The following is a 57,671-nucleotide window of genomic DNA, read 5'->3' on the forward strand; positions in this document are numbered from 1 at the left end:
GGAGTCGGACGCCACCGACCAGCCCTCGCGCGGGGTCTCGGTGATGATCACCTCGTCCGGGGCCAGGGTGACCGTCTCGCCGTCGACCTCGACCGACGCCGTGCCCGCACGCAGGGCCAGGGACAGGGCGGCCGCGTCGGCGCCCGCGATGGCCTTGGCCACGTCCTGGACGCGCTTGCCGAACCGCTTGCCCAGGGCGCGGAAGTTGGCCTTCGCCGTGGTGTCCACCAGGGAGCCGCCGCCCGTTGGACCAACGGAGGAATCTGTGAGGGACGCGAGCGCCTCGACGTTCAGCTCCTCCGTGATCTGCGTGTGCAGTTCGGGGTCGAGCGCGTCGAAGCCCGTCGCCGCGACCAGCGCGCGGGACAGCGGCTGGCGGGTCTTCACACCCGACTCCGCGCGCGTGGCACGGCCGAGCTCCACGAGACGCCGTACGAGCACCATCTGCCTCGACAGCTCCGGGTCGATGGCGGTCAGGTCCGCCTCCGGCCAGGACGACAGGTGTACGGACTCGGGGGCGCCCGGGGTGACCGGCACGACCAGGTCCTGCCAGACCCGCTCGGTGATGAACGGGGTCAGCGGGGCCATCAGCCTCGTGACCGTCTCGACGACCTCGTGCAGGGTACGCAGCGCCGCCTTGTCGCCCTGCCAGAAGCGGCGACGGGACCGGCGTACGTACCAGTTGGACAGATCGTCGACGAACGCCGACAGGAGCTTGCCGGCCCGCTGGGTGTCGTACGCCTCCAGGGACTGGGTCACCTGGTCGGTGAGCGCGTGGAGTTCGGAGAGCAGCCAGCGGTCCAGGACCGGGCGGTCGGCCGGGGCCGGGTCGGCCTCGGACGGCGCCCAGTTCGACGTACGGGCGTACAGGGCCTGGAAGGCGACCGTGTTCCAGTACGTCAGGAGCGTCTTGCGGACGACCTCCTGGATCGTGCCGTGCCCCACACGCCGCGCCGCCCACGGGGAACCGCCGGCCGCCATGAACCAGCGCACCGCGTCCGCGCCGTGCTGATCCATCAGCGGGATCGGCTGCAGGATGTTGCCCAGGTGCTTGGACATCTTGCGGCCGTCCTCGGCGAGGATGTGGCCGAGACAGACGACGTTCTCGTACGACGACTTGTCGAAGACCAGCGTGCCGACGGCCATCAGCGTGTAGAACCAGCCGCGGGTCTGGTCGATGGCCTCGCTGATGAACTGCGCCGGGTAGCGGGACTCGAAGAGCTCCTTGTTCTTGTACGGGTAGCCCCACTGCGCGAATGGCATCGAACCCGAGTCGTACCAGGCGTCGATGACCTCCGGCACGCGCGTGGCCGTCTTGCCGCACCCGTCCTCGGGGCAGGCGAAGGTGACCTCGTCGATGTACGGGCGGTGCGGGTCCAGGCCCGACTGGTCGGTGCCCGTCAACCCGGTGAGCTCCGCGCGGGAGCCGACGCAGGTGAGGTGGTCGTCCTCGCAGCGCCAGATCGGCAGCGGGGTGCCCCAGTAGCGGCTGCGGGACAGCGCCCAGTCGATGTTGTTGTTCAGCCAGTCGCCGAAGCGGCCGTGCTTGACCGTGTCCGGGTACCAGTTGGTCTTCTCGTTCTCCTGGAGGAGGCGGTCCTTGACCGCGGTGGTGCGGATGTACCAGGACGGCTGCGCGTAGTAGAGAAGCGCGGTGTGGCAGCGCCAGCAGTGCGGGTAGCTGTGCTCGTACGGGATGTGCTTGAAGAGCAGACCGCGGTTCTGGAGGTCTTCGGTGAGCTTTTCGTCCGCCTTCTTGAAGAAGACGCCGCCCACGAGCGGGACGTCCTCTGCGAAGGTGCCGTCCGGGCGCACGGGGTTGACCACCGGCAGGCCGTACGCGCGGCAGACCTTGAGGTCGTCCTCACCGAAAGCGGGCGACTGGTGGACCAGACCCGTACCGTCCTCGGTCGTGACGTACTCGGCGTTGACGACGAAATGCGCCTCGGCAGGGCTGTGCTTGTTGGTTCCCTCGCTGACGCTCGGGAACTCCACAAGCTCGAACGGACGTTGATACGTCCAGCGCTCCATCTCGGCGCCGGTGAAGGTCTGGCCGGTGCTCTCCCAGTCCTCGCCGAGCGCCTTGCCGACGAGCGGCTCGGCGACGACGAGCTTCTCCTCGCCGTTCGTCGCGACCACATAGGTGACGTCTGGGTGCGCGGCGACGGCCGTGTTGGACACCAGGGTCCAGGGGGTCGTCGTCCACACCACGAGCGCGGCCTCGCCGGCGAGCGGACCGGAGGTGAGCGGGAAACGGACGTACACCGAGGGATCGACGACCGTCTCGTAGCCCTGCGCCAGCTCGTGGTCGGACAGGCCGGTGCCGCAGCGGGGGCACCAGGGGGCGACGCGGTGGTCCTGGACCAGCAGATCCTTGTTGAAGATCTCCTTGAGCGACCACCAGACGGACTCCACGTACTCGGGGTCCATCGTGACGTAGGCGTCGTCGAGGTCGACCCAGTAGCCCATGCGGTTCGTCAGCGCGGTGAAGGCGTCGGTGTGACGGAGGACGGACTCGCGGCACTTGGCGTTGAACTCGGCGATGCCGTACGCCTCGATGTCCTTCTTGCCGCTGAAGCCGAGCTCCTTCTCGACCGCCAGCTCGACCGGGAGGCCGTGACAGTCCCAGCCGGCCTTGCGGGCCACGTGGTAGCCGCGCATGGTGCGGAAGCGGGGGAAGACGTCCTTGAAGACGCGGGCCTCGATGTGGTGGGCACCCGGCATGCCGTTGGCGGTGGGCGGGCCCTCGTAGAACACCCACTCGGGGCGGCCCTCGGACTGCTCCAGGCTCCTGGCGAAGATCTTCTGCTCGCGCCAGAAGTCGAGCACGGCGTGCTCAAGCGCGGGCAGGTCGACCTGGGCGGGCACCTGGCGGTACGTCGGCGCTGTCATCAGCGAGCTTCCTCCAACGGACTTGCTGCCTTCCGTCGGAGGGACGAGAGCCTTCTTTCTGCCTACGCCGTGTGCGGCGCGCTCCCGCGGTACCACCCTCCTTGGCTCCCCCGTGCGTCGTACGCACCAGCGAGCCCCCTCATTGAGGTCGCGATGCCGGTTCTACTCGCCGGGGCGCATGGGCTTCGGCTTTCTTCCGGCGGCTCCGGGGTGATCTTCACGTCGCGCTCGCCCCCGGGCTTCCACCGTCCCCGGGTCGCTCATGGCTGCGTACGGCGCTACTCGTCCCCATCCGCGCTTTTCGCTCCGCCCAGTGTACGGCGCCGTGGGGACAGCGGCCGACCGGTTTTCCGGCGGCTGCGGGCGGGGGCGGCGGCGAGCTGTCGCGGCTTTGGCGGCGTTGGCGCGGTGACCTGCGGGATGGCCTTCGCGGTGACCCGAATGGCGCGGTCGAGGCGTCCGGATCCTGGGATGCCCGGGTCGGCGGATTACCCGGCGGGGAGCTGGGCACAACGGATGCAAGCTTGGCGCGCTTCACCGCGAGGCGGGCGAATCGGGCGGTGCGCCCCGTTGCCGCCGGACTCAAGTCGATTTATCGTCCCAGCACGATTCGCGAGCAAGATCACAATATGTGAAGGGGCCGCGGCCATGGTGGCGAAGGACATGCGCGGCAAGAAGCGGACGGGGGGCGCGGTCGGCCGCGCCCAGGGGACGGCGAAGCCGGTGAAGACGGTACGGGCGGCTGCCGCCGGGGCGAAGGGGAGCGGTGCGGCTGCCACCGGGGGTGAGGAGGCCCCGGGGGCCGGGGCGGGGGGCGTCGCCGAGGAGCGGGTTGCCGAGAGGACGGTTGCCGAGAAGACGGGGACCAGGAAGACCGTGGCCAAGAAGGCGACGGCCAAGAAGACGGCCGCCAAGAAGACGGCCGCCAAGACCACCGCCCGGAAATCGGCTGCCGCCGAGGTGGCTGCCGAGCGGGGGCCTGCTGTGAAGGCGGAGGGCGAGCGGTCGGCCGCGGCGAAGGCGAAGAAGGGGAGCGCTTCGAAGCGGGCCGCTACAGGGGCGCCTGCCGCGAAGCCCGCGGGGCGGGCCAAGGCGGCGACCGGGAGAGCAGCGGCCAAGAAGACGGCCGGCGCGGAGGCCGTTGGCGAGAGGGCCGGTGGTGGGAAGCGTGGTGCCAAGAAGAGGGCGGTTTCGAAGACGGCTTCCTCGGAGGAGGCGGTTGCGGGGGAGGGGCCCGGGGAGTCCGCAGGCGCGAAGACTGCTGGTGTTGGGACAACTGGTGTGCCGGGCGGGAAGCGTGCTCCCAAGAGGGGGGCTGTTTCGAAGACGACCTCTTCGGAGGAAGCGGTCACGGGGAAGATTCCTGAGGGGGCGGTGGGTGCGAAGGGCGCCGCCGGTGCGGGGACGGGTGGTGGGGACGCCGTCGGCAAGAAAGCCGCCGGTAGGAAACGCGTCGCCAAGAAGGCGGCAACTTCGAGGGCTGCCCCCTCGAAGGCGGTGGTCGAGGAAGGAGGCCCGGAGAAACCGGCGGCCCGGAAGACGGCCCGGACGAAGACAGCGGCGAAGAAGTCGGCCACGAAGAAGACCGGCGGTAAGGCGGCCCGGATGGACGTTGGCGGTATGGCGGCCGGAGTGGAGGGGGGCGGTGCCAAGGCGGTGTCGAAGCGTGGTGGAAAGGCGGTGGCGAAGAAGTCGGCCGTGAAGAGGACGGGCGGTAGGGCGGCCGGGGTGGCAGCTGGTGGTAAGGCCGCCGGAATGGAGGACGGTGCCGAGGCAGTCGCTGTGAGGAGTGGTGCCACGGCGGCGTCGAAGAAGGGCGGAGGGAGGGCGGCCGCGAAGAAGTCGGCTGCGAAGAGGGCCGGCGGTAAGGCAGCCGGAGAGGACGCCGGCGGCAAGGTGGTCGCGGAGGGCGCCGGTGGGGAGGCAGTGGCGGAGAGAGACGGCGTCGCGGCTGTCGTCGGGGGGAGCGGCGCGGATCCGGAGCGGGGTGGGGGGACGGGAGCCGCTGTGGAGGAGAGGGCCGTCGGGCGGGGCGGGAGAAGGAAGAGCACGTCCACGAAGCGTGTGGTCAAGAAGAGCACGGCCAAGAAGGCGGGCGCGGTCGAGGCCGCGGAGATGACGGGAGCCACGACAGTGGTTGCGAAGAAGAGTCCTGGCACGGCCACGGCGGCGAAGAAGCCCACCGCCGTTCCCAAGGCACGAGTCGCCGCGGCGGAGCCCGGCGAGCTCGCGGTGCGCCCCGGTGAAGACCCCTGGACCCCGGAAGAGGTCGAGGAGGCGCGTGCGGAGCTGCAGTCGGAGGCGATGCGGCTGCGGGCCGAGCTCGACGCCTCCGAACGGGCCCTCACGGGCCTGATGCGCGACTCCGGGGACGGCGCGGGCGACGACCAGGCCGACACCGGCACGAAGAACATCACGCGCGAGCACGAGATGGCGCTCGCGCACAACGCGCGCGAGATGCTCGACCAGACCGAGCGCGCCCTGCAACGGCTCGACGCGGGTACCTACGGGCTCTGCGAGAACTGCGGCAACCCCATCGGCAAGGCGCGTATGCAGGCCTTCCCGCGGGCCACCCTGTGCGTCGCGTGCAAGCAGAAGCAGGAACGCCGCTACTGAGTGCCGCCTGAGCACCTGCTCCGCGAGGGTGGTGTCGTACTCTCGTCCTCAGTCAGGCACCTAGGTTGAGGGACTCACGTGGCAGAGGCGGAGCGCATCATCGGTACGCCGGATATCCCAGGGGAGGCGGGGGCCGAGCCGGAGCAGTCCGCGGGTCGCGCGGCTTCGGACGAGCGGTCCGACCCGGCCGCCCCTTCCGCCTCCGGGGACGGGGCTCCGGCGTCCGGAAACGCGTCCAGTAACGGTTCTGCGGTACCCGTTTCCGATTCAAGTTCCGGCTCCGGTTCCGATTCCGGTTCCCCCGAGACCGTGGACGACAGCGAGGGCGCCGCCGAGCGACCCAAGGGCCGGCGGCGCGTCGCCGTGCTGTTCGCGGTCGCCGCGCTGGCGTACGCTCTCGACCTCGTCAGCAAGATCATCGTGGTCGCGAAGCTGGAGCACCACCCCCCGATCGAGATCATCGGGGACTGGCTGAAGTTCGAGGCGATCCGCAACGCGGGCGCGGCCTTCGGCTTCGGCGAGGCGTTCACGGTCATCTTCACGCTGATCGCGGCGGCCGTGATCGTGGTGATCATCCGCCTCGCGCGCAAGCTGTACAGCCTCCCCTGGGCCATCGCGCTCGGCCTGCTGCTCGGCGGTGCGCTGGGCAACCTGACCGACCGGATCTTCCGCTCGCCGGGCGTCTTCGAGGGCGCCGTCGTGGACTTCATCGCGCCCAAGGGCTTCGCGGTCTTCAACCTCGCAGACTCCGCGATCGTCTGCGGCGGCATCCTGATCGTGCTGCTGTCGTTCCGGGGACTCGACCCGGACGGGACCGTCCACAAGGACTGAGCGAGGACTGGCCGAGGCTGAGCGAGGGCCGAGTACCCGGACTTGCGTACGGGGCTGTCGTACCCGTCCTGCATACTCGACGGGTGAGCACGATTCCCGAGATCCGTACCCTGCCCGTGCCCGACGGCCTGGAGGGCGAGCGCGTCGACGCCGCCATCTCCCGCATGTTCGGCTTCTCCCGTACGAAGGCGGCCGAGCTGGCCGGGGCAGGCAAGGTGTTGGTCGACGGCACGGTGGTCGGCAAGTCCGAGCGGGTGCGCGGCGGCTCCTGGCTGGAGGTCGAGATGCCGCAGGCGCCCGCGCCGGTGCAGGTGGTCGCCGAGCCGGTCGAGGGCATGGAGATCGTGCACGACGACGATGACGTGGTCGTGATCGTCAAGCCGGTCGGCGTGGCCGCGCACCCCAGCCCGGGCTGGTCGGGGCCGACCGTCATCGGCGGTCTCGCCGCCGCCGGGTACCGGATCTCCACCTCGGGCGCCGCCGAGCGCCAGGGCATCGTGCACCGGCTCGACGTGGGCACGTCGGGTCTGATGGCGGTGGCCAAGTCGGAGTACGCGTACACGTTCCTGAAGCGCCAGTTCAAGGAGCGTACGGTCGACAAGCGCTACCACGCGCTGGTCCAGGGCCACCCCGACCCGACGAGCGGCACGATCGACGCCCCCATCGGGCGGCACCCGAACCACGACTACAAGTGGGCGGTCACGGCCGACGGCAAGCCCTCGGTCACGCACTACGACCTGGTCGAGGCCTTCCGCGCGGCCTCCCTGCTCGACATCAAGCTGGAGACCGGGCGTACCCACCAGATCCGCGTCCACATGGCCGCCCACCGGCACCCGTGCGTGGGCGATCTGACGTACGGCGCCGACCCGACGCTCGCCAGACGGCTCGGCCTGACCCGCCAGTGGCTGCACGCCGTACGGCTCGGCTTCGAGCACCCCGGCGACGGAGAGTGGGTCGAGTTCGCGAGCGACTACCCCGAGGACCTGCAGAAGGCGCTCGACCAGGTGCGTGAGGAGAGCTGGGCATGAGCTCCGGCCATGTGGTGCGGCTCGCCGAGGACGCCGCCGACCGCGAGGCCTGCCGGGCCGTACGCAAAGAGGTCTTCGTCGTCGAGCAGGGGGTCCCCGAGGAGCTCGAATACGACGTGTACGACGCCGGTGCCGTGCATGTACTGGCCGTGCGGGACGACGGGGTGCCGCTCGGGACCGGGCGGCTCCTGTACGGGGCGGCTGCCGCCGGGAAGACCGGGGGTGACCTGAGCGTCGGGTCCCTGGGGCGGCTCGCTGTCACCAAGTCGGCTCGGGGGCTGGGCCTAGGGGCGGCTCTGGTGCGGGCCCTTGAGGATGCGGCACGCGCGCGTGGGCTGGTGGCGGTGGATCTGCACGCGCAGACGCATGCGATGGGGTTCTACGAGCGGCTGGGGTATGTGGCGTACGGGCCGGAGTTCCCCGATGCCGGGATAGCGCATCGGGCGATGCGCCGCTCTCTTTGAGGGGGTTCTCCCACCCGCGCACCGCCCGTGCTGCTCGGCTACACGTGCTGCTTTCCTGTGGAGGTTGACCGCCGTTGGCGGCTGCGGGAGGCGTTTTCGTTCGTCGTGGGCTGTTCGATCGTACGATCGGATCATGGCTCGCAATGTTGTGATCAGTGGTGGTGGTACGGGGATCGGGCTGGCCGCGGCGCGTGTCTTCGCCGCGGACGGGGATCAGGTCCTGCTGCTCGGGCGGCGGGCCGAGGTGCTGGAGAAGGCCGGGGTGCCGGGTGCGCTGATGTATGCGGCCGATCTCGGGGAGCCCGGGAGCGTGCGGGGGGTCGGTGAGTTCGTGGCCCGTGAGTTCGGGACCGTGGATGTGCTGGTCCACAGTGCCGGGGGAAGCGGGCTGCTGGAGCCGCGGGTCGAGAGCGATGACCCGTTGGAAGTCGTCGCGCACGACTGGGCCGTCAACTTCCGGTTGAACACACTGACCGCGGTGCTGCTCACGACGGTGTTGAGCGATCGGCTGGCCTCGCCCGGTGGGCGGGTGTTGTTCCTCAGCTCGATCGCCGCCTACCGGGGTTCGGGCAGCGGGGCGTACGCCGCCTCCAAGGCCGCGTTGCACCCGTACGCCTTCGATCTGGCGCGGGAGCTGGGGCCGCGCGGGATCACCGTGAACCTGGTGGCGCCCGGCTATGTCGAGGACACCGGGTTCTTCGGCGACGCCATGACCGAGGAGCGGCGCGTGCGGCTCATCGCCGAGACCTCGACCGGGCGGGCCGGCACACCGGGAGACGTCGCCGCGACCCTGCACTGGCTGGCGTCCCCGGGCGCCGGGCACATCACCTCGCAGGTCATTCAGGTCAACGGCGGCGCCGAGCGCGGCCACTGACCGGTCAGCGTTCCGTCCGGGGCGGCTGATGCTGGTGGACGCGGCGCGCGGCGGCCTTGCCGTCGGGGGAGGACGGGTTTCCGCCGTCGTGGAACGGCGGCAGGGCGGCGTCCGCCGCGTTGACCCGGGGCATCGCGTAGGGGTGCTCCTCGGCCAGCCAGCGGATCATCTGCTCGCGCACCGTGATCCGTGCCGTCCATACGTCGTCGGCGTCCTTGGCCGTCACCAGGGCCCGCACCTCGATGGTGCTCGGGGTGGTGTCCGTGACGGACAGGTTGTAGGCGCGGCCGTCCCAGGCCGAGCAGTCGCGCAGGATGTCGCGGAGCCGGTTGCGCATCAGGTCCAGCGGGGCGGAGTGGTCGAGGTGCCAGTAGACGGTGCCGGTGATCTGGGCGCCGCCGCGCGACCAGTTCTCGAAGGGCTTCGACGTGAAGTACGAGACGGGCATCGTGATACGGCGCTCGTCCCAGGTGCGGACGGTCAGGAAGGTCAGCGTGATCTCCTCGACCGTGCCCCACTCGCCGTCCACCACGACCGTATCGCCTATCCGCACCATGTCGCCGAAGGCGATCTGCAGCCCGGCGAACATGTTGCTCAGGGTGGACTGCGCGGCCACACCGGCGACGATGCCGACGATGCCCGCCGAGGCCAGCAGTGAGGCACCGGCGGCGCGCATGGCGGGGAACGTGAGCAGCATCGCGGCGGCCGCCACCACGGCGACGATCGCGGAGACCACCCGCATGATGAGCGTCACCTGGGTCCGGACACGGCGGACGCGGGCCGGATCGGGGTGGTTGCTCGCGTACCGGCTGTACGAGGTCTCCACGACCGCGGCCGCGATCCGCACCACCAGCCAGGCGGCGGAGCCGATGAGGGTCAGCGTCAGCGCCCGGCCGACGCTGGTGTTGACCCTGTCGCTGTCCAGCAGGTTCGCCTCGCTGTAGGTGGCTCGCAGGGCGGCCGCGCACAACAGCGCCTGGAAGGGCACGCGGCCCTCGCGGAGCAGACCCCACAGGGGCGTCTCGCTGTGCCGGGCATCGGCCTTGCGCAGCAGACGGTCCACGGCCCACCCGAGGAGCAGGGCGAGCACGACCGAGCCGCCGAGGACGATCAGCGGGCGCAGTACGTTCTCCATGCCCCCGACGGTAACGGGAACGGGTCCCTCATGGACACGCGGCCCGGTTGCGGCCGGGGGCACCGGGCTCGTCCGGCCGTTGTCAGTGGCGGCTGGCACCATGAACGCATGAACATCATGCTCTTCCACTCGACCTACGGTCCGCGCCCGGCGGTGCGCGCGGCGGCCGACCGGCTGCGTGCGGCGGGACACGAGGTCTGGACGCCCGACCTCTTCGAGGGGCGCACGTTCGACGATGTCGAGGAGGCCCGGGACTACCGGGAGGAGATCGGGAAGGACGAGCTGCTCAAGAGGGCGGTCCTGGCGGCGGCGCCCTACTCGGAGCGGGGACTTGTGTACGCCGGGTTCTCGCTCGGTGCCGCGATAGCGCAGACCCTGGCGCTCGGCGACGACAAGGCCCGCGGGCTGCTGCTCCTGCACGGCACCTCGGACATCGCGGAGAACGCGTCGGCCGACGGTCTGCCGGTCCAGCTGCATGTCGCCGAGCCCGACCCCTTCGAGCCCGACGACTGGCTGAGCGCCTGGTACCTGCAGATACGGAAGGCGGGCGCGGACGTGGAGGTCTACCGGTACGCCGGGGCCGGCCACCTCTACACCGACCCCGACCTGCCCGATTACGACGCGGAGGCCGCCGAGGCCACCTGGAAGGTGGCACTCGGCTTCCTGGAGTCCCTGTAGGGGGCGGAGCTCAACTTGTCGCGGGCGGGCGTGATGCCACCCCCGCGTGGGGCCGAAGAGGCCGTTCGCGGGGCGTCTCCGAGTGGGGCGCCCTTCACGCGCCGGCGGGGCCGCAGACGCTGGGGAAGGCGGCCCAGCCCAGCAGGCCGTCGCCGAGGTTGGCGGAGTGGATCCGGGTGGGCTTCGCGCGCCACGGCGTTCGTGTCGTCGGCGCACTCCGTATTTGAATGCGGGTCAGTCCGGGCGTCGAGACGGCCACGTAACGGAGAGAGTTGGCCGGGGCGGGTGGTGTGTCCGGATTCGGGCTCCGGTTCGCACCACCCGCCGTCGCCACGTGATCTGTTCTTGACGAACTTCGAGATGATCACGACTGGCTGAAATCCGCCCCTGAGGGGCTGTGTTCCGACCGGCTGAAACTCAGCGCACCGGATCGTGGACCCGTTCCACCTTCTGCGTGCCGCTGCGCGTGCGGTACGAACGGGCCCACGACGAGGTCGCGTCGGCCTTCGTACGGTCGGAGAGGACGTAGTAGTCCATCTGCGCGCGCTCGGCGGTGATGTCCAGGACGCCGTAGCCGTGCCGGTCGGTGTCGACCCAGCGGACGTGCCGGTTGGTGGCGCGGATCAGCGGGGAGGCGACGGCGGAGACGACACCCTCGGGGACCTTGAGGATGTCGTCGAGGTTGTCCGAGGTCACCGAGGTGACGACGAACTCCGTGGCGGCCGAGGCGGACAGCGGGTACGTACCGGCGTTCAGCGGCACGTCGTTGGCCCACGCCATGTGGATGTCGCCGGTGAGGAAGACCGTGTTGCGGATCGCGTTGTCGCGCAGGTGGGCGAGGAGTTCGCGGCGGTCGTCGGTGTAGCCGTCCCACTGGTCGGTGTTGACGGCCAGGCCCTCCTTCGGCAGGCCCAGCAGCCCGGCGAGCGGCTTCAGGAGCTCGGCGGTGAGCGAGCCGACGGCGAACGGCGCGATCATCACCGAGTTGCCGACCAGCCGCCAGGTGGTGTCGGAGGCATTCAAGCCCGCCTTCAGCCAGTCCAGTTGGGCCCGGCCCGTCACCGTACGCTCGGGGTCGTCGACGCCACCGTTGCCGGTCGACACCTGCTGCGAGCGGAAGGAGCGCAGGTCGAGCAGCGAGAGATCGGCCAGCCTGCCGAAGCGCAGCCGCCGGTAGGTCGTGCCCTCGATCGCCGGGCGCACCGGCATCCACTCGAAGTACGCCTGCTTGGCCGCCGCGGCCCGCGCCGTCCAGGCGCCCTCCGTGCTCTCGGTGTGGTTCTCGGCGCCGTCCGACCATGTGTCGTTGGCGATCTCGTGGTCGTCCCAGATGGCGATCACGGGGGCCGCCGCGTGCAGGGCCTGCAGGTCCGCGTCGGTCTTGTAACGGCCGTGCCGGGTGCGGTAGTCGGCGAGCGTCAGGATCTCGTGGGCCGGGGCGTGCGGCCGTACGACGGTGTCGCGGGTGCCGTACTCGCCGGTGCCGTACTCGTAGATGTAGTCGCCGAGATGCAGCCAGGCGTCCAGGTCGCCGCGGGCGGCGAGGTGGCGGTACGCGGAGAAGTGGCCGGCCTCCCAGTTGGCGCAGGAGACCACGCCGAAGCGGAGGCCGGAGACGGCGGCGCCGGTGGCCGGGGCGGTGCGGGTGCGGGCGACGGGGGAGTCGGTGGCGCCGGCGGAGAAGCGGAACCAGTAGTCGGTGGCGGGTTCGAGGCCGCGGACGTCCGCCTTGACAGTGTGGTCGGAGGCGGCGGTCGCGGTGACGGACCCCTTGGCGACGATCGTCGTGAACGCCCGGTCCTTGGCGACGGTCCACTCGACCGCGAGGTCCGGGCCGAGCCCCGAGCCGGGTACCGCCTCGGCGGTCGGCGTCACCCGGGTCCACAGCAGGACGCCGTCGGGCAGCGGGTCACCGGAGGCGACACCGTGCAGGAAGGCGGGGCCCTCGGCGGCGCGGGCGGGTATCGCACCGGCGAGCGGGGCGGCGAGGACGGCTCCGGCCGCGGCCGCCTTGACGACCGTACGGCGGCGCGGGGTGAGGGAGTTGGGACTGATGTGGGATCTGATGCGTCTGGTCACGGACGATCAGATTACTGATCGGTAAGTGCTCAGGTAAGACGGACGACATGAAGGGCGGGCGAACCCGGAAGAGTTCGCCCGCCCTTACGCCGCCCGTTACTTGGGTTACTTGGTGATGCCCGCGTCCTTGAGCGCCGTCTCCCAGTCGGCCACGGAGCCCGGGTTCTCGATCTTCTTGTCGTTGATCTTGATGGTCGGGGTCGACCTGACATCCTCGGCGTCGTCGAAGGACTTGCTCATCCTCATCGCCCAGGCGTCGTACGTGCCGTTGTTGACGGCGTCCTGGAACGTCTTGTTGTTCTTCAGCGCGTCCACCGTGTCCGCCACCTTGATCAGGTAGCTGTCGTCGGCGAACTCGTCGGTCGTCTCCTCGGGGTGGTACTCCGCCGAGTACAGGGCGGTCTTGTACTCCAGGAACGCTTCGGGGCTCACGTTCAGCGCGGCGCCGAGCGCGCTCAGCGCGTTCTTCGAGCCCTCGCCGCCGGCGTTGCCGTCGATGAAGGTGCCGACCGTGAAGGAGAGCTTGTAGTCGCCGTCCTCCATGCCCTTGTTGACGGTGTCGCCGATGGTCTGCTCGAAGGAGGCGCAGGCCGGGCAGCGCGGGTCCTCGTAGAGGTGCACCACGTTGTCGGTCTTGGAGTCGCCGATGAGCACGGTGGTGCCGTCCGTGCCCGAGGTGTTGGCCGGGGCGACCACCTTGGCGTCGGCGGCCTCCTCCCAGTGCGTGGGCTGGTTGCCCTGGACGACGGCGTAGCCGATGCCGCCCGCTATCGCCAGGACGCCGACCATCGAAAGGGCGACGATGGCCTGCCGCCTGATCCGGTCGCGCTTGGCCTGGCGCTCGCGCTCCAGGCGCAGCCGCTCACGGGCCGCCGTCTTCTCCGCCTTGCTGTTCCGCTTGCTCATGCTGGTGATCTCCATGTGGGACGCGCACATGTCGTACGCGGGATACGGGTGAGGGAGTGCTCGTGCTCAGGTCGCTTCTGATCGCTTTCAGGCAGCGAGCGCGAGTGAGCACGGCGGTCCACGCCGTCCCAGGGAGAGTGCGAGGAGCAGATCGCGGGCGGTGGCCGTACGGGGCGCGGGGCGCGGCAGACGGCGTACCGGCGCCGGGGCGGCGAGCCGTACCGTCACCGAGGCGACCGCGAACAGCAGCGGCCGGAAGCCTGCCGCCGTCGCCGCGCCGAGCAGCTGGGCCAGCGCCCGTTCGCCGCGCCGCAGCCAGGCGGCCGCGAGGAGACCGACGCCGACGTGCGCGGCGAGCAGTGCCCAGGCGACGGCCGGGCCGGCGTCGGCGAGGAGGGAGGCCGCCCGGCCGGAGTCGCCGGTGACCCGCGCCAGCGGGGTGCCCACGTCGGCGCCGCCGCACAGCACGTCGAGGCCGACCGAGCGCAGCGGGCCCGTGACCGGGCCACCGGCCTCGCCGTAACAGACGTGCTGGCCGGCGGTGAACACGGTGTCGGCCGCCAGCTCCAACGGGATCAGCAGGGCGGCGATCCGTCCGAAGCCGCGCTCGCGGCCCGCCAGCGCGTAGGCGAGGGAGAAGACGACGGCGGCGGTCGCGGCCACGGTGGCCAACGGCAGCGGGACCCTGGACAGCAGCACGTGCGACGCGGTGCTGAGCGTCACGACGAGTGCCGTGAACAGCGCCGCGCGGACGGCTCTGAGCTGGGTCCCGGATATGTCCATCGTGTGAGAAAGTCTGCCACGTTCCGCCGTAAGGGCCCTCTAAGAGCCCGCTGTGCGTTGGAGACGGGCTACAGACCCGGAATCCGTCCGTTACGGAACAGGTCCACGAAAATCTGGTGGTCCGCACGCGCGCGTGCCCCGTACGTGTGCGCGAAGTCCACCAGGAGGGGTGCGAAGCCGTCCTCGTCGCCCGCGATCGCCGCGTCGATGGCCCGCTCGGTGGAGAACGGCACCAGGGACTGCCCCGACAGGTCGTCCGCCGCCCCGTGCATCGTGGCCGTCGCCCGGCCCAGGTCGGCGACCACGGCGGCGATCTCCTCCGGATCGTCGATGTCGCCCCAGTCCAGGTCCACCGCGTACGGCGACACCTCGGCGACCAGCTGACCCGTGCCGTCCAGCTCGGTCCAGCCCAGCCACGGGTCCGCGTGGGCCTGGAGGGCGCGCTGGGAGATCACCGTGCGGTGGCCCTCGTGCTGGAAGTAGCCGCGGATCGTCCGGTCCGTGATGTGCCGGGAGACGGCCGGGGTCTGGGCCTGCTTGATGTAGATCACGACGTCGTTCTCCAGGGCGTCGCTGTTGCCCTCCAGCAGGATGTTGTACGACGGCAGCCCCGCCGAGCCGATGCCGATGCCCCGGCGGCCGACGACGTCCTTCACCCGGTACGAGTCGGGGCGGGCGAGCGAGGACTCCGGCAGCGTCTCCAGGTAGCCGTCGAAGGCCGCGAGCACTTTGTAGCGGGTGGCCGCGTCCAGCTCGATCGCGCCGCCGCCGGGCGCGAAACGGCGCTCGAAGTCACGGATCTCGGTCATCGAGTCGAGCAGCCCGAAGCGGGTCAGGGAGCGGGCGTCGTGCAGGGCGTCGAGGAGCGGCCCCTGGGCGGTGTACAGGGTGAAGGGCGGCACCTCGTCCTGCTTGGCGCCGGTCGCGAGGGCGTGGATCCGCTCGCGGTACGCGACCGCGTAGATCGTCACCAGTTCGGTGATCTGCTCGTCGCTGAGCGCCTTCGTGTACCCGATCAGCGCCACGGAGGCCGCGAAGCGCTTGAGGTCCCAGGTGAAGGGGCCGACGTACGCCTCGTCGAAGTCGTTCACGTTGAAGATCAGGCGGCCCGTGGAGTCCATGTACGTGCCGAAGTTCTCCGCGTGCAGGTCGCCGTGGATCCACACGCGCGAGGCGCGCTCGTCCAGGAACGGGCTGCTTATGGGCTTCTCGTCATCCCGCCCGGCGTTCTCCGTGTCCAGATCGTGGTAGTACAGGCACGCCGTACCCCGGTAGAACGCGAACGCCGAGGCCGCCATCTTCCGGAACTTCACGCGGAACGCGGCCGGGTCGGCGGCCAGGAGCTCGCCGAAGGCGGTGTCGAAGACGGCGAGGATCTCCTCACCGCGTCGCTCGTCGTTGAGCTGCGGAACCGACATCGCGGGGTGCCTCCTGAAGCAGGTGGTACGTGACATGTGGGTGGCCGTGTGCGCCGTTCGCGGGAAACGGATCGTCCGTCACGGACGATCCGTCCCCTTCCAACGGACGAAGGATCGCGGGAGTGCCCACGATCGCACGCAGTAAGTTGCGGGGGAGAGCCCGCCCTCCCGTCACCCGACCGCCGCCCCTCATCGAGGCGCTTCGCGCCACAGTATCCGTCTCAAATGTCAGTGCCGAGGCATAGACTTCGACGCTGTCCCCCAGACTGTCCGCAGCCTGTTGCCAGACGTTCTTCTTGGAGGCCTCAGCCGTGTCAAAACCGCCGTTCACGCACCTGCACGTCCACACCCAGTACTCGCTGCTGGACGGTGCCGCGCGGCTCAAGGACATGTTCAACGCGTGCAACGAGATGGGCATGACCCATATCGCCATGTCCGACCACGGCAACCTCCACGGGGCGTACGACTTCTTCCACTCGGCGCAGAAGGCGGGCGTCACGCCGATCATCGGCATCGAGGCGTACGTCGCCCCGGAGTCCCGGCGCAACAAGCGCAAGATCCAGTGGGGCCAGCCGCACCAGAAGAGGGACGACGTCTCCGGTTCGGGTGGTTACACGCACAAGACGATCTGGGCGGCGAACAAGACGGGCCTGCACAACCTCTTCCGGCTCTCCTCGGACGCATACGCCGAGGGCTGGCTGCAGAAGTGGCCCCGCATGGACAAGGAGACCATCTCCCAGTGGTCCGAGGGACTCATCGCCTCCACCGGCTGTCCCTCCGGTGAGCTGCAGACCCGGCTGCGCCTCGGCCAGTTCGACGAGGCGCTGAAGGCGGCCGCCGAATACCAGGACATCTTCGGCAAGGACCGCTACTTCCTGGAGCTGATGGACCACGGCATCGAGATCGAGCACCGGGTCCGCGACGGCCTCCTCGAAATCGGCAAGAAGCTCGGCATCCCCCCGCTGGTCACCAACGACTCGCACTACACGTACGCGCACGAGGCGACCGCCCACGACGCGCTGCTGTGCATCCAGACCGGTAAGAACCTCTCCGACCCGGACCGCTTCCGCTTCGACGGCACCGGCTACTACCTGAAGTCGACGGACGAGATGTACGCCATCGACTCCTCGGACGCCTGGCAGGAGGGCTGCCGCAACACGCTCCTGGTCGCCGAACAGATCGACACCACCGGGATGTTCGAGAAGCGCGACCTGATGCCCAAGTTCGACATCCCGGAGGGCTTCACCGAGGTCACCTGGTTCCAGGAGGAAGTCCGGGTCGGCATGAACCGCCGCTTCCCGGGAGGCGTCCCCGAGGACCGCCAGAAGCAGGCCGAGTACGAGATGGACGTCATCATCCAGATGGGGTTCCCGGGGTACTTCCTCGTCGTCGCCGACTTCATCATGTGGGCCAAGAACAACGGCATCGCGGTCGGCCCCGGCCGAGGCTCCGCGGCCGGCTCGATCGTCGCGTACGCGATGGGCATCACCGACCTCGACCCCATCGAACACGGCCTGATCTTCGAGCGGTTCCTCAACCCCGAGCGCGTCTCCATGCCCGATGTCGACATCGACTTCGACGAGCGTCGGCGCGTCGAGGTGATCCGGTATGTGACGGAGAAGTACGGCGCCGACAAGGTCGCCATGATCGGCACATACGGAAAGATCAAGGCGAAGAACGCCATCAAGGACTCCGCGCGCGTGCTGGGCTACCCGTACGCGATGGGCGACCGGCTCACCAAGGCGATGCCCGCCGACGTCCTCGGCAAGGGCATCGACCTCAACGGCATCACCGACCCCTCGCACCCGCGCTACAGCGAGGCGGGCGAGATCCGGGGGATGTACGAGAACGAGCCGGATGTGAAGAAGGTCATCGACACCGCGCGCGGTGTGGAAGGCCTGGTCCGGCAGATGGGTGTGCACGCGGCCGGCGTGATCATGTCCAGCGAACCCATCGTCGACCACGCCCCGATCTGGGTGCGGCACACGGACGGTGTGACCATCACACAGTGGGACTACCCCCAGTGCGAGTCGCTGGGCCTGCTGAAGATGGACTTCCTGGGCCTGCGCAACCTGACCATCATGGACGACGCCATCAAGATGGTGAAGGCCAACAAGGGCATCGACCTGGAGATGCTCTCCCTCCCGCTGGACGACCCCAAGACCTTCGAACTGCTCTGCCGCGGTGACACGCTCGGTGTCTTCCAGTTCGACGGCGGCCCGATGCGCTCGCTGCTCCGCCAGATGCAGCCCGACAACTTCGAGGACATTTCCGCCGTCTCGGCCCTCTACCGGCCGGGCCCGATGGGCATGAACTCGCACATCAACTACGCGGAGCGCAAGAACGGCCGCCAGGAGATCACTCCGATCCACCCGGAGCTCGAAGAGCCCCTGAAGGAGACGCTCGGCCTGACCTACGGCCTGATCGTGTACCAGGAGCAGGTGCAGAAGGCGGCGCAGATCATCGCCGGTTACTCGCTCGGCGAGGCCGACATCCTGCGCCGCGTGATGGGCAAGAAGAAGCCCGAGGAGCTGGCGAAGAACTTCACCATCTTCCAGGCGGGCGCCCAGAAGAACGGCTACTCCGACGAGGCGATCCAGGCCCTGTGGGACGTCCTGGTCCCGTTCGCCGGATACGCGTTCAACAAGGCACACTCGTCGGCGTACGGCCTGGTCACCTACTGGACGGCGTATCTCAAGGCGAACTATCCGGCCGAGTACATGGCCGCGCTGCTGACCTCGGTCAAGGACGACAAGGACAAGTCGGCGGTCTACCTCAACGAGTGCCGGCGCATGGGCATCAGGGTGCTGCCGCCCAATGTGAACGAATCCGAGCAGAACTTCGCCGCCCAGGGCGACGACGTGATCCTCTTCGGGCTCTCCGCGGTGCGCAACGTCGGCACGAACGTCGTGGAGTCGATCATCCGCTCGCGCAAGGCCAAGGGGAAGTATGCCTCGTTCCCCGACTACCTCGACAAGGTCGAGGCGGTCGTCTGCAACAAGCGCACCACCGAATCGCTCATCAAGGCGGGCGCGTTCGACACCATGGGACACACCCGCAAGGGACTGACCGCCCAGTTCGAGCCGATGATCGACAACGTGGTACAGGTCAAGCGCAAGGAGGCCGAGGGCCAGTTCGACCTCTTCGGCGGGATGGGCGAGGAGGCGAACGAGGAGCCCGGGTTCGGCCTGGACGTGGAGTTCACCACCGAGGAGTGGGACAAGGCCTATCTGCTAGCCCAGGAGCGGGAGATGCTCGGCCTGTACGTCTCCGACCACCCCCTCTTCGGCCTGGAGCACGTGCTGTCCGACAAGGCCGACGCGGGCATCTCCCAGCTCACCGGAGGTGAGCACGCGGACGGCGCGGTGGTGACCATCGGCGGCATCATCTCCGGCCTGCAGCGCAAGATGACCAAGCAGGGCAACGCCTGGGCCATCGCCACGGTCGAGGACCTCGCCGGTTCCCTCGAGTGCATGTTCTTCCCGGCGACCTACCAGCTCGTCTCGACCCAACTCGTCGAGGACGCCGTCGTGTTCGTCAAGGGCCGCCTCGACAAGCGCGAGGACGTGCCCCGGCTCGTCGCGATGGAACTCCAGGTCCCGGATCTGTCGAACGCGGGCACCAACGCGCCCGTGATCCTCACCATCCCGGCCCTGAAGGTCACCCCGCCCATGGTCAGCCGGCTCGGCGAGATCCTCAGCCACCACAGGGGCGAGAGCGAGGTGCGGATCAGGCTCCAGGGCCCCAGCAAGACCACGGTGCTGCGGCTCGACCGGCACCGGGTGAAGCCCGACCCCGCGCTCTTCGGCGACCTGAAGGTGCTGCTGGGACCGTCCTGCCTGGCGAACTGAGGGAACGGCACCCTCGGCGGACCTACGGCGAGTGAGCCGAAGGGGCGCGCCCGGTACCGGGCGCGCCCCTCGACGTGTGCCTGGGCTCGAACAGCCCCGGCCGGGCTTCAACGCCCTCGCGTCAAGCTTCAGTTGTGGCCGAAGCGTTTCTGCTGCTTACGGGCAACATCGGTCGGGCTGCCCTGCGGTATCGACATCGGCGACTCCTGCGCCTCCGTCGAGCCGCGCTCTGCCTGCTCCTGCGCCTTCTCGGCCTGCGAGGAACGGTCCTGCTGGCTGCCCTGCTTACGGTTCTTGTTCTTGGCCATGGTGATCTGCCTCCTGTGGGGGATCTAGGGGCCAGGGCCGCGACCAGATTCACATAGCCTGACAAGCAGCGCATTTCGGAGAATTACGGTCCGTGATGGGCGCTGTCGGACCGTGAACCTCGAATACGCCACGCCGAAGATCGAGTTCCGGCCGTTAACCTCCGCGTGGTCGGGCAGACTCGAAGGAAGCCCGAAGCAAACCTCCCGGAAAGAGGGTGGATCGCGTGGACCGCTGCATCGTCCTGGTGGATGCCGGGTATCTGCTCGGGGCTGCCGCCAGCCTCCTCGCCGGGGAACCCTCCCGCTCCCGCATCACCGTCGACCACACGGCCCTCGTCCAGGGCCTGCGCGAGCGCGCCGAGGCCGACACGGAACGGCCGCTGCTGCGCATCTACTGGTTCGACGGCGCCCCCGACCGCGTACCCCAGCCGGAGCACCGCAGACTGCGCGTGATGCCCCGGGTCACGGTCAGGCTCGGCGCGCTGACCCGCAGTGACGGGCGGTGGGCGCAGAAGGGCGTGGACGCCGCCATGCACGCCGAACTCACCGAACTGGCCCGCAACCGGGCCTGCTCGGACGTGGTGCTCGTGACCGGGGACGGAGATCTGCTGCCGGGCATGATGGCCGCCAAGGAGCACGGCGTCGCCGTACACCTGTGGGCCGTGCAGGCCGCCGACGGGGACTACAACCAGTCCGAGGACCTGGTCGCCGAGGCCGACGAACGGCGTGTCCTGGACCGTACGTGGATCACCAAGGCCGTACGCGCCAAGGAACTCGGTGGAGTGTGTGCGCCGCCGCCCGCGCCGCGGCCCGAGATCGCCGCGATCCTGTCCGCGCCACTGCCGGAGTCGGCGCTCCCCGCCGCCACGCAGCGACCCACCGAGCCGCCCGAGCACGCCGCCACGTCCGCCGCCGTGCAGAACGGGACCGAGGAACGGGTGCCCGCCCCCAAGGGCGTACCGACGCCGAAGGACCTCGCGGCGATGCGCGGCCCCGGGGCGCACGCCACGCAGCCCCCGGCGAGTGCCACCCTGCGCTGGTCCTCCGACAAGGGCTGGGTCGACCGGCCCGGAGCGGTCGCCGAGCCCCCGGAGGTCGCGTCCATGCCGACGCTGGCGCAGCTCACCACGGCCGAGCAGCGGTGGGCCGACCGGGAGGAGGACATCACCACGGTCGGCGGCGATCCGTACGAGGTCGGACAGGTGTTCGCGCGGCGGTGGATGGAGCGGCTGACGGACCAGAGCCATCTGCAGAAGCTGTCCGGGATGTATCCGCGGATCCCGCACCGCGTGGACGGGGAACTGCTGCGCTACGCGGCCCGGTTCGGGCTCCTCGCGCACAAGGACGACCAGATCGACGAGCACGACCGGTACGCGATCCGGGCCGGGTTCTGGCGGGAGATCGACGTACGGACGGCCGCCGAGCACGCCCCCGCCGGGGACTGACCGGACCGCACCGTCGGGCCGCGCGGCGGGCGGCGGGGGTGAGCGGTGGACATGTGTACGCGGACATGTGTACGGGGCCGCCCCGGACGCGGCTTCGGGTTCGCGACCCCGTAGGCTCGTGCCTCGTGAGTGTGCGCGCGGGACAGGGAGGCCGACACGGTGGGGACGCCGTGTGTGTCGTGCGCGGGCTGACCAAGACCTATCCGGCGGTACGCGGACGGCGCGGGACGCCGGCCACACCGGAGGTGCGGGCCAACGACTCCGTCGGGCTCGATGTGCGGCGCGGGGAGATCTTCGGGCTGCTCGGGCCGAACGGTGCCGGAAAGACCACCCTCGTACGGCAGCTCACCGGGCTCATGCGGCCCGACGAGGGCACCGTCGAGATCCTCGGCCACGACATCGTGCGGCACCCGGAGCGGGCCGCACGGATTCTCGCGTACCTCGGGCAGGAGTCGACCGCCCTCGACGAGCTGACCGTGTCGCTCGCCGCCGAGACGACCGGGCGGCTGCGCGGCCTCGACCTGCGGCGGGCCCGGATCGAGCGGGACGCCGTACTGGAGGAGCTGGGGCTCACCGCGCTGGCCTCGCGGACGCTGAAGAAACTGTCCGGCGGGCAGCGGCGGCTCGCCTGCTTCGCGACCGCGCTGGTCGGGGAGCGGCCGCTGCTGGTGCTGGACGAGCCGACCGCCGGGATGGACCCCGTGGCGCGGCGGGCCGTGTGGGCCGCCGTGGACCGGCGGCGGGCCGAGCGGGGGACCACCGTGCTGCTGGTCACCCACAACGTCATCGAGGCGGAGACCGTGCTCGACCGGGTCGCCGTCCTCGACAAGGGCCGGGTGATCGCCTGTGACACCCCGGCCGGGCTGAAGGAGAAGGTCGCGGGCGAGGTACGCGTCGAGCTCGTGTGGCGCGAGCGCGCCCCCCTCGACGTGCCCGAGGTCGCCGTGCTGCGCTCGCGCGCCGTCGAGTCGGGGCGGCGCTGGACGCTGCGGCTCGCCCCCGAGGAGGCCCGCGCGGTCGTCGCCACCGTCACCGGAGGCGCCGCCTTCGTCGCCCTGGACGACTTCACGCTCGCCACGCCGAGCCTGGAGGACGTGTACCTGGCGCTGGGCGGCGACACACAGGGGCTGGTGAAGGCGTGAACGCACGGAGCGCCGCAGCCGTACGAGAATGGGCGACCGCCGGAGCGAAGAGGAGCAGCTCGACGTGAGTGTCGTACCCGCGGAGGTTCTGCCGGGCAGTGCCCTGGCCGGTCAGGAGCGGGCCGATGAGGCCGTGGCGCTCGGGCCGCGCGCGCGGCTGTGGCCGTCGCTCGCCGCCGTCTACCGGGCGCAGCTCTCGCGGGCGCGTGTCGCGCGGATTCCGCTGCTGTTCGTGGCCACCTTCCAGTCGATCGGGATCATGGTCCTGATGCGGGGTGTGGTGGACGGCGGGGACGAGGCGCGCGCGGTCGTGGCCGGTTCCTCCGTCCTGGTCGTCGCCTTCGTCGCGCTGAACCTGCTCGCGCAGTACTTCGGGCAGCTCCGGGCGAGCGGGGGGCTGGACCACTACGCCACGCTGCCCGTGCCGCCCGCGGCGGTGGTGCTGGGCGCGGCGGGCGCGTACGCCTCCTTCACCGTCCCCGGGACCGTCGTGACGGCGGTGTTCGGGTGTGTGCTGTTCGGGCTGCCGCTCGCACACCTGTGGGTGCTCGCCGCGGTCGTCCCGCTTGCCGGGGCGGCGCTGGCCGGGCTCGGGGCTGCGCTCGGGCTGCTTGCGCCGCGGCCCGAACTGGCGACTCTGCTCGGGCAGTTGGGTATGTCGGCGGCGTTGCTGCTGGGTGTGCTGCCGGCGGACCGGATGCCCGGGTTCGTGCAGGTCGGGCGGGATCTGCTGCCGTCCACGTACGGGGTCGAGGCCCTCGCGCGGACCTTCGGGGCCGACCCCGACTGGGCGTTGGTGCTGGGTGACCTGGCCGTGTGCGCGGGGGTCGGGGTCGTCTCGCTGGGGGTCGCGACCTGGGCATACCGGAGGGCCGCGGTCCGTTGACCGGGCGCGGGCTGTGCGTCGACCGTCCGTTGGTTCGGCTGTCGGCCGGCTGCCGGGTTCCGGGCGGACGTCCGGTGACGCGTCGCTCAGGTAGGCCTGGCACGATGTCAGGGTGACCGCACCGCTGACTCCGCCTCCGCCGCCGCATCGACAGACCCCGCATCAGGACGTCTGGCAGGTTCCCCCTGCCGGGGGTGGCGTGGGGAGCCTCTCGTACGAACAGGACGGGCCCGGGATGAAGACGGAAGTGCGGGAGGCCGTGATCGCGGCGGTGGCCGTGGCGCTCGGGGGTGTGCTGCTCGGGGTGTCGTGGTGGTGGCTGGCGCCGCAGGTTCCGCTTGTCTCCGACGGTGACGCCGTGTACCTCCAGGACACCGAGGGGGAGCAGGCGATCGGGGTGGACGGGACGTTCGCCCTGCTCGCGCTGGCCTTCGGGGCTGTGAGTGCGCTGGTGGTGTTTCTGGTGCGGCGGCGTGGAGGTGTGCCGCTGGTGGTCGCGCTCGCGGTGGGTGGGCTGCTCGGGTCGTTGCTCGCGTGGCGGCTCGGTGTGTGGCTCGGGCCCACGGATGATGTGGCCGCGCGGGCGAGGGAGGTCGGCGAGGGGGTGACGTTTTCCGCGCCGCTGAAGCTCAGTGCGAAGGGGGCGTTGCTGGCGTGGTCCGTGGCGGGGCTGGTCGTTCACCTTGGGCTCACGGGGTTGTTCGGGCCTCGGGATCCTGATCCGTACGAGTACCAGTACCAGCAGGGCGGCCCGTACGGCTCGCCTCCGGCGGGGCCGGGGGTCTGAGGGGGCCTGTGGTGCGGGGGCGCCGGGGGTTGTTTTCGCCCCCGCCGCCCCTACCCCCATCCTCCAGGGGCTGCCGCCCCTTCGACCCCGCCTGTGGGGGCTGCGCCCCCAGGCCCCGCTGGGAGTGTGCGGGGTGGGTGGGTGGGTGTTGGTGGGGCGGGTGGTGTGGGTTGTGGGGTGTCTGCGGGTTGTGTGTGGCTGGTCGCGCCCACGCGGCGGAGCCGCATATCGATACAGCCCCGCGCCCCTGACGGGGCGCGGCTCCAGCCCGGAGCAGTACCCATCGGCCCGCGCCCCACCTCACTAGCCCGGCACCAAGCTCCTCCGCCCCCGCGCCAAGCCTTTTCAGCCCAGCCCGGCACCATCAGCCCGTCCGGCGTTTGAGGACGAGGCCGTTCAGGCCGATCCACGGCAACCCCCACTCACCCGCAGAGAACCCACCCACCCCGGGGTCGAAGGGGCGGAGCCCCTTGGGGATGGGACGGGTAGGGGCGGCGGGGGCGAGGGACGGGGCCTGCGCTTGCTTCTCGGTCAGGCGGGCCGTCGGCCGTGGTTGGAGCGGCCCTTCTTGGTGCGCCACTTGCGTTTGCGGGTTTTCTTCGACATGTCCTCTGTAAGTAGCGGAGGACTCGGCAGCCGTCGAGGGGTCACGCGCGGGCGATGGGGGCCAGGACCGCTTGCGTGAGGTGGGCCAGGTCCGAGGGGGAGAGCTCGACCTCCAGCCCGCGGCGGCCGGCCGAGACGCAGATCGTGGTGTGGGCGGAGGCCGAGGCGTCCAGGACCGTGCGGAGCTTCTTGCGCTGGCCGAGGGGGGAGATACCGCCCCGTACGTAGCCCGTCGTACGCTCCGCGGCCCCCGGGTCCGCCATCGTCGCCCGCTTGCCGCCCACCGCCGTGGCCAGCCCCTTCAGGTCCAGGGAGCCCGCCACGGGGACGATGCCGACGACCAGCGCGCCGTCCACGTCGGCGACCAGGGTCTTGAAGACGCGGTCCGGGGAGACACCCATCGCCTCGGCGGCCTCCTCGCCGTAGGACGGGTGGGACGGGTCGTGGTCGTAGGCATGGACGGTGAAGTCCACCCCCGCCGTCGTCAGCGCCACCGTGGCCGGGGTCCCGCCCTGCTGCTGTTTCTTCGACTTCTTCGCCATCCGCCTTCTCGTCTCAGTTCAGGCTCGTCGGCCCCCGGGTCAGCTCCGAGGCCGGCAACGACGGCAGACTACGGATGATGGCGCTCTCGGCGCGCAGGAGTTTCAGTTCGTCGCGGAGGCGGGAGGCGATGTCGGGGGCCTGGAGGAGGCGTTGCCTGACCGGGGTGTCGAGCATCATCGCGGCCGCGACGAGGTAGGACACCACGGCGGGCTCGTCCGGGAGGTCCGCGCCCGACGAGAGGGAGCGCTCACTGGCACCGGCCAGGCGCTTCTGGTACTTGCGGAAGGCACGCAGCACGCCCTCGGCCAGCGCTCCCGCCTCCTCGCCCTGCTCCTCCGGCAACTCCTCCAGCTCGGCCGTCAGGAACGGCCCGGACGCGTCCACCGAGAGCAGCCGCACCCGGCTCGTGCCGGTGGCCAGCACCTCGAAGGTGCCGTCGTCCTGCTCCCGTACGGTCGCCGCGTCCGCGACGCAGCCCACCTGGTGGAAGGCCTTGACCGGGTCGTCGCCGAAGCCGGCCGCGGGGCCGCGTTCGGGCAGGGACGTCGGGTCCGGCATGCCGGGCGCGCTGGGCGCGACCTCGTGGCCGTCGCGGATGGCGACGACGGCGAACCGGCGCGGTTCGTCCTCGGGGGTCTTCAGGAGCTCGCGCATCATGGCGCGATAGCGCTCCTCGAAGATGTTCAGAGGAAGCACGAGCCCCGGGAACAGCACCGAGTTCAGGGGGAAGAGCGGAAGCCGGACGGTGGTCACGGCGTCACAGCCTAGTGCTCGCCGGAGTGGGCACGTTCGTCGCGCTCACTTCGTGGTCGTTCCGGGTACTCGCCGCGTGGCCGTTCCGGGCGCCCGTGTCCGCGTCGGCCCAGCGGAATCCGGGACGCCACCTCCAGCCGTACACCGTCCCGCAGGTCCAGGAACTGGCCCAGCGGGTCGTCCGAGATCCGGTCCCAGGGGAACGAGGTGGCGTACGGGCCGATCAGCCGCAGTTGGTCCAAGGCGTCCTCCCAGCGTTCCAGGCGCACCAGGACGTAGGTGAGCAGATTGCGGACCTCGGCGGGCCACGGGTCGGCGGCCGCATACGCGGCCGACAGCGCGATCGCCCCGTCGGCCGCCTCCTCCAGGCGCTCGCGCAGCACCCCCGTGACGCCACCGTGGTCGGTGAGGTACGCGAAGGCCGCCCGCACCGGCAGTGCCCGTACGAGGGAGCCGGGCAGCGTCTCCCGCGCGGCCCGTTCGGCGAAGGCGAAGGACTCGCGGTGCGAGCCGTACCAGGTGGCGGACAGGTACTGGAGGGCCGAGACGTGGCAGCCGTGGTGGTGCGGGGAGCGGCGGACCGCCTCCGCCCACAGCTCGTCGAACTCGGCGTGGCTCGTGTTGGTGCCCCGGGCGTGGTCGAGGGCGATCCGCCAGGGCACCGGATCGCGCGGGTCGCCCTCGGCGGCCGCGGTGATCAGCGGGCTCAGCCGACGCAGGAGTTCGCCGCGGGCCGGGGACTCCCAGGCGCGGGTCACCGCCAGCTCGGCCTTGACCAACAGCGCGTCCGGGGCGTGCGGGGCGGCGTGCTGCCAGGCGTGCAGCCACGCGTCGCGTGAGCGCGCGAAGGCGGCCAGCCGGGTCGTGTACTGGTCCCGGCTCTCCCACTCGGCGGCTTCCCGGGTGGCGGCCAGCAGCTTCGCCGCCGGGGCGTACTCGCCGAGCCCCGCCGCCACGAGCACCGGCCCGAGCCGGTCGTCGGGGGCGTCGAGCAGTACCTCGGTGTCGGCGGGCAGTCCGACGGCGAGGTGCGAGGCGTTCTGGGCCATCCGGGCCGTACGGATGGCCGCGCGCAGCAGTCCCATAGCGTGGACCATTGAAAACCCGCAGGTCGGAGCCGCGCCAGAGGGGACGAGGCAACGCCTTTTTAGTTGTACGGCCAACCGTCAAGGTCCGGTAAAAAGGTCCCCGTCGCGCCGCTGCCGGTCGGCTCCGGGCACGCGGTGTGTCAGCTCCTCCTGAGCAGCCGCGTCGCCCCCGTCGCCACCGTCGTCGCCAGGATCCAGCCGAGCAGGATCACCACCGCGGCCAGCCACTGCCAGCCGCCGTGCAGCTGCCAGTAGCCCGCCTGCCCGAGGTCGATGACCGGCAGGAGCAGGTCCAGGGCGAAGAGGGAGGCGTTCCACGGCGGATGCTCACCGGGCCTGATCGGCGGATGGTCGGCGTGCGAGAACGCGACCGACGTGACCGCCCACAGCACCGCCATCCACAGCGCGGCCCGGCCCGGCCGGTACCCGTAGGCGACCATCCAGTCCTGCGCGTACCCCCAGAGCTTGGCAGCGAGCGGCAGGTTCTCGCGGCGGTGGCGCTGCTTGGCCAGCAGGACCTCGCGCGCGTCCGCGTCCTCGCCGCCGCCGCGCAGTACGGTGGCCAGCCGCTCGTACGGCTCCGGGTTGAACTCGGCGGTCGCCGCGGCCACCCACTCCAGCCGTCTGGCCAGCGGGAACGGGCCCAGCGGTATGAGGTTCTCGTACTGGAAGCCGCCCATCTGCAGATTGCCGGGGCCCGGCCAGCTGTCCGCCCTGTCGATCAGGTTGACGACCTTGGCGCCCGACAGGACCACCTTGCCGCGCTCGGGCCTCTCGCCGAGGAAGCGCAGCTCGGGCACCTGGACGCGGCGCAGCGACAGCTCCTGGTCGTCGGTGAAGGTGAACCGGGCCCGCTGCAGGTCGACGGCGTCCCCGAACCGCCCGTCGTCCAGCCGTATCCCGCCCTCGCACGTGAACCGCTGCACCCGGGTGCCGTGCGCCGGTGTGGTCCCGCTGGTGTAGCGCGGATTGCCGACGCCGGCCGGGGTCAGGTACAGCGTGCGCCCGACGGTCATCTGGGGGGCGTTGAGCGCGAGCCTGCCGTACGGATTGGCGAGCTGGCTGCCGCGCAGGCTCAGCGAGACCCCGATCGAGGCGCCGCGCAGGCTCAGCTCGCCGTGCGACTGAAGCATCTCGGCCTGGAGGTCCTGGCCGACCGTCATGCCGTCGCCGGTGATCGAACGGCCCCGCCGGTCGCGGTAGACCACGGCCTGGTTGAGCAGCAGGTCGGTGCCTATGTGGGCGTCGGTCAGCCGTACCCCGTTGTGGAAGCGGCAGCGCGGCAGGTGCAGATCGCCCTCGGTGTTCACGCGGACCGCCTCCAGCCGCGGCACCGAGCAGTCCACCAGCCGTGCGGTCGTGAACCGCGCCTCCGGCAGCAGGATCTCCTTCTCGAAGCGGCAGCCCCGCATCTCGACGTACGGCACCACCGTGCCGCCGGCGAGGTCGAGGGTGTCCTTGATCCGGACGCCGGTCAGCTTCAGCGAGGACACCCGCCCCGCCAGCGCCGGCGGCCCGTCCAGCAGCAGCCAGGCCACGATCCGCGCCCGCACGGTCCGCTCCGGCCCCCAGGGGTGGCCGCCGTGCGGATCGTCCACGGCGACGTCCCCGCTGCGCAGGTCGTACACGCTGCCGTTGCGGAATGCCTGCCACATACCGGCCTCGGCGGCGGTCAGGTCGTCCGGCAGCTCCCCGTCCCGGGCGCCGGCACCGTCGTTCACGGCTCTTCCTTCCTCCCCGTTCGCGTCACAGTTCCTCGCGGGGCTCCCGGGCCCGCGCGGGATTCCCGGCTGCTCGCGAGTTTTCGTACATACGTCCAATGCCCGCTGAGTGACGCCCTGAACGCTATCGGTGAAGGTGATCTTCCATGGCTCGTATCAGCCATTGGGACAGGCGAACGACGCCCTGCGCCGGTCTGCGAGAATTGCCCTTGTGCTGCAACAGTTTTCTTTGGCCCGAATCGATCTGCGCGGCGACGCCCTTCCCGAGGGCCCCGCCCTGCGCGACCTGCTGCCCCGAGCCGACTTCGACGTAGCGGCCGCCCTGGAGAAGGTGCGTCCGATCTGCGAGGCCGTGCATCATCGGGGCGACGCGGCGCTGATCGACTACGCCGAGAAGTTCGACGGCGTACGCCTGGAATCCGTACGGGTCCCGGCCGAGGCCCTCACGGCAGCGCTGGAGCGGCTCGACCCGGCCGTCCGCGCGGCCCTGGAGGAGTCCATCCGCCGCGCCCGCATCGTCCACCGCGAGCAGCGCCGTACGACGCACACCACCCAGGTCGTCCCCGGCGGCTCGGTCACCGAGAAGTGGGTGCCGGTCGAGCGGGTGGGCCTCTACGCCCCCGGCGGCCGGTCCGTGTACCCGTCCTCCGTGATCATGAACGTCGTGCCCGCGCAGGAGGCCGGCGTCGGCTCCGTCGCGCTCGCCTCCCCGGCGCAGGCGCCCGCTTTTGAAAATGACCCAGCCGGCGGGCTGCCGCACCCCACGATCCTCGCCGCCTGCGCGCTGCTCGGCGTCGACGAGGTGTACGCGGCCGGTGGCGCCACCGCCGTCGCGATGTTCGCGTACGGCACCGAGTCCTGCCCGCCCGCCAACATGGTCACCGGCCCCGGCAACATCTGGGTGGCCGCCGCCAAGCGGTACTTCACCGGGCTCATCGGCATCGACTCCGAGGCGGGCCCGACCGAGATCGCGATCCTCGCGGACGACACGGCCGACCCGGTGCACGTCGCCTCCGACCTGATCAGCCAGGCCGAGCACGACCCGCTGGCCGCCGCTGTGCTCGTCACCGACTCCGTCGGACTGGCGGACGCGGTCGAGAAGGAGCTGGAGCCGCAGGTCGCGGCCACCAAGCACATCGAGGACCGGATCCGCCCGGCGCTGGCGGGCAGGCAGTCCGCGATCGTGCTCGTCGACGGCGTCGAGGAGGGCCTCAGGGTCGTCAACGCGTACGGCGCCGAACACCTGGAGATCCAGACGGCGGACGCCGCCGCGGTCGCCGAACGCGTCGTCAACGCGGGCGCGATTTTCGTCGGCCCCTGGGCACCGGTCTCCCTCGGTGACTACGCGGCAGGCTCCAACCATGTGCTCCCGACCGGCGGCTGCGCTTGCCACTCCTCGGGCCTGTCCGTCCAGTCCTTCCTGCGAGGCATCCACATCGTCGACTACACGCGCGACGCCCTCGCGGAGGTCGCACACCACGTGGTGACGCTGGCGGAGGCGGAGGACCTGCCCGCGCACGGCGCGGCGATCAAGGCGCGGTTCGAGTGGAAGGTGCCCGAGGGCAAGTGAACGACGTACGTATCGACGACCTCCCCGTACGCGACGAACTGCGCGGCAAGTCCCCCTACGGCGCGCCCCAGCTGGACGTCCCCGTACGGCTGAATACGAACGAGAACCCGTACCCCCTGCCGGAGCCCCTCGTCGAGCGCATCGCCGAGCGGGTCCGTGAGGCCGCGCGGAACCTCAACCGCTACCCCGACCGGGACGCGGTGGAACTGCGCACGGAGCTGGCCAAGTACCTGACGAAGACCGGCCATCACGTCGTCGGCATCGAGAACGTCTGGGCGGCCAACGGCTCCAACGAGGTCATCCAGCAGCTCCTGCAGACCTTCGGCGGACCAGGCCGTACGGCGATCGGCTTCGAGCCCTCGTACTCGATGCACGGACTGATCGCGCGCGGGACGGGCACGGGCTGGATCTCCGGCCCCCGGAACGACGACTTCACGATCGACCTGGCGGCGGCCGAGCGGGCCATCGCCGAGCACCGGCCGGACATCGTCTTCATCACCACCCCCAACAACCCCACGGGCAACGCGGTCGTGCCGGAGACGGTCGTCGCGCTGTACGAGGCCGCGCAGGCGGCGAAGCCGTCGATGGTGGTCGTGGACGAGGCGTACATCGAGTTCAGCCACGGCGATTCCCTGCTGCCGCTGCTGGCGGGCAGGCCGAACCTCGTCGTCTCGCGCACGATGTCCAAGGCCTTCGGCGCCGCCGGGCTCCGCCTCGGCTACCTCGCCGCGCATCCGGCCGTCGTGGACGCCGTCCAGCTCGTACGGCTGCCGTACCACCTCTCCGCCGTCACCCAGGCGACCGCGCTGGCCGCCCTGGAGCACACCGACACGCTGCTCGGGTATGTCGAGCAGCTGAAGACCGAGCGGGACCGGCTGGTCGCCGAGCTGCGCGCGATCGGCTACGAGGTGACGGAATCGGACGCCAACTTCGTGCAGTTCGGGCGTTTCGCCGATTCCCATGACCTCTGGCGGCAGATCCTCGACCGGGGGGTCCTCGTCCGGGACAACGGCGTGCCCGGCTGGCTGCGGGTCACCGCCGGAACTCCCGCCGAAAACGACGCGTTCCTCGACGCGGTACGTGAACTGAAGAAGGAGCAGAAGGCATGAGCCGCGTAGGACGTGTGGAGAGGACGACCAAGGAGACGTCGGTTGTTGTCGAGATCAACCTCGACGGCACCGGGAAGGTCGATGTGTCGACCGGGGTCGGCTTCTACGACCACATGCTCGACCAGCTCGGCCGCCACGGTCTGTTCGACCTGACCGTGAAGACCGAGGGCGACCTGCACATCGACTCGCACCACACCATCGAGGACACCGCCCTCGCGCTGGGCGCCGCCTTCAAGGAGGCGCTCGGCGACAAGGTGGGGATCTACCGGTTCGGCAACTGCACGGTCCCCCTGGACGAGTCCCTCGCCCAGGTGACCGTCGACCTCTCGGGCCGCCCCTACCTCGTGCACACCGAGCCCGAGAAGATGGCGCCGATGATCGGCGAGTACGACACCACGATGACCCGGCACATCCTGGAGTCCTTCGTCGCCCAGGCCCAGATCGCGCTGCACGTGCACGTGCCGTACGGGCGCAACGCGCACCACATCGTGGAGTGCCAGTTCAAGGCCCTGGCCCGGGCGCTGCGTTACGCCTCCGAGCGTGACCCGCGCGCGGCCGGCATCCTTCCGTCCACGAAGGGCGCGCTGTAAAGCCATGAGCGGCCTCTCTACCGTCCTGATCGTCGTCGGCCTCTTCCTGGTCGGCGGCATCATCTCCTTCGTCAAGCAGCAGATGCCCAAGGGGCTGATCGTGCTGCTCTCGATCGGCGCCGCGATGTGCCTCGCCGCGGGCGTCCTGAGGCTGGAGGTGTGGAATTGAGCACCGGTTCGAAGCGAGTCGTCGTCTTTGACTACGGCTTCGGGAACGTACGGTCCGCCGAGCGCGCCCTCGCGCGCGCGGGAGCCGACGTCGAGATAACCCGCGACTACGACAAGGCCCTGAACGCGGACGGCCTGCTGGTGCCGGGCGTCGGCGCCTTCGCCGCCTGTATGCACGGGCTGCGGGAAGCGCGCGGCGACTGGATCATCGACCGCCGGCTGTCGGGCGGCCGCCCGGTGATGGGCATCTGCGTCGGCATGCAGATCCTCTTCGCGCGCGGCATCGAGCACGGAGTGGAGACCGAGGGCCTCGACGAGTGGCCCGGTTCGGTCGAGCCGCTCCAGGCCGACATCGTGCCCCACATGGGCTGGAACACCGTCGACGTGCCGGAGGGCTCGCAGCTGTTCGCGGGCCTGGAAGCCGACGCGCGCTTCTACTTCGTGCACTCGTACGCCGTCCACGACTGGACTCTTCAGACCGTGAACCCGGCGATGCGCGCCCCGACGGTCACCTGGTCCACGCACGGCAAGCCTTTCGTGGCGGCCGTCGAGAACGGCGCCCTGTGGGCCACCCAGTTCCACCCCGAGAAGTCCGGCGACGCCGGAGCACAGCTGCTCACCAACTGGATCGGAACCCTTTAAGACCATGGCCAAGCTCGAACTCCTCCCCGCCGTCGACGTCCGCGACGGCCAGGCCGTCCGCCTCGTGCACGGCGAGTCCGGCACGGAGACCTCCTACGGCTCCCCCCTGGAGGCCGCCCTCGCCTGGCAGCGCGCGGGCGCCGAGTGGCTGCACCTGGTGGACCTGGACGCCGCGTTCGGGACGGGGAACAACCGGGACCTGATCGCCGAGGTCACAAAGGCGATGGACATCAAGGTGGAGCTGTCCGGAGGCATCCGCGACGACGACACGCTCGCCGCCGCCCTGGCCACCGGCTGCACCCGGGTGAACCTCGGCACGGCCGCCCTGGAGACCCCCGAGTGGGTCGCCAAGGTCATCGCCGAGCACGGCGACAAGATCGCGGTGGGCCTTGACGTACGGGGCACGACCCTGCGCGGCCGCGGCTGGACCCGCGACGGCGGCGACCTCTACGAGACCCTGGAGCGCCTGAACTCCGAGGGCTGCGCGCGGTACGTCGTCACGGACATCGCCAAGGACGGCACGCTGCAGGGCCCGAACCTGGAGCTGCTGAAGAACGTCTGCGCGGCGACCGACCGCCCGGTGGTGGCCTCCGGCGGCGTGTCCTCGCTGGACGACCTGCGGGCCATCGCCGCGCTCGTACCGCTGGGCGTGGAGGGCTCGATCGTGGGGAAGGCCCTGTACGCGAAGGCGTTCACCCTGGAAGAGGCCTTGGAGGCGGTAGCCCAGTGAGCGACCTGCGACGCGTCACGACCGGCGCGCCCTGGGAGGAGGCCTTCGGGTACTCCCGGGCGGTGGAACTGCCGAACGGCCTGGTGCTCGTCTCCGGCTGTACGTCCATAGTCGACGGCCAGATCGCCGGAGGCGGCCCGTACGAGCAGGCGGTCAACGCCTTCAACGTCGCGTTCGCCGCGCTGGAGCAGCTGGGTCTCGGCCGCGACGACGTCGTGCGGACGCGCATGTACATCACCCATGCCCGGGACGTGGACGACGTCGGACGCGCTCACAAGGAGCTGTTCGACTCCGTCCGGCCCGCCGCATCCATGATCATCGTCTCCGGCTTCGTGGACCCCAGCCTGGTCGTCGAGGTCGAGGTGGAGGCGTTCCGCCCCGGCGGAGGACACGGAGAATCCTCAGCATGACCCTTGCCGTACGAGTCATCCCCTGCCTGGACGTCGACAACGGCCGGGTCGTCAAGGGCGTCAACTTCCAGAACCTGCGCGACGCGGGCGACCCCGTTGAGATGGCCAAGGTGTACGACACCGAGGGCGCCGACGAGCTGACGTTCCTCGACATCACCGCGTCCTCGGGCAACCGCGAGACGACGTACGACGTGGTCCGCCGTACCGCCGAGCAGGTCTTCATCCCCCTGACGGTCGGCGGCGGCGTCCGCACCACCGAGGACGTCGACAAGCTGCTGCGCGCGGGCGCCGACAAGGTCGGCGTCAACACGGCCGCGATCGCCCGCCCGGAGCTGATCCGCGAGATCGCCGAGCGGTTCGGCCGGCAGGTCCTGGTCCTGTCGGTGGACGCGCGCAGGACTCCGTCCGGGAGCTTCGAGGTCACCACCCACGGCGGCCGTCGCGGTACTGGCATCGACGCCGTCGAATGGGCTCACCGGGCCGCCGAACTGGGTGCCGGTGAGATCCTGCTCAACTCGATGGACGCCGACGGCACCAAGGACGGCTACGACATCGAGATGATCGAGGCCGTACGCAAGCACGTGACGGTCCCCCTGATCGCGAGCGGCGGCGCCGGACGGCTCGCCGACTTCCCGCCGGCCATCGCGGCAGGCGCGGACGCCGTGCTCGCCGCCTCCGTCTTCCACTTCGGGGATCTGCGGATCGGCGAGGTGAAGGAGACGCTGCGGGGGGCGGGGCACCCCGTTCGGTAGGCCGCGCCGGGCTGCCCCGCGAAACGGTGCGTCTGAAACGGTGCCTCAGATGCCCAGCTGCTTCGTTTCGTGCAGCCGGGTGATCGCGTCCTTCTCGCCCTCCAGCTCCACGTCGGCGACCTGCTGGCGGCCGTACAGGAACAGCAGCAGCTCCGACGGCTCACCGGTCACCGTGACGACCGGTGTGCCCCGGTGGGCGACCGCCGTCTGGCCGTCGGGGCGGCGCAGGACGAGCCCGGTCGGGGCGCCGCGGCCCATCAGCCGGGCGGTGCGCTCCAGGCGGGACCACAGGGCGTCCTGGAACACGGTGTCCAGCTCGCGCGGGGTCCAGTCGGGCTGGGCGCGGCGTACGTCCTCGGCGTGGACGTAGAACTCGATCGTGTTCGAGATCTCGTCGATCTGCTTGAGGGAGAAGGGGGAGAAACGCGGCGGGCCGGTACGGATGAGCTGGATCAGCTCCTCGTACGGCTTCTCGGCGAACTCCGCCATCACCCGTTCCAGGCGTGGCGCGAGCTGCTTGATCAGGATCCCGCCCGCGGCGTCCGCGCGGCGCTCGCGCACCACGACGTGCGCCGCGAGATCTCGGGTGCTCCAGCCCTCGCACAGGGTCGGGGCGTCCGGGCCCGCGGTCTCCAACAGGTCGGCGAGGAGAAGCCGTTCACGCTTGGCATGGGTCGACATACAGCCAGCCTACGACCGACCGCCCGCCCCGCCCAGCAAGGGCCCGACCGACGTGGCGCGCTGCCGGTGCGGGCGCGTCCGCCGGGCCGCCGCGTCCGCCGGGCCCGCGCTGAGCGAGGCGACCACCAAGACCCGCAGACACCCACACACCGGCTGGGCACCGCCTCGGCCGGGCCTGCGCCGAGCGAAGCGGCTACCCCAAAACCCGCGATGCTGTACCGCGCCCCGTAAGGGGCGCGGGCCTGTATCGATATGCGGCTCCGCCGCGTGGGCGCGACCAGCCCCCACCGGCCCGCGGGTTCATCACCGGGCTGCCGGCGGAGCGCTCGGCGCAGGCCCGGTGACCGGTCCGGCCTGTGGACAACCGCCGGACCTGTCGCCGCCGCGCGGCACAATGGCACCCATGACCAGCACGCCCCGGCAGCCCAGCCAGCTCGACCCGGAGATCGCCGCGCGGATCAAGCGCAGCGCCGACGGGCTTCTTCCCGCGATCGCCCAGCAGTACGACACCGGTGAGGTGCTCATGCTCGGCTGGATGGACGACGAGGCGCTGCATCGCACGCTGACGACCGGCCGGTGCACGTACTGGTCGCGCAGCCGTCAGGAGTACTGGGTCAAGGGCGACACCTCAGGCCACTTCCAGTGGGTCAAGTCCGTGGCCCTGGACTGCGACGCCGACACCGTGCTCGTCAAGGTCGACCAGGTGGGCGCCGCCTGCCACACCGGCGCCCGCACCTGCTTCGACGCGGACGTCCTGGTCAAGGACGCCGGGTCGGCCGTACGCCCGTCCGCTCAGTAAGGTCAGCCGCCATGGACCTTGAGACGTTCCGCAAGCTGGCCACCGACCGCCGCGTCATCCCCGTCAGTCGCAAGCTCCTCGCCGACGGCGACACCCCGGTCGCGCTCTACCGCAAGCTCGCCGCCGAGCGCCCGGGCACCTTCCTGCTGGAGTCCGCGGAGAACGGCCGCACTGCGTTCAAATGGTCTCGCTACTCCTTCGTGGGCGTCCGCAGCGCCGCCACCCTCACCGAGCGGGACGGCCGGGCCCACTGGCTCGGCACCCCGCCCGTCGGCGTGCCCGTCGACGGGGACCCGCTGGCCGCCCTGCGCGCCACCATCGAGGCCCTGCACACACCCCACGGGAAAGGCCTGCCGCCCTTCACCGGAGGCATGGTCGGCTACCTCGGCTACGACATCGTGCGCCGCCTGGAGAAGATCGGCCCCGGCGAGCGGGACGACCTCCGGCTGCCCGAGCTGACCATGCTGCTGACGAGCGACCTGGCGGTCATGGACCACTGGGAGGGCTCCGTCCTGCTGATCGCCAACGCGATCAACCACAACGACCTCGACACGGGCGTCGACGAGGCCTACGCGGACGCGGTCGCCCGCCTCGACGCCATGCAGGCCGACCTCTCCCGTCCGGTCTCCCAGCCCCCGGCCGCGCTCCCGCCCTCCGAACTCCCCGAGTACACGGCACTCTGGGGCGGCCCCGACTTCCAGGAGGCCGTCGAGGACATCAAGGAGCGCATCCGGGCCGGCGAGGCCTTCCAGGTCGTACCGTCGCAGCGCTTCGAAACGCCGTGCACGGCAAGCGCGCTGGACGTCTACCGGGTGCTGAGGGCGACCAATCCGTCGCCGTACATGTACCTCTTCCGCTTCGACGGTTTCGACGTCGTGGGTTCGTCCCCCGAAGCCCTGGTCAAGGTCGAGGACGGGCAGGCGATGGTCCACCCCATCGCGGGCACCCGGCACCGCGGCGCCACCCCGCAGGAGGACCAGGTCCTCGCCGACGAGCTGCTCGCCGACCCCAAGGAGCGCGCCGAGCACCTGATGCTCGTCGACCTGGGGCGCAACGACCTGGGCCGGGTCTGCGAACCGGGCTCCGTCGAGGTCGTCGACTTCATGTCCGTCGAGCGGTACTCGCACGTCATGCACATCGTGTCGACGGTGACCGGCCGGGTCGCGCCCGGACGTACGGCCTTCGACGTCCTCACCGCCTGCTTCCCGGCCGGCACCCTCTCCGGGGCGCCCAAGCCGCGCGCGATGCAGATCATCGACGAGCTGGAGCCGTCCCGCCGCGGCCTGTACGGCGGCTGTGTCGGCTACCTCGACTTCGCGGGCGACTCCGACACGGCCATCGCCATCCGCACCGCACTGCTGCGCGGCGGCACGGCCTATGTGCAGGCCGGCGCGGGCATCGTCGCCGACTCCGACCCCGTGGCCGAGGACACCGAGTGCCGCAACAAGGCGGCGGCGGTCCTGCGGGCGGTCCACACGGCGAACAGGCTCCACGGGACCGGGTGAACCCCGGGTGACGGCGCACGCGGCGCGCAGGCGATAGTGGAGTACGTGACCGCACTACCTCACCCCGCCGGCGAACCCGTGTCCGCCCGCACCAGCCGACGCAGCCTCGGCCTCGCCCTGCTGTCCGGTGCGCTGGGCGCGGCCGTGGCGCTGCTGTCCTCCCGGCAGCGCTGGTCGGAGGCGACGGCCACGGTGGCGGGCGGCGACTTCCCGTTGACCGCGCAGGGCAGCGACGTCACGGGCGTGCCCGCGGCCCTCGCCATAGTGGGCCTCGCCGCGCTCGTCGCCGTCTTCGCCGTACGCCGGGCCGGGCGCCTCCTCGTCGCGGCGCTGCTCTCCCTCTCCGGCGCGGGCACGATCGCCGCGGCCCTGCTGGGCGCCTCCGACAGCTCCGCGCTCGACGAGAAGGCCGCGCAGGCCTCCGGCGACACCTCCGCCACCGTCGACGCGCTGAGCCACACCGCCTGGCCGTACGTCGCGGCCGCGGGCGGCGCGCTCATCCTGCTGGCCGGGCTGCTCGCGCTGCGCTACGGGCGGCTGTGGCCCGCGATGTCCGGCCGGTACGAGCGCGACGGCACCCCCCGGCCGCGCAGGGCGAAGCCCGTGGACCCCGACCGGCCCGAGGACCTGTGGAAGGCCCTCGACCGAGGCGAGGACCCCACGGGACCGGACCCGGCGTAGACCCCCGCTCACGGCACACGCACGCGTACGGGACAATGGATGATGAGCGTCCGGCTCACCACACGCAGCACGCGGCACAGCGACTCACAGCACACAAGGAGCAAGTCATGGCGGGCAGCAACCACGGCCACACCCCGGCCGCCTGGACCGGTGTCACCATCACCTTCATCGGTTTCTGCGTCGCGGGTGCCTTCATGGTGATGGCCGAGCCGCTGGGCTTCTGGGCCGGCATGGTGATCACCGTTCTCGGCGGTGTCGTCGGCGTCATCATGCGCGCGATGGGCATGGGCCGGCCGAAGGCGGCCTCCCAGGGCCCGCAGACCGCGGCCTCCGCGCCTGCCGAGCGCACCACCGCCGGCGCCGAGGGCTGAGTCTCGTAGGCCTCCCGCACGGACTTCGTGGAGGGGCGGTCTTCCGGTGGCGGTCACCGAAGGACCGCCCTCCACGCGCGCGTACGGCCTGTAGGGGGCAGAATGCGTGGAGTGGACGCCGAGAGTCAGAGGATGAGTCTGCTGAACGCCGGTTCGACGCTGAGTCGGCTGGCTGTCCCCGGCGGGGTGCTGGCGGCAGTCGTCGGGGCCTTCGCGTACGTCGCGGCCGTGGACCCCAACGAGCCGGGGCACTACCCCGCCTGCCCGCTGCTGCGCTACACGGGCCTGTACTGCCCCGGCTGCGGCGGACTGCGCAGCGCGCACGCCTTCGCGCACGGGGACCTCGGGGCGGCGCTCACGGCGAACGGGATCGCCGTGCTGGGCTTTCTGGGTTTCGCGGTGCTGTGGTCCGTCTGGGTGGTCCGTGCGGCGCGCGGACGGCCGACGCGGATCGAGCTGGGGTCCGTGCATCTGTGGTTCCTAGGCACGTCGGTCCTGGTCTTCACGGTTGTCCGGAACTTGCCGTTCGGTGGCTGGCTGCATCCTTGATCATGTGACGAATGTCCAGGTAATGGGACCGGCGTCAACCGGATGCGAGGGCTACGCCCTCCTCCGGATACCATCGAGACACCGCTTGAACAGCTTGATTCGCTTTATCGCTTCGACAGTCACCTCGACTGTCAACCGTCCGGAAGGGGGCCGCTCGCGTGAGTGTGCTCGACGAGATCATCGACGGAGTCCGTGCCGACCTCGCGGAGCGGCAGGCGCGCGTCAGCCTCGACGAGCTCAAGGAGCGCGCGGCGAAGGCTCCCGCGGCCAAGGACGGTCTGGCCGCCCTGCGCGGCGAAGGTGTCAAGGTGATCTGTGAGGTCAAGCGTTCCAGCCCGTCCAAGGGCGCGCTGGCCGCGATCGCGGACCCGGCCGGCCTGGCGGCGGACTACGAGGCGGGCGGCGCCGCCGTCATCTCCGTCCTCACCGAACAGCGCCGCTTCGGCGGCTCGCTGGCCGACCTGGAGGCCGTCCGCGCGCGCGTGGACATCCCGGTCCTGCGCAAGGACTTCATCGTCACCTCGTACCAGCTGTGGGAGGCGAGAGCGTACGGCGCCGACCTGGTCCTGCTGATCGTCGCGGCCCTCGACCAGCCCGCCCTGGAGTCCCTCGTCGAGCGCGCCGAGTCCATCGGCCTCACCCCGCTCGTCGAGGTCCACGACGAGGACGAGGTCGAGCGGGCGGTCGACGCCGGCGCGAAGGTCATCGGCATCAACGCGCGCAACCTCAAGACCCTGGAGGTCGACCGCTCCACCTTCGAGCGCGTCGCGCCGGAGGTCCCCGCGGGCATCATCAAGGTCGCCGAGTCCGGCGTCCGCGGCCCGCACGACCTCATCGCGTACGCCAACGCGGGCGCCGACGCGGTGCTGGTCGGCGAGTCCCTGGTGACCGGCCGCGACCCGAAGGCCGCGGTCTCCGACCTGGTGGCGGCGGGCGCGCACCCGGCGCTGCGGCACGGGCGGGGCTGACCCCGAGATGATTCCGGCCGTCCCCACGCCCACCGTCCGTCCGGGCCCGCGCCCGGCCGGCGGCTCGGGGTGCACGGGGCCGGACGGTCACGCGCATGGCGGTATGCCGGTAGAGTTGCCCGCGATGTTTTCGATCACCGTGGCGACCAGGGACCCCTACGCCCGCCTCGCCCGCGGATGCCGGCCGCGTGGCTGCCGGGCGCCCGCGCGGCGGGTGCACGGGCGACGGGTGCGGTACGTCATCGGTGACGAGCCGGGGCAAGTCAACGGGATGCGATGGCGCTCCGCGCGCTGAGCCGCGTTCCGTTGTGAACGCCGGGTGGAATGCCGCCGCCGGTTCGTGAGAGTGGATCCGGCCGGTTCGGCACCGCCGGAGTACGTCGTGGCGGTTGCTCGCCGTCGCGGCGGACAACGGAGCGGACAGTCGCGCACGCAGCCGACGTGATCCCCAGTCCGATCAACCCCGGGGCGGTCATGCCCCTGTGAGGTATCCGCATGTCCAGCGAGTTCTTCATTCCCGACCCGGAGGGTCAGGTCCCCAGCGCCGAGGGGTACTTCGGCGCGTTCGGCGGCAAGTTCATCCCGGAGGCCCTGGTCGCCGCCGTGGACGAGGTCGCCGTGGAGTACGACAAGGCGAAGACGGACCCCGAGTTCGCCCGTGAACTCGACGATCTGCTCGTCAACTACACCGGCCGGCCCAGCGCGCTCACCGAGGTGCCGCGCTTCGCCGAACACGCCGGTGGCGCCCGGGTGTTCCTGAAGCGGGAAGACCTCAACCACACCGGCTCCCACAAGATCAACAACGTGCTGGGGCAGGCCCTGCTCACCAAGCGCATGGGCAAGACCCGCGTCATCGCCGAGACCGGCGCCGGTCAGCACGGCGTCGCGACGGCCACCGCCTGCGCGCTCTTCGGGCTCGAATGCACGATCTACATGGGCGAGATCGACACCCGGAGGCAGGCCCTCAACGTCGCCCGGATGCGCATGCTCGGCGCCGAGGTCGTCGCCGTGAAGTCCGGCAGCCGCACGCTGAAGGACGCCATCAACGAGGCCTTCCGCGACTGGGTCGCCAACGTCGACCACACCCACTACCTGTTCGGCACCGTGGCCGGGCCGCACCCCTTCCCTGTCATGGTGCGCGACTTCCACCGCGTCATCGGCGTCGAGGCCCGCCGCCAGCTGCTGGAGCGCGCCGGGCGCCTGCCCGACGCCGCCATCGCCTGCGTCGGCGGCGGCTCCAACGCCATCGGCCTCTTCCACGCCTTCATCCCGGACACCGACGTACGCCTCATCGGCTGCGAGCCCGCCGGGCACGGTGTCGAGACCGGCGAGCACGCGGCCACCCTCACCGCCGGTGAGCCGGGCATCCTGCACGGGTCGCGGTCGTACGTCCTCCAGGACGAGGAGGGCCAGATCACCGAGCCTTACTCGATCTCGGCCGGGCTCGACTACCCGGGCATCGGACCGGAGCACTCGTACCTCAAGGACAGCGGTCGCGGCGAGTACCGGGCCGTCACCGACGACGCGGCCATGCGGGCGCTGCGCCTGCTGTCGCGGACGGAGGGCATCATCCCGGCCATCGAGAGCGCTCACGCGCTCGCCGGGGCCCTGGAGGTGGGCAAGGAGCTGGGCAAGGACGGGCTGATCGTGGTCAACCTGTCCGGGCGCGGCGACAAGGACATGGACACGGCCGCTCGCTACTTCGGCCTGTACGACACGGACGCGGCCGTCGCCGCGGACGCCGACAGCGGCAACGCCGAGATCGAGGGGGACGCCAAGTGAGCGGCAACATTCAGCTGTTGAGTGGCACCCTGGCGGCGGCGAAGGCCGAGGGGCGGTCCGCCCTCATCGCATACCTCCCGGCCGGGTTCCCGACCGTCGACGGCGGTATCGCGGCGATCAAGGCTGCCTTCGACGGCGGTGCCGATGTCGTCGAGGTCGGTCTGCCGCACAGCGACCCGGTCCTCGACGGCCCCGTCATCCAGACCGCCGACGACATCGCCCTGCGGGGCGGGGTCAGGGTCGCGGATGTGATGCGCACGGTCCGCGAGGCGTTCCAGGCCACGGGGAAGCCCGTGCTCGTGATGACGTACTGGAATCCCATCGACCGGTACGGCGTCGAGCGCTTCACCGCCGAGCTGGCGGAAGCGGGCGGGGCGGGCTGCATCCTGCCCGACCTGCCCGTGCAGGAGTCGGCGCTGTGGCGGGAGCACGCCGAGAAGCACGGGCTCGCCACGGTCTTCGTGGTCGCGCCCAGCAGCAAGGACGCCCGGCTCGCCGAGATCACCGCGGCGGGCTCCGGCTTCGTCTACGCGGCCTCGCTGATGGGTGTCACCGGCACACGTGAATCGGTGGGCGCGCAGGCCCAGGACCTGGTCCGGCGCACCCAGGCCACCACCGACCTGCCCGTCTGCGTGGGCCTCGGGGTCTCCAACGCCCGACAGGCCGCCGAGGTCGCCGGCTTCGCCGACGGCGTGATCGTCGGGTCGGCCTTCGTGAAGCGGATGCTCGACGCGGACGACGAGGCGGCCGGGCTGGACGCCGTACGGGCGCTGGCGGGCGAGCTGGCGAAGGGCGTGCGCGGCGGGGCGTGACCGTCCCGTACACACTCGTACGTACGTGACCGCCCCGTGCATATCGTATGTAACGGACAATCCGCTCACTCGAACGAGTGGAACTGGGGCCGGGGAGGCGCGCTGCGCCTCCCCGGTTCGTTCTGCGGGATGTGAGTGAGAAGAACCGTGACGGAAAGCGCACCGCCCGTGAGCGGCTGGCGGCCGAGCGAGAGAAGCAGAGGGCAGCGGAGAAGCGCAGACGCGCCCTGATCGTCGGCGCCTCGGTGCTCTGCGTACTGGGCCTCGCCGCGGTGGTCGGCGTCATCGCCGCGAACGCGGGCAAGGACGACGGCGGCGACGCGTCGGGCCCGGCCGTGGCGCCCTCCGGGGCGAAGGGCCAGGGCGGTCTCGCCATCCCCGTCGGTGAGCAGGACGCCAAGTCGACCCTCACGGTCTGGGAGGACTTCCGCTGCCCGGCCTGCAAGTCCTTCGAGGACGGGTACCGCTCGACGATCCACGAGCTGACGGAGTCCGGCCGGCTCCAGGTCGAGTACCGCCTCGTGACGCTGATCGACGGGAACATGGGCGGCAGCGGTTCCCGCAAGGCCGCCAACGCCGCCGCCTGCGCGCAGGACGCGGGCAAGTTCACCGCGTACCACGACGTCCTGTTCGAGAACCAGCCCGCCGAAACCGACGACGCCTTCTCCAAGGACAGCAAGCTCATCGAACTGGCGGGCAAGGTCGACGGGCTGGACACCGACGCCTTCGGCCAGTGCGTCGAGGACGGCACGCACAACAGCTGGGTCGTGAAGTCGAACGAGGCCTTCCAGAAGGGCGGCTTCACGGGCACCCCGACGGTCCTCCTCGGCGGCTCGAACATCTACGCGGATCAGTCGATGACCCCCGCGAAGCTCAAGCAGATGGTGGAGGCGCAGAACAAGGACTGAGGCCCGCTCGCCGTGGCGTTATGGACCCGTAGCCGGGTGGGTTGCCGTGGTGCGTGCCCGGCAGGGTAGCGTCGACCCTGCCATGGACCTTGACCTTGCCTTCATTCCGAGCCCGTCGAGCGGGGTGCTGTATCTCGGCCCCGTTCCGCTGCGCGGCTATGCGTTCTGCATCATCATCGGCGTCTTCGTGGCCGTCTGGCTCGGCAACAAACGCTGGATCGCCCGCGGCGGGCGGTCCGGCACGGTGGCCGACATCGCGGTCTGGGCCGTCCCGTTCGGCCTGATCGGCGGACGGCTCTACCATGTGATCACGGACTACGAGCTGTACTTCAGCGAGGGCCGTGACTGGGTCGACGCGTTCAAGGTGTGGGAGGGCGGCCTCGGCATCTGGGGCGCGATCGCGCTCGGTGCGGTGGGTGCCTGGATCGGCTGCCGCCGCCGGGGTATCCCGCTTCCCGCGTACGCCGACGCCGTCGCCCCCGGCATCGCGCTCGCGCAGGCCATCGGGCGCTGGGGCAACTGGTTCAACCAGGAACTGTACGGGCGCCCCACCGACCTGCCCTGGGCCGTCGAGATCACGTCCTCGACGGACGGCCGGGTCCCGGGCACCTACCACCCGACCTTCCTCTACGAGTCCCTGTGGTCCATCGGCGTCGCCGTGCTGGTCATCTGGGCCGACCGCCGCTTCAGGCTGGGCCACGGCCGGGCGTTCGCGCTGTACGTCGCCTCGTACTGCGCCGGCCGCTTCTGGGTCGAGTATCTGCGCGTCGACGACGCCCACCACATCCTCGGCCTGCGCCTCAACAACTGGACCGCGATCTTCGTCTTCCTCCTCGCGGTGATCTACATCGTGGTGTCGGCGCGCAAGCGTCCGGGACGCGAGGAGGTGGTGGAGCCGGCGGCTGTCGAGGAGGCCTCCTCCGAGGGCGAATCCGGTGAGCCCGGTGAGTCCGGTGAGGGTGCCTCCGCCTCCGGCAAGGATGACGGCGGCTCGGTGGAGCTGGAGAAGAAGGCGGACGCCGAGGGAGACGACGAGTCCGCCAAGGCTGCCGTGTCCGATGGCACGTCCGCGGAATCCGTAGCCGAGGAGGGCTCGGCCGAGTCGGCCAAGAAGGGCTGAGGTCTGGCTTGCACCCCAGGTCGTTACGTCGAAGGGGGCGCCGTGTCGCGTGATACGGCGCCCCCTTCGTCATGCGCGGCGGTGGGCCAGGGCGAGGGTGCGGTGGGCGCTCGCGACGATCGCCGTGTCGATGAAGCGGCCGTCGTGGAGGGCGTGGGCGCTGGGGTCGGCGGTGGCCGCCTTGATGATCTGCTCGGCCGACTCGATCTCCTCCGGGGTGGGGGTATATGCCCGCTCGATGACCGGGAGCTGGCGGGGGTGGATCGCCGCGCGGCCCAGGAAACCCAGGGCGCGGCCGTGGGCGCAGGACTCCGCGAGGCCGTCCAGGTCCCTGGTGTCCGGGTGGATCGACTGGGCGGGCGGCGCGAGGGCCGCGGCGCGGGCGGCCAGGACCACCCGGGAGCGGGACCAGTCGAGGGCCGCGTCGTCGCGTACGCCCAGGTCGGCCCGTAGGTCCGCCTCGCCCAGGGCGATGCCGTGCAGGGCGGGGTGGGAAGAGGCGATCGCGTAGGCCTGTTCCACGCCGAGGGCCGACTCCAGGAGCGCGTACAGGGCGATGGCGGGGGCGGACCGTTCCGCGACGCGGATGACGTCGGCGGGGCTCGTCACCTTGGGGAGGCGGAGGCCCGAGAGGCCCGGGAGCGGGGCGAGGACGGCGAGGTCGGCTGCCGCCCGGGGGGTGTCGAGGGCGTTGACGCGGACGTGGACCGGGGTGGGCGGCGGTTCGCGGAGGAGTTCGGCGGTCGCCGCGCGCGCGTACTCCTTGCGGCCGGGGGCGACGGCGTCCTCCAGGTCGACGATCACCACGTCCGCGCCCGACGTCAGCGCCTTGGCCACGACCTCCGGGCGGTCTCCGGGGACGTACAGCCAGGTGAGGGGGAAGGTCGAGGTACTCATAGGGCGCCCTCCGTGCGCAGGGCGGCAATGTCGGTCTCCGCCAGGCCGAGTTCGGTCAGCACCGCGTCCGTGTCCGCGCCGTGCGGGCGGCCCGCCCAGCGGATGGCGCCGGGGGTGGCGGAGAGGCGGAAGAGGATGTTCTGCATGCGCAGGGGGCCCAGTTCGGGGTCGTCGACGGTGGTGACGGTGTCGAGGGCCGCGTACTGCGGGTCCCGCATCACGTCCCGTACGTCCTGGATCGGGGCCACCGCCGCCTCCGCCTGCTCGAAGGCGTCGATGACCTCGGCGCGGGTGTGGTGGGCGATCCAGTCGCCCACCGCCTTGTCGAGGACGTCCGCGTGGCGGGCGCGGTCGGCGCCCGTCGCGAACCAGGGTTCGGAGATCAGCTCGGGGCGCCCCACCAGCCGCATCACGCGCTCGGCGATCGACTGGGCCGACGTGGAGACCGCGACCCAGGTGCCGTCGGCCGTGCGGTAGGTGTTGCGGGGCGCGTTGTTCGTGGAGCGGTTGCCGGTGCGGGGCTGGACATGGCCCAACTGGTCGTACCAGAGGGGCTGCGGGCCGAGGACCGTGAGGATCGGCTCGATGATCGCCATGTCGACGACCTGGCCCTCGCCCGTGCGGTCGCGGGCGGTGAGGGCCGTCATCACCGCGTACGCCGTGGCCAGGCCCGCGATCGAGTCGGCGAGGCCGAAGGGCGGGAGCGTCGGCGGGCCGTCCGGTTCGCCGGTGATGGCCGCGAAGCCGCTCATCGCCTCCGCGAGGGTGCCGAAGCCGGGGCGGCGGGCGTACGGGCCGAACTGGCCGAAGCCGGTGACGCGGGCCAGGACCAGGCGGGGGTTGGCCGCCGACAGTTCCTTCCAGCCCAGGTCCCACTTCTCCAGGGTGCCGGGGCGGAAGTTCTCGATGATCACGTCGGTCGTCCCGGCGAGCCTCAGGAGTGTGGTGCGGCCGCCCGGCTTCGACAGGTCCAGGGTCATCGTGCGTTTGTTGCGGCCGAGGAGTTTCCACCACAGGCCCACGCCGTCCTTGGACGGGCCGTGGCCGCGGGACGGGTCCGGTCTGGTGGGGTGCTCGACCTTGATGACCTCCGCGCCGAAGTCGCCGAGCATCGTGGCGGCGAGGGGGCCGGCGAAGAGGGTGGACAGGTCGAGGACGCGGAGGCCGGTGAGAGGGGGGAGGGGGGTGGTCGGCGGTGCGCTGTTCACTTGGCTCGCTCTGGGGTCATGGGCGGGGTCACGGATGGGGTCATGGGCGGTGGGTGAAGTGGGTCTCTTGGAGGGTGAGTTGGGCCAGGGTGTCGAAGCCGGTGCCGTTGAAGTCGGCGATGGAGGTGGCCAGGCGGTTCTTGAGCGGAGCCGTCCAGCGGGCGGGGACCGCTTCCGGGCGGCCCGCGAGGAGGCCCGCGATACTGCCCGCCGTCGCACCGTTAGAGTCCGTGTCCCAGCCGCCGGACACGGTGCGGCAGATGGAGGCCGTGAAGTCGCCGTTCGCGTGGGTGAGGGCGGCGACGAGGAGGGCGGTGTTGGGGATGGCGTGCACCCAGTGGTAACCGGCGTGCGTGGCGTGGAGTTCGTCGGCGATCGTGTCGAAGTCGGTGTGGTCCTCGGCCAGTCGGAGGGCGTGGTGGATCGCCCGGGCCAGGCGTGAGTCGGGCGGGACGACCGTGAGGCCGGTGCGGAGGCAGTGGTGTACGTCGTGGGTGCCGGTGGCTGCCTCGGCGATGGTGGCCGCGGTGAACATGGCCGCGTAGACGCCGTTGGCCGTGTGGGTGAGGGTGGCGTCGCGGTGGGCCTGTTCCGCGGCGGCGGCCGGGTTGCCGGGGTGGGTCCAGCCGTGGACGTCGGCGCGGATCAGGGCGCCGATCCATTCGCGGAACGGGTTGCGGTGGTGGGCCGTGCACGGGGGGTCGATGCCCGTGAGGAGGTTGCGGTAGGCGATGCGTTCCGCGGTGAAGGTGCGGCCCGCGGGAAGTTCGTCGAGCCAGAGCCGGGCCACGTCGGTGGTGGTGAAGTCCGGGCCGTGGCGGCTGAGCAGGAGGAGGTTGAGGAGGGGGTAGTTGAGGTCGTCGTCCTCGGGCATGCCGTCGATGTTCTCGGCGAGGGAGGTTGTCGCCGAGCGGCGGTTCCAGGGGTGGGCCGCGAGCAGTTCGGGCGGTACGCCTCTGGCGGTGAACCAGGTGTTCAGGGGCCAGTTGCCGGTGGCTCGGGCGAGGTGACGGATGGCGGTGAGGGGGAGCTTTTCCACGGGTTTGCCGAGGAGGCAGCCCACGGCCCGGCCCAGCCAGGCGGCCTCCAGACGGGGGAGGTGGGTGGGAGCGGCGAGAACGGCGCCGTCGGCTGCGGCGCGCCAACCGCCCGTGGTCGCGGCCGTGTCGGTTCCTCCGCTCGGCCAGTTCGGGCACAGGGCGCGGATCTTGTTCAGGTCCGTCGGCTCCGCGTCCGCCAAGGCGCTCGGCAGTTCCGCCAGTTCGTCCAGCAGGTCCTCGGCCAGCAGCCGCAGGTAGCGGGTGGCCGGTTGCGGGGAGGCGCCCGCGCGGAGGGGGGCCTCCCCGCCGCCCGCCGCCCTCCAGCGGGCGGCGATGGCCTTGGGTTCGCGGCCGTCCTGGCGGGCCTGGTGGAGTTCGTGGCCCAGGAGGTCTTCGGGCTGGACCCAGGTGAGGCGCAGGGTCATCGGGCGGCCGCCAGGGTGGTGAAGGCCGCTTCGTGGGACCGGCGGCGGTCGGTGTCCCGGGTGAAGATCTCGCGCGCCACCCCGGCCAGCTCCCTGGCCGGGGCGTGCAGGTCCAGACGGCTGGACTCGGCCACCGTCTTGGCCCACTCGGGCGGGACCTCGGAGCCCAGGGCGCCCGCGACGGCGCCGGCCATGGTGGCGATGGAGTCGCAGTCGCGGCCGTAGTTGACCGAGCCGAGGACGGCGTGCCGGTAGTCGCCGCGGGCCACCACCAGCATGCCCAGGGCGACGGGGAGTTCCTCGATCGCGTGGAGGCGGGAGGGGCGGCGGGCGCCGAGGGACGGGGAGCGGTAGTCGGGGCCCACCGTGTCGTACGGGGTGACCGCCTCGCGCAATGGACGCAGCGCCGACTCGAAGTCCGTGTGGCGCGAGGCCACTTCACAGACCGACTCGATGGCCGTACGGGTGCCGTCCTTCGCCAGGGACAGGCAGGCCGACACCACCGAGTCCGCCGTGGCCCCGGGTGCGCAGGCCGCCGCCACCGCCGCCGCGAGGACACCCGCGGCCTCCCTGCCGTACGACGACTGGTGGGCGCCCGCGATGTCGAGGGCCTCGGCGTACGCGCCCGCCGGGTTGGCCGCGTTGACCAGGCCGACGGGGGCCATGTACATCGCGGCGCCGCAGTTGACGATGTTGCCGACGCCGGCCTCGCGGGGGTCGACATGGCCGTAGTGGAGACGGGCCACCAGCCACTTCTCGGCGAGGAAGACACGTTGGAGGGGGAGCGCCTCCGCTTCCAGTTCCGGGATCCAGCGGGGGTTGGTGATCAGGTCGGGGACCAGGTGGTCGGCGATCGCGTACGCGTCGAGGTGGTCGCGGACCGTGGCGTAGACCCGGACGAGCGCGTGGGTCATCAAGGTGTCGTCGGTGACGTGGCCGTCGCCCTTGTGGTACGGGGCGATGGGGCGGGCGGTGCGCCAGGCGTCGCCGTTCCAGGGGCCGACGATGCCGTGGACGCGGCCGCCGTGGCGTTCGGCGATCTGGTCGGGTGAGTAGCCCTCGACGGGGCCGCCGAGAGCGTCGCCGACGGCGGCCCCTACCAGGGCGCCGGTGATCCGTTCGTCGAGAGTGGCTTCCAGAGTGGGCGTCATGCCCGAATCATCCTCCTGGGGTGGTGAGTTCCGTCGCTGCGAGAAGTTCGGCGAGGTGTACGAGATCGGTGCCGGTGAGGCGGGGGAGGACGCAGCCGGAGAGGGTGCGGCAGGCGTCCCGCCAGGCGGCCGGGACCGCGGCGCCGCCGCCGAGCGCGCCGGTCAGGGCGCCGGCGAGGGCCGGGGCCGAGTCGGCGACCCGGGAGAGACAGGCCGCCGCCGGTACGGCCTCGGCGATCCGGCCGCGGGCGGCGGTGGCGAGGGCGAGGGCGACCGGGACGGTTTCCGCGGCGGCGATGCCGTAGCTGTAGACGTGGTCGACGATCTGGTGCTCCAGGAGGGGGACGAGCGCGAACGTGCCGTCGTTCCTGTGTTCCTGCGCCAGGCGCAGCGCGTGGCGGGCGTTGCGGCCGATCTCCGTCTCCGCCGGGAGTTCGGCGAGCGCCGCCGTCACGCAGGTGTCGATGTCCGTGCCGTCGAGGGCGAGCGCGAGGGCGGCGGCCATGGCACGGGCGCCGTGCACACCGTCGCCGTCCTGGGTGTAGCGGGCGTCGAACTCGGCGAGGTCCGCGGCGAGTCGGGGGTCACCGGTGTGGGCGACGGCGAGCACGCAGGCCCGTACGCAGGCCGCGTCGTCGAAGTAGTGCGGGTTGTCGTGGCCGGTCGCGGGTGGGCGCAGGCCGGCGGCGAGGTTGCCCAGTCCGGCCCGTACGGAGATGCGGGCGCGCAGGGGCAGGACCGCCGACTCGACCTCCGGCGCCCGCTCCGCCGCGGCCGCGACCTCGCTGGCCACGGCGTTCCAGGACAGGTCGATCGCCGCCCGCATCCGCCGCGCCCTGCTCAGATCCCCGAGCGCACTCCCGTCCCCGGCCCGCAACACCGCCTCCGCCGCGAACGCCGCCCACTCCGCGTCGTCCGAGGGCCCGAGGCGCAGGGGTTCGGGGGGCTGGTTGAGAGCGATCGGCACGGGCAGCGTCGTCGTCGCGTTGTGCTCCGCGAACGTGTCCAGCTCCCGGGTCAGCCGCCGCGTCCACTCCGGCATCCGGGCCGCCCTGTGCCGAGCGGCGGGCCACCCGGCGGCGTCGCCCGCGGCCAGGCCGAGGAGGAGGCCTTCGATACGGCGGGGGTGAGGGGCGGGGTGGGTGTGTGTCCTCTCGGGGGCGGTGTGTGGTCGGGTGCTGGTGCTGGTGCTGGTGCTGGTGCTGGCGGTGGTGGTGGCGATGTGCGGTCCGGTGTCGGGGGCGGTGACAGGACGGTCGGCCGGGGCGGCGGGCAGGGCCCGGAGTGCGGGGGTGGAGCCGCCGGGCGTGGCCGGGGAGGGGGCGGGCGCCGGCTCCGGGAGCGCAGCCGCGTGCGACGCGCCCTGGGACAGCGCCGCCGGGGCAGCACTGGTGAGCCGGGCCGCGCTGATGGGCCGGCCTGTGGCGCTGGGCAGGGCTGTGGTGTCGGGTTGGTGCGTGGCGCTCGGTTGGTTCGAGCTGCCGGAGCCGTTCGCGGTTCCGGCCGTGTCGGACGGAGCCGTGCCCCTGGCCGAGGGCGGGTTGCTGGGCTTGCCCGTGCTGCTGGTCGGGTGTGAGCCGGTGGGTGGGGCTGCGCTGTTGGGGTTGCTCGGGCTCCCGGTCCGGGGTGGGCTGCTGCGTCCGCCCGTACTCCTGGAGCGGCGTGAGGTACGGGTCGGGCCGGAGTCGGTGGACGGACCTGTGTTGCTGGTGCTGCTCGCGGTCCCGGTCGGGGGCGGGCTGGGCTTGCCCGTGCTGTTGGGGGGACGTGTAGTGCTGGTTGGGCGTGAGTTGGCAGGCGGGGCCGTGTTGTTGGGGGCGTTCGTGCTCTCGGGCGGGCCCGGGTTGCTGGATCTGGCGGTGGTCCCCGGTTTGCCGGACGGACGTGGGCTGGGGGTGCCGTCGGTGGTGTTGGTCCTGCCCGGACCGTTGGTCGGGCCCGTGTTGTCGGAGTGGGCCGAGTTGTCGCCTCCGGTCGCTGCCGGACCGCCGTCGGGTGCGTCTCCCTCCTGGGCCCCCTTCACGGCCGTACCTCTTCCTTGTCCGTGGCCAGCACGTACGCGTTCGGATCCGGGCTGGGCTGGCCTCCGGGCAGTGGCCCGGTGGCCCACTTCCCGGCCTCGTCCGGGGTCAGGAGTTCGGCGACGTCGAGGACGTGGTGGCCCTCCATGGACGGCAGGCAGCTGCCCCGTGCCGGGCCGATGGCGGAGGCCCAGGTGGGCGGGATGGCGGAGGCACCCCGCGTGGCCCCGGCCAGGGCGCCCGCGACCGCGGCGGTGGTGTCGGCGTCGCGGCCCATGTTCACCGCGGTCAGGACCGACTCCGTGAAGTCGCCGTCGGCTGCCGCGTAGGCGCCGAAGGCGAGGGCGACGGCTTCCGGGGCCAGGTCGGTCCAGGGGTAGCCACCGATCACCACCGCGGAGCGGACCGCGCGTTCGCCGTGGTGGGCGACCGCCACCGCGCGGCGCAGGGAGCGGGCCGTCCAGGAGTCGTCGGGGACCACGGCCAGGGCCGAGGCCACCACGGCGATCGTGGGAGCGCCCGCCATCGCCGCCGCCACGCCCGCCGCCACCGCCTGGCCGCCGTAGATGCCCTCGCCGTCGTGGCTGACGGAGCCGTCGATGGCGACCAGGCGGGCCGCCTCCGCGGGGCGGCCCGCGGCGAAGACGCCGAACGGGGCCGCGCGCATGGCAAGGCCGTCGCTCCAGGCGTGGCGGTGCTGGGCGGAGATGGGGGCGGCGAGGCCCCGGCGCAGGTTCTCCAGCGTGCCGCGTTCGCTGAAGCCCGCGCCGCGGAAGGGGCCCTCGTCCCGGTCGGCGATCCACTCGTGCCAGGCGGCCTCCACGTGCGCGACCGTGAGCGCCGAGCCGTGGCGGGCCAGCAGCAGGCCCGAGAAGATCGCGTACTCGGTGTCGTCCGTGCCCGCGGGGTGCTCGGCCACGTACCCGGTGATCCGGCCCCAGCGTGCGCGGATCTCCGACGGCTTCATGTTCTCGGCGGGGGCGCCCAGCGCGTCCCCGACGGCGAGTCCGAGCAGCGCCCCGCGCGCCCGGTCACGGAGACCGGCGGCGTCCCCCGGCGCCGGAGCCGAGGGAATGCAGGCGATCGAAGCCATACGGTGCCTCTCTCCATGTCACATGTCCGCACGCATCACGCATCACGCATTGCTCATTACGCATCACACGTCTGCGCGCAGTTGATCTGCTCTTCGGATCTTTGCCACACCGCGCACCTCACCGGCTCCCGGAACGTCCGCCAATCACCCGGTCGACATCTGCGCGGACCCATGTACGAATGAGCGGCCAGAGGTCCTTGCCGCTTTGAAACGGGGAGTTCGCATGCTGGGAAACCGCAGGTAAGTACGGCCTTCCTTGCTGGCAGGAGTGATTTTCCGCGCGTACGTTCGAGGTGTAGGAGTAGCTCGGGAAGCAGCTCAAGAAGCAGTTCAGGAACACCTTTTCGGGGGGACCGGTCCATGGCCGTCATCGAGAACGAAGCGACCCTGCACGTGGCGCACCGTGACAACCACACCCACCGCGACGTGAACGGCGGCTGGCTGCGGCCCGCCGTCTTCGGGGCGATGGACGGGCTCGTGTCCAACCTGGCCCTGATGACCGGGGTCGCGGGCGGCGTCACCGGTCAGCGGGCCGTCGTCATCGCCGGGCTCGCGGGACTCGCCGCCGGAGCCTTCTCCATGGCGGCCGGCGAGTACACCTCCGTCGCCTCGCAGCGTGAGCTCGTCGAGGCCGAACTCGACGTCGAGCGGCGGGAGCTGAGAAAGCACCCGAAGGACGAGGAGGCGGAGCTCGCCGCGCTGTACGAGTCCCGGGGAGTCGAGCCGGAGCTCGCCCGGCAGGTCGCCAAGCAGCTCTCGCACGACCCCGAGCAGGCCCTGGAGATCCACGCGCGCGAGGAGCTGGGGATCGACCCCGGGGGCCTGCCGTCGCCCACCGTCGCCGCGGTCTCCTCCTTCGGGTCCTTCGCCATGGGCGCGCTGCTGCCCGTACTGCCGTATCTGCTCGGCGCGAGCGCGCTGTGGCCGGCCGTGCTGGTCGCCCTCCTCGGGCTCTTCGCGTGCGGGGCGGTCGTGGCCAAGGTGACGGCGCGATCCTGGTGGTACAGCGGGCTGCGGCAGCTCGCGCTCGGGGGTGCCGCGGCGGGTGTGACATACGCCCTGGGCAGCCTGTTCGGTGCCGCCGTATGATAGATGAGGCTGGCTACGTATGCGTGGGACCGTATAAGTAGTCGTTACCAGGCGGTTTCGAATGCTTAACCGCTGGGCATGAGCCGTAAGCGCCGCAGGCAATGACGCCTGCTCCGCACCTCATGCAGTACCCCGTGGTGGGCGACGACGCCCTCTGCGCCCACGAGCCGACGGGCACTGATCTGTCCGATTGGCTCCCCTTTACTCCATCGCCGTGCGCGGTACCCGCGCCACGCACCCGCGATGTCCGCATGTTGGAACGAACTATCCCGGTTCCCGAGAACCGCTCCATCATGTAACCTGCACGAAATTTTGCTCCGCGCAGAGGGCCAGCGTCGTCCCTCGGCACCTGCGCCCCCAGAGCCTTAAGCCTGGGAGGCACCTTTCAAAGCCACATGACGACGACGGGAGAGCCGATGCGTACGCCGCGCCAGCCGTCCCAGCATTCCGCGAATGGCCAGAACTGGTCCTTCATGGATGCTCGCCCTGCTGCGCAGGGTATGTACGACCCCCGCAACGAGCACGACGCCTGTGGCGTCGGCTTCGTCGCCACCCTCACCGGCGAGGCGTCCCACACCCTGGTCGAGCAGGCCCTCACGGTCCTGCGCAACCTGGAGCACCGTGGTGCCACCGGCTCCGAGCCCGACTCCGGCGACGGCGCCGGCATTCTCTCCCAGGTGCCGGACGCGTTCTTCCGCGAGGTGGCCGGATTCGAGCTGCCGGAGGCGGGCGGGTACGCCGTGGGTATCGCCTTCCTGCCTCAGGACGGCACCGACGACGCCGTCGCGCGCATCGAGGCCATCACCGCCGACGAGGGCCTGACCCTGCTCGGCTGGCGCGAGGTCCCGGTCGCCCCCGAGCTGCTCGGCGCCACCGCCCGCTCGACGATGCCCGTCTTCCGCCAGCTGTTCGTCACCGACGGCGCCGGCCGGGGCATCGACCTCGACCGCAAGGTCTTCGTGCTGCGCAAGCGCGCCGAGCGCGAGGCCGGCGTCTACTTCCCGTCGCTGTCCGCGCGGACCATCGTCTACAAGGGGATGCTCACCACCGGCCAGCTGGAGCCCTTCTTCCCGGACCTGTCCGACCGCCGCTTCGGCTCCGCGATCGCGCTCGTCCACTCCCGCTTCTCCACGAACACCTTCCCGAGCTGGCCGCTCGCCCACCCGTACCGCTTCGTCGCGCACAACGGCGAGATCAACACGGTCAAGGGCAACCGCAACTGGATGGTCGCGCGCGAGTCCCAGCTCGTCTCCGACCTCTTCGGGGAGAAGGAGCTGGAGCGGATCTTCCCGGTGTGCACGCCGGACGCCTCCGACTCCGCCTCCTTCGACGAGGTGCTCGAACTCCTGCACCTGGGCGGCCGTTCGCTGCCGCACTCCGTACTGATGATGATCCCGGAGGCGTGGGAGAACCATGAATCCATGAACTCCAAGGACACAGCCCGGCGCGCCTTCTACCAGTACCACTCCAAGCTGATGGAGCCCTGGGACGGCCCGGCCTGCGTCACCTTCACCGACGGCTCCCAGGTCGGCGCCGTACTCGACCGCAACGGCCTGCGCCCCGGCCGCTACTGGGTCACCGACGACGGCCTCGTCGTCCTCGGCTCCGAGGTCGGCGTCCTCGACATCGACCCCGCCAAGGTCGTCCGCAAGGGCCGGCTGCAGCCCGGCCGCATGTTCCTCGTCGACACCGCCGAGCACCGCATCATCGAGGACGACGAGATCAAGGCCCAGCTCGCGGCGGAGAAGCCGTACGCCGAGTGGCTGGAGGCCGGCGAGATCGAGCTGTCCGACCTGCCCGAGCGCGAGCACATCGTGCACACCCACGCCTCGGTCACCCGCCGCCAGCAGACCTTCGGCTACACCGAGGAAGAGCTGCGCGTCATCCTCGCCCCGATGGCCAAGGCCGCCGCCGAGCCGATCGGCTCGATGGGCACGGACTCGCCGATCGCCGCGCTGTCCGAGCGCCCGCGCCTGCTCTTCGACTACTTCACCCAGCTGTTCGCCCAGGTCACCAACCCGCCGCTGGACGCCATCCGCGAGGAACTGGTCACCTCCCTGCGCTCCTGGCTGGGCCCGGAGGGCAATCTGCTGGAGCCGACGGCCGCGTCCTGCCGTAGTGTCGCGCTGCCCTTCCCGGTGATCGACAACGACGAGCTGGCCAAGCTCATCCACATCAACGCCGACGGCGACATGCCCGGCATGAAGGCCGCGACCCTGTCGGGCCTGTACCGGGTCTCCGGCGGCGGTGACGCCCTCGCCGCGCGCATCGAGGAGATCTGCGCCGAGACCGACGCCGCCATCGACAACGGCGCCCGCCTGATCGTCCTGTCCGACCGCCACTCGGACGCCGAGCACGCGCCGATCCCCTCGCTGCTGCTCACCGCGGCCGTCCACCACCACCTCATCCGTACCAAGCAGCGCACCCACGTGGGCCTGCTGGTCGAGGCCGGCGACGTCCGCGAGGTCCACCACGTCGCCCTGCTCATCGGCTACGGCGCCGCGGCCGTCAACCCGTACCTGGCGATGGAGTCCGTCGAGGACCTGGTCCGCGCAGGGACGTTCCTGTCGGACATCGAGTCCGAGAAGGCCATCCGCAACCTGATCTACGCCCTCGGCAAGGGCGTCCTGAAGGTCATGTCCAAGATGGGCATCTCCACCGTCGCCTCCTACCGCGGCGCCCAGGTCTTCGAGGCCGTCGGTCTCGACGAGGGCTTCGTGGAGAAGTACTTCAACGGCACCGCCACCAAGATCGGCGGCGTCGGCATCGACGTCATCGCCAAGGAGGTCGCCGCCCGCCACGCCAAGGCGTACCCGGCGAGCGGCATCGCGCCCGCCCACCGTGCCCTGGAGATAGGCGGCGAGTACCAGTGGCGCCGCGAGGGCGAGCCGCACCTGTTCGACCCGGAGACGGTCTTCCGCCTCCAGCACTCGACCCGCACCAAGCGCTACGACATCTTCAAGAAGTACACGGACCGCGTGAACGAGCAGTCCGAGCGGCTGATGACGCTGCGCGGCATGTTCGGCTTCAAGTCGGACCGGCAGCCGATCTCCATCGACGAGGTCGAGCCGGTCTCCGAGATCGTCAAGCGCTTCTCGACCGGTGCCATGTCGTACGGCTCCATCTCGCGCGAGGCCCACGAGACGCTCGCCATCGCCATGAACCAGCTGGGCGGCAAGTCCAACACCGGTGAGGGCGGCGAGGACCCGGACCGCCTGTACGACCCGGCCCGCCGTTCGTCGATCAAGCAGGTCGCCTCCGGCCGCTTCGGTGTGACCAGCGAGTACCTGGTCAACGCCGACGACATCCAGATCAAGATGGCCCAGGGCGCCAAGCCCGGCGAGGGCGGCCAGCTGCCCGGTCACAAGGTGTACCCGTGGGTCGCCAAGACCCGGCACAGCACCCCCGGTGTCGGCCTGATCTCGCCGCCGCCGCACCACGACATCTACTCCATCGAGGACCTGGCCCAGCTGATCCACGACCTGAAGAACGCGAACCCGCAGGCGCGGATTCACGTCAAGCTGGTCTCCGAGGTCGGCGTCGGCACGGTCGCGGCGGGTGTGTCCAAGGCGCACGCCGATGTCGTACTGATCTCCGGCCACGACGGTGGTACGGGCGCCTCCCCGCTCACCTCGCTGAAGCACGCCGGCGGTCCCTGGGAGCTCGGCCTCGCCGAGACCCAGCAGACCCTGCTGCTCAACGGCCTGCGCGACCGCATCGTCGTCCAGACCGACGGCCAGCTGAAGACCGGCCGCGACGTCGTCAT

49 protein-coding genes and 1 pseudogene (2 of these 50 cut by a window edge) are annotated in these 57,671 nt (G+C 71.2%); 32 read left to right on the forward strand and 18 right to left on the reverse strand.

The features are described from left to right. Positions 1-2,892, reverse strand: the 5' portion of a protein-coding gene (gene ileS / locus ACWD3C_RS03830) for an isoleucine--tRNA ligase (RefSeq protein WP_451139727.1). It extends 303 nt beyond the left edge of the window; the window shows 2,892 of its 3,195 coding nt (coding positions 1-2,892); it begins with the start codon at positions 2,890-2,892; the stop codon falls past the left edge of the window. 648 nt (positions 2,893-3,540) lie between these two features. Here ileS and ACWD3C_RS03835 point away from each other — a divergent pair. From ACWD3C_RS03835 to ACWD3C_RS03855, 5 genes are all read left to right on the forward strand, one after another. Then, the gene (locus ACWD3C_RS03835) at positions 3,541-5,508 is read left to right on the forward strand and encodes a TraR/DksA C4-type zinc finger protein (RefSeq protein ID WP_451139729.1); all 1,968 of its coding nucleotides are present in this window, start codon (positions 3,541-3,543) and stop codon (positions 5,506-5,508) included. 78 nt (positions 5,509-5,586) lie between these two features. Further along, positions 5,587-6,339 carry a signal peptidase II gene (gene lspA, locus ACWD3C_RS03840; protein WP_451139731.1) on the forward strand — a complete coding sequence of 251 codons (753 nt, stop codon included), beginning with the start codon at positions 5,587-5,589 and terminating at the stop codon, positions 6,337-6,339. Between the two features lie 83 nt (positions 6,340-6,422). After that, the gene (locus ACWD3C_RS03845) at positions 6,423-7,367 is read left to right on the forward strand and encodes an RluA family pseudouridine synthase (protein ID WP_451139733.1); all 945 of its coding nucleotides are present in this window, start codon (positions 6,423-6,425) and stop codon (positions 7,365-7,367) included. Then, a complete protein-coding gene (locus tag ACWD3C_RS03850; protein ID WP_451139735.1) occupies positions 7,364-7,831 on the forward strand; it encodes a GNAT family N-acetyltransferase in 468 nt (155 codons plus the stop codon). Before ACWD3C_RS03845 ends, ACWD3C_RS03850 begins: the two co-directional genes overlap by 4 nt. Before the next feature lie 133 nt (positions 7,832-7,964). After that, positions 7,965-8,705, forward strand: a complete 741-nt coding sequence (locus tag ACWD3C_RS03855) for an SDR family NAD(P)-dependent oxidoreductase (protein ID WP_451139737.1) — start codon at positions 7,965-7,967, stop codon at positions 8,703-8,705. Between the two features lie 4 nt (positions 8,706-8,709). Here the strand turns inward: ACWD3C_RS03855 and ACWD3C_RS03860 are convergent, their stop codons facing one another. Further along, on the reverse strand, positions 8,710-9,840 hold the full coding sequence (locus ACWD3C_RS03860; protein ID WP_451139739.1) for a mechanosensitive ion channel family protein: 1,131 nt from the start codon (positions 9,838-9,840) through the stop codon (positions 8,710-8,712). A gap of 108 nt (positions 9,841-9,948) precedes the next feature. Here ACWD3C_RS03860 and ACWD3C_RS03865 point away from each other — a divergent pair, with 108 nt between their 5' ends. Further along, positions 9,949-10,518, forward strand: a complete 570-nt coding sequence (locus ACWD3C_RS03865; protein ID WP_451139741.1) for a dienelactone hydrolase family protein — start codon at positions 9,949-9,951, stop codon at positions 10,516-10,518. Positions 10,519-10,935: 417 nt separating this feature from the next. On the opposite strand, the gene ACWD3C_RS03870 is transcribed toward ACWD3C_RS03865, so the two are convergent. The 4 genes from ACWD3C_RS03870 to ACWD3C_RS03885 form a co-directional block, all read right to left on the reverse strand. Beyond that, positions 10,936-12,597 carry an alkaline phosphatase D family protein gene (locus ACWD3C_RS03870; protein WP_451139743.1) on the reverse strand — a complete coding sequence of 554 codons (1,662 nt, stop codon included), beginning with the start codon at positions 12,595-12,597 and terminating at the stop codon, positions 10,936-10,938. A gap of 105 nt (positions 12,598-12,702) precedes the next feature. Beyond that, positions 12,703-13,503, reverse strand: coding sequence for a DsbA family protein (locus ACWD3C_RS03875; RefSeq protein ID WP_451139745.1), 801 nt, complete (start codon positions 13,501-13,503; stop codon positions 12,703-12,705). A gap of 87 nt (positions 13,504-13,590) precedes the next feature. Beyond that, the gene (locus tag ACWD3C_RS03880) at positions 13,591-14,286 is read right to left on the reverse strand and encodes a hypothetical protein (protein WP_451139747.1); all 696 of its coding nucleotides are present in this window, start codon (positions 14,284-14,286) and stop codon (positions 13,591-13,593) included. 68 nt (positions 14,287-14,354) lie between these two features. After that, positions 14,355-15,704 carry a DUF2252 domain-containing protein gene (locus ACWD3C_RS03885; protein ID WP_451139749.1) on the reverse strand — a complete coding sequence of 450 codons (1,350 nt, stop codon included), beginning with the start codon at positions 15,702-15,704 and terminating at the stop codon, positions 14,355-14,357. Between the two features lie 311 nt (positions 15,705-16,015). Here ACWD3C_RS03885 and dnaE point away from each other — a divergent pair, with 311 nt between their 5' ends. Further along, entirely contained in the window at positions 16,016-19,555 is a 3,540-nt protein-coding gene (gene dnaE, locus ACWD3C_RS03890; protein WP_451139751.1) for a DNA polymerase III subunit alpha, read from the forward strand. 128 nt (positions 19,556-19,683) lie between these two features. Here dnaE and ACWD3C_RS03895 read toward each other — a convergent pair whose 3' ends face one another. Then, complete coding sequence (locus ACWD3C_RS03895; RefSeq protein WP_451139753.1) at positions 19,684-19,863, reverse strand: hypothetical protein; 180 nt, start codon at positions 19,861-19,863, stop codon at positions 19,684-19,686. Positions 19,864-20,087: 224 nt separating this feature from the next. On the opposite strand from ACWD3C_RS03895, the gene ACWD3C_RS03900 reads away from it, so the two are divergent. The 4 genes from ACWD3C_RS03900 to ACWD3C_RS03915 all read left to right on the forward strand — a co-directional run bounded on the left by ACWD3C_RS03900 (position 20,088) and on the right by ACWD3C_RS03915 (position 24,123). After that, complete coding sequence (locus ACWD3C_RS03900) at positions 20,088-21,308, forward strand: NYN domain-containing protein (protein WP_451139755.1); 1,221 nt, start codon at positions 20,088-20,090, stop codon at positions 21,306-21,308. 125 nt (positions 21,309-21,433) lie between these two features. Continuing rightward, positions 21,434-22,450, forward strand: a complete 1,017-nt coding sequence (locus ACWD3C_RS03905) for an ABC transporter ATP-binding protein (protein WP_451139757.1) — start codon at positions 21,434-21,436, stop codon at positions 22,448-22,450. 28 nt (positions 22,451-22,478) lie between these two features. After that, entirely contained in the window at positions 22,479-23,336 is an 858-nt protein-coding gene (locus ACWD3C_RS03910; RefSeq protein WP_451139759.1) for an ABC transporter permease, read from the forward strand. Between the two features lie 112 nt (positions 23,337-23,448). Further along, positions 23,449-24,123, forward strand: a complete 675-nt coding sequence (locus ACWD3C_RS03915) for an AAA family ATPase (RefSeq protein ID WP_451139761.1) — start codon at positions 23,449-23,451, stop codon at positions 24,121-24,123. Positions 24,124-24,770: 647 nt separating this feature from the next. On the opposite strand, the gene ybaK is transcribed toward ACWD3C_RS03915, so the two are convergent. The 4 genes from ybaK to ACWD3C_RS03935 form a co-directional block, all read right to left on the reverse strand. Continuing rightward, complete coding sequence (ybaK, locus tag ACWD3C_RS03920; protein ID WP_451139763.1) at positions 24,771-25,271, reverse strand: Cys-tRNA(Pro) deacylase; 501 nt, start codon at positions 25,269-25,271, stop codon at positions 24,771-24,773. A gap of 13 nt (positions 25,272-25,284) precedes the next feature. After that, positions 25,285-26,025, reverse strand: coding sequence for an LON peptidase substrate-binding domain-containing protein (locus ACWD3C_RS03925; RefSeq protein WP_451139765.1), 741 nt, complete (start codon positions 26,023-26,025; stop codon positions 25,285-25,287). 11 nt (positions 26,026-26,036) lie between these two features. Continuing rightward, the gene (locus tag ACWD3C_RS03930; RefSeq protein WP_451139767.1) at positions 26,037-27,110 is read right to left on the reverse strand and encodes a hypothetical protein; all 1,074 of its coding nucleotides are present in this window, start codon (positions 27,108-27,110) and stop codon (positions 26,037-26,039) included. A gap of 143 nt (positions 27,111-27,253) precedes the next feature. Beyond that, positions 27,254-28,834 carry an oxidoreductase gene (locus ACWD3C_RS03935; protein ID WP_451139769.1) on the reverse strand — a complete coding sequence of 527 codons (1,581 nt, stop codon included), beginning with the start codon at positions 28,832-28,834 and terminating at the stop codon, positions 27,254-27,256. A gap of 229 nt (positions 28,835-29,063) precedes the next feature. Here ACWD3C_RS03935 and hisD point away from each other — a divergent pair, with 229 nt between their 5' ends. Genes hisD through hisF form a run of 8 tightly spaced genes read left to right on the forward strand, consistent with a single transcriptional unit; the run spans position 29,064 to position 34,805 of the window. Beyond that, positions 29,064-30,404, forward strand: a complete 1,341-nt coding sequence (hisD, locus tag ACWD3C_RS03940) for a histidinol dehydrogenase (protein WP_451139771.1) — start codon at positions 29,064-29,066, stop codon at positions 30,402-30,404. Then, complete coding sequence (locus ACWD3C_RS03945) at positions 30,401-31,513, forward strand: histidinol-phosphate transaminase (RefSeq protein ID WP_451139773.1); 1,113 nt, start codon at positions 30,401-30,403, stop codon at positions 31,511-31,513. The genes hisD and ACWD3C_RS03945 overlap by 4 nt, the downstream gene beginning before the upstream one ends. After that, a complete protein-coding gene (gene hisB / locus ACWD3C_RS03950; RefSeq protein WP_451139775.1) occupies positions 31,510-32,103 on the forward strand; it encodes an imidazoleglycerol-phosphate dehydratase HisB in 594 nt (197 codons plus the stop codon). The genes ACWD3C_RS03945 and hisB overlap by 4 nt, the downstream gene beginning before the upstream one ends. Before the next feature lie 4 nt (positions 32,104-32,107). Beyond that, positions 32,108-32,272, forward strand: coding sequence for a hypothetical protein (locus ACWD3C_RS03955; protein WP_451139777.1), 165 nt, complete (start codon positions 32,108-32,110; stop codon positions 32,270-32,272). Further along, entirely contained in the window at positions 32,263-32,913 is a 651-nt protein-coding gene (gene hisH, locus ACWD3C_RS03960; protein ID WP_451139779.1) for an imidazole glycerol phosphate synthase subunit HisH, read from the forward strand. The genes ACWD3C_RS03955 and hisH overlap by 10 nt, the downstream gene beginning before the upstream one ends. A gap of 4 nt (positions 32,914-32,917) precedes the next feature. After that, positions 32,918-33,643 (forward strand): bifunctional 1-(5-phosphoribosyl)-5-((5-phosphoribosylamino)methylideneamino)imidazole-4-carboxamide isomerase/phosphoribosylanthranilate isomerase PriA, encoded by a 726-nt coding sequence (gene priA, locus ACWD3C_RS03965; RefSeq protein WP_451139781.1) that lies wholly within the window; start codon positions 32,918-32,920, stop codon positions 33,641-33,643. Continuing rightward, the gene (locus ACWD3C_RS03970) at positions 33,640-34,053 is read left to right on the forward strand and encodes a RidA family protein (RefSeq protein WP_451139783.1); all 414 of its coding nucleotides are present in this window, start codon (positions 33,640-33,642) and stop codon (positions 34,051-34,053) included. Before priA ends, ACWD3C_RS03970 begins: the two co-directional genes overlap by 4 nt. After that, positions 34,050-34,805 carry an imidazole glycerol phosphate synthase subunit HisF gene (hisF, locus tag ACWD3C_RS03975; protein WP_451139785.1) on the forward strand — a complete coding sequence of 252 codons (756 nt, stop codon included), beginning with the start codon at positions 34,050-34,052 and terminating at the stop codon, positions 34,803-34,805. The genes ACWD3C_RS03970 and hisF overlap by 4 nt, the downstream gene beginning before the upstream one ends. A gap of 45 nt (positions 34,806-34,850) precedes the next feature. Here the strand turns inward: hisF and ACWD3C_RS03980 are convergent, their stop codons facing one another. Next, a complete protein-coding gene (locus ACWD3C_RS03980) occupies positions 34,851-35,486 on the reverse strand; it encodes a TIGR03085 family metal-binding protein (protein WP_451139787.1) in 636 nt (211 codons plus the stop codon). Positions 35,487-35,889: 403 nt separating this feature from the next. On the opposite strand from ACWD3C_RS03980, the gene hisI reads away from it, so the two are divergent. The 11 genes and pseudogenes from hisI to lgt form a co-directional block, all read left to right on the forward strand. Beyond that, positions 35,890-36,285 (forward strand): phosphoribosyl-AMP cyclohydrolase, encoded by a 396-nt coding sequence (gene hisI / locus ACWD3C_RS03985; RefSeq protein WP_451139789.1) that lies wholly within the window; start codon positions 35,890-35,892, stop codon positions 36,283-36,285. 11 nt (positions 36,286-36,296) lie between these two features. Next, positions 36,297-37,790, forward strand: a complete 1,494-nt coding sequence (locus tag ACWD3C_RS03990) for an anthranilate synthase component I (RefSeq protein WP_451139791.1) — start codon at positions 36,297-36,299, stop codon at positions 37,788-37,790. A gap of 36 nt (positions 37,791-37,826) precedes the next feature. Beyond that, entirely contained in the window at positions 37,827-38,471 is a 645-nt protein-coding gene (locus ACWD3C_RS03995; RefSeq protein ID WP_451139793.1) for a TIGR02234 family membrane protein, read from the forward strand. Between the two features lie 107 nt (positions 38,472-38,578). Continuing rightward, positions 38,579-38,842, forward strand: a complete 264-nt coding sequence (locus tag ACWD3C_RS04000) for an HGxxPAAW family protein (protein ID WP_451139795.1) — start codon at positions 38,579-38,581, stop codon at positions 38,840-38,842. Between the two features lie 102 nt (positions 38,843-38,944). Next, on the forward strand, positions 38,945-39,391 hold the full coding sequence (locus ACWD3C_RS04005) for a DUF2752 domain-containing protein (RefSeq protein ID WP_451139797.1): 447 nt from the start codon (positions 38,945-38,947) through the stop codon (positions 39,389-39,391). Between the two features lie 158 nt (positions 39,392-39,549). Further along, on the forward strand, positions 39,550-40,359 hold the full coding sequence (gene trpC, locus ACWD3C_RS04010) for an indole-3-glycerol phosphate synthase TrpC (RefSeq protein WP_451139799.1): 810 nt from the start codon (positions 39,550-39,552) through the stop codon (positions 40,357-40,359). Between the two features lie 124 nt (positions 40,360-40,483). Further along, positions 40,484-40,654: a tryptophan biosynthesis modulator TrpM gene (gene trpM / locus ACWD3C_RS04015; RefSeq protein ID WP_451139801.1), complete on the forward strand. Its 171-nt coding sequence runs from the start codon at positions 40,484-40,486 to the stop codon at positions 40,652-40,654. Positions 40,655-40,854: 200 nt separating this feature from the next. Continuing rightward, positions 40,855-42,141, forward strand: coding sequence for a tryptophan synthase subunit beta (gene trpB / locus ACWD3C_RS04020; RefSeq protein ID WP_451139803.1), 1,287 nt, complete (start codon positions 40,855-40,857; stop codon positions 42,139-42,141). Then, positions 42,138-42,953 (forward strand): tryptophan synthase subunit alpha, encoded by an 816-nt coding sequence (gene trpA / locus ACWD3C_RS04025; RefSeq protein WP_451139805.1) that lies wholly within the window; start codon positions 42,138-42,140, stop codon positions 42,951-42,953. Before trpB ends, trpA begins: the two co-directional genes overlap by 4 nt. A gap of 131 nt (positions 42,954-43,084) precedes the next feature. Then, positions 43,085-43,861, forward strand: coding sequence for a DsbA family protein (locus tag ACWD3C_RS04030; protein WP_451139807.1), 777 nt, complete (start codon positions 43,085-43,087; stop codon positions 43,859-43,861). 82 nt (positions 43,862-43,943) lie between these two features. Then, positions 43,944-44,769: pseudogene (gene lgt / locus ACWD3C_RS04035) on the forward strand (prolipoprotein diacylglyceryl transferase); the annotation flags it as partial. 281 nt (positions 44,770-45,050) lie between these two features. Here the strand turns inward: lgt and ACWD3C_RS04040 are convergent. The 6 genes from ACWD3C_RS04040 to ACWD3C_RS04065 all read right to left on the reverse strand — a co-directional run bounded on the left by ACWD3C_RS04040 (position 45,051) and on the right by ACWD3C_RS04065 (position 52,816). Then, positions 45,051-45,878: an HpcH/HpaI aldolase/citrate lyase family protein gene (locus tag ACWD3C_RS04040; RefSeq protein WP_451139809.1), complete on the reverse strand. Its 828-nt coding sequence runs from the start codon at positions 45,876-45,878 to the stop codon at positions 45,051-45,053. Beyond that, entirely contained in the window at positions 45,875-47,086 is a 1,212-nt protein-coding gene (locus ACWD3C_RS04045) for a CaiB/BaiF CoA transferase family protein (RefSeq protein WP_451139811.1), read from the reverse strand. The genes ACWD3C_RS04040 and ACWD3C_RS04045 overlap by 4 nt, the downstream gene beginning before the upstream one ends. Positions 47,087-47,126: 40 nt before the next feature. After that, a complete protein-coding gene (locus ACWD3C_RS04050) occupies positions 47,127-48,551 on the reverse strand; it encodes an ADP-ribosylglycohydrolase family protein (RefSeq protein WP_451139813.1) in 1,425 nt (474 codons plus the stop codon). Then, positions 48,548-49,702 (reverse strand): ADP-ribosylglycohydrolase family protein, encoded by a 1,155-nt coding sequence (locus ACWD3C_RS04055; protein ID WP_451139815.1) that lies wholly within the window; start codon positions 49,700-49,702, stop codon positions 48,548-48,550. Before ACWD3C_RS04055 ends, ACWD3C_RS04050 begins: the two co-directional genes overlap by 4 nt. A 7-nt stretch (positions 49,703-49,709) precedes the next feature. Next, complete coding sequence (locus tag ACWD3C_RS04060) at positions 49,710-50,819, reverse strand: ADP-ribosylglycohydrolase family protein (RefSeq protein WP_451140025.1); 1,110 nt, start codon at positions 50,817-50,819, stop codon at positions 49,710-49,712. A gap of 902 nt (positions 50,820-51,721) precedes the next feature. Then, positions 51,722-52,816: an ADP-ribosylglycohydrolase family protein gene (locus ACWD3C_RS04065; protein WP_451139817.1), complete on the reverse strand. Its 1,095-nt coding sequence runs from the start codon at positions 52,814-52,816 to the stop codon at positions 51,722-51,724. Positions 52,817-53,176: 360 nt separating this feature from the next. Between ACWD3C_RS04065 and ACWD3C_RS04070 the strand changes: the two genes are divergently transcribed. Continuing rightward, positions 53,177-53,905, forward strand: coding sequence for a VIT1/CCC1 transporter family protein (locus ACWD3C_RS04070; RefSeq protein ID WP_451139819.1), 729 nt, complete (start codon positions 53,177-53,179; stop codon positions 53,903-53,905). 416 nt (positions 53,906-54,321) lie between these two features. Next, on the forward strand, positions 54,322-57,671 hold the 5' portion of the coding sequence (gene gltB, locus ACWD3C_RS04075; RefSeq protein ID WP_451140027.1) for a glutamate synthase large subunit. It continues 1,252 nt past the right edge of the window; 3,350 of the gene's 4,602 nt are visible here — the first part of the coding sequence; its start codon is at positions 54,322-54,324; the stop codon falls past the right edge of the window.

This window comes from Streptomyces sp. NPDC002845 (assembly GCF_053591955.1).

Excerpts from the sequence above, each read along its gene's own strand:
- ACWD3C_RS03835 (WP_451139729.1), top strand. The coding sequence starts at position 3,541 with ATGGTGGCGAAGGACATGCGCGGCAAGAAGCGGACGGGGGGCGCGGTC.
- ACWD3C_RS03850 (WP_451139735.1), top strand. The coding sequence starts at position 7,364 with ATGAGCTCCGGCCATGTGGTGCGGCTCGCCGAGGACGCCGCCGACCGC.
- ACWD3C_RS03855 (WP_451139737.1), top strand. The coding sequence starts at position 7,965 with ATGGCTCGCAATGTTGTGATCAGTGGTGGTGGTACGGGGATCGGGCTG.
- ACWD3C_RS03860 (WP_451139739.1), bottom strand. The coding sequence starts at position 9,840 with ATGGAGAACGTACTGCGCCCGCTGATCGTCCTCGGCGGCTCGGTCGTG.
- ACWD3C_RS03865 (WP_451139741.1), top strand. The coding sequence starts at position 9,949 with ATGAACATCATGCTCTTCCACTCGACCTACGGTCCGCGCCCGGCGGTG.
- ACWD3C_RS03875 (WP_451139745.1), bottom strand. The coding sequence starts at position 13,503 with ATGAGCAAGCGGAACAGCAAGGCGGAGAAGACGGCGGCCCGTGAGCGG.
- ACWD3C_RS03880 (WP_451139747.1), bottom strand. The coding sequence starts at position 14,286 with ATGGACATATCCGGGACCCAGCTCAGAGCCGTCCGCGCGGCGCTGTTC.
- ACWD3C_RS03885 (WP_451139749.1), bottom strand. The coding sequence starts at position 15,704 with ATGTCGGTTCCGCAGCTCAACGACGAGCGACGCGGTGAGGAGATCCTC.
- ACWD3C_RS03895 (WP_451139753.1), bottom strand. The coding sequence starts at position 19,863 with ATGGCCAAGAACAAGAACCGTAAGCAGGGCAGCCAGCAGGACCGTTCC.
- ACWD3C_RS03910 (WP_451139759.1), top strand. The coding sequence starts at position 22,479 with ATGGGCGACCGCCGGAGCGAAGAGGAGCAGCTCGACGTGAGTGTCGTA.
- ybaK (WP_451139763.1), bottom strand. The coding sequence starts at position 25,271 with ATGGCGAAGAAGTCGAAGAAACAGCAGCAGGGCGGGACCCCGGCCACG.
- ACWD3C_RS03930 (WP_451139767.1), bottom strand. The coding sequence starts at position 27,110 with ATGGGACTGCTGCGCGCGGCCATCCGTACGGCCCGGATGGCCCAGAAC.
- hisB (WP_451139775.1), top strand. The coding sequence starts at position 31,510 with ATGAGCCGCGTAGGACGTGTGGAGAGGACGACCAAGGAGACGTCGGTT.
- ACWD3C_RS03955 (WP_451139777.1), top strand. The coding sequence starts at position 32,108 with ATGAGCGGCCTCTCTACCGTCCTGATCGTCGTCGGCCTCTTCCTGGTC.
- priA (WP_451139781.1), top strand. The coding sequence starts at position 32,918 with ATGGCCAAGCTCGAACTCCTCCCCGCCGTCGACGTCCGCGACGGCCAG.
- hisF (WP_451139785.1), top strand. The coding sequence starts at position 34,050 with ATGACCCTTGCCGTACGAGTCATCCCCTGCCTGGACGTCGACAACGGC.
- ACWD3C_RS03980 (WP_451139787.1), bottom strand. The coding sequence starts at position 35,486 with ATGTCGACCCATGCCAAGCGTGAACGGCTTCTCCTCGCCGACCTGTTG.
- hisI (WP_451139789.1), top strand. The coding sequence starts at position 35,890 with ATGACCAGCACGCCCCGGCAGCCCAGCCAGCTCGACCCGGAGATCGCC.
- ACWD3C_RS03990 (WP_451139791.1), top strand. The coding sequence starts at position 36,297 with ATGGACCTTGAGACGTTCCGCAAGCTGGCCACCGACCGCCGCGTCATC.
- ACWD3C_RS04000 (WP_451139795.1), top strand. The coding sequence starts at position 38,579 with ATGGCGGGCAGCAACCACGGCCACACCCCGGCCGCCTGGACCGGTGTC.
- ACWD3C_RS04005 (WP_451139797.1), top strand. The coding sequence starts at position 38,945 with ATGCGTGGAGTGGACGCCGAGAGTCAGAGGATGAGTCTGCTGAACGCC.
- trpM (WP_451139801.1), top strand. The coding sequence starts at position 40,484 with ATGTTTTCGATCACCGTGGCGACCAGGGACCCCTACGCCCGCCTCGCC.
- trpB (WP_451139803.1), top strand. The coding sequence starts at position 40,855 with ATGTCCAGCGAGTTCTTCATTCCCGACCCGGAGGGTCAGGTCCCCAGC.
- ACWD3C_RS04040 (WP_451139809.1), bottom strand. The coding sequence starts at position 45,878 with ATGAGTACCTCGACCTTCCCCCTCACCTGGCTGTACGTCCCCGGAGAC.
- ACWD3C_RS04050 (WP_451139813.1), bottom strand. The coding sequence starts at position 48,551 with ATGACCCTGCGCCTCACCTGGGTCCAGCCCGAAGACCTCCTGGGCCAC.
- ACWD3C_RS04055 (WP_451139815.1), bottom strand. The coding sequence starts at position 49,702 with ATGACGCCCACTCTGGAAGCCACTCTCGACGAACGGATCACCGGCGCC.
- ACWD3C_RS04065 (WP_451139817.1), bottom strand. The coding sequence starts at position 52,816 with ATGGCTTCGATCGCCTGCATTCCCTCGGCTCCGGCGCCGGGGGACGCC.
- ACWD3C_RS04070 (WP_451139819.1), top strand. The coding sequence starts at position 53,177 with ATGGCCGTCATCGAGAACGAAGCGACCCTGCACGTGGCGCACCGTGAC.